The organism is Vibrio sp. ArtGut-C1, assembly GCF_002105475.1.
GTDB classification, from domain to species: Bacteria; Pseudomonadota; Gammaproteobacteria; order Enterobacterales; family Vibrionaceae; genus Vibrio; species Vibrio diabolicus.
This window is the reverse complement of sequence record NZ_NCTH01000011.1, coordinates 57,672-115,342: the sequence shown is the minus strand read 5'-3', so window position 1 is coordinate 115,342 and position 57,671 is coordinate 57,672. Positions and strand designations below refer to the sequence as shown.

Sequence of the window (57,671 nt, the reverse complement as noted above, 5' to 3'; positions counted from 1 at the left end):
ATCCTCTAACCACACCCACTGTCAAAAACCCGTTTCAAACAGGCTGGTCGGCGTATCCGCATTGTTCTCCAGTAACTTAGCTGGCGAAGTTCCGTTGTATGCAAAATCCAGACGCGAATAGAGTGAGGGTTCATTTCGGTGCCACGAAGAAGCAACCTGCTCCCACATAAATTCAGGGATCGCACATTGCGTCAGCAACCTCTCACTCCGAACTACTTCATCCACAATAGCCAGACACATCTGATGCAGCTCTTCAGTGGGCGCTTCAATATCGTTCTCTATTTGCTCAAGCGTGAATTGATAGTAAGCACTCTCATCCCAATACGGTTGGTCATACATGGAATGGAAGCCAAAACCAAACTGGCGTGCTAAATCACGCCAGTTTTCTCGTTCTTGTATTTCTCGTCGAAACATAGTGCTTATTAACCGCCTCGGCTGACCGATACCGTTTTACCAAACCCGCCTCGAGACATTGCTCTACCAATAGTTCCGCCACCACGTTTATTTAGGTTACTGGTCGCAACCTTCGTCGGCTGATTACGATAGGAACCAAAAAATTGTCCGGCACCATTATAGAATTTGGATTTATAGCGATACATTGGTTCAGAGTAATAGCTCTTGTTGTAACCTTTCAAACCGCTCAGTGCTCGACTGTAAAAGAAGCCTCCAAAGTGAGGCACATAAGCTCGGGAACTGGAACTGTAGTAACAATCGTCTTCGTAAAAATCATTTTCACATTCGAACTCATTGTTGTAGCGAGGGGCATTTCGTTCGGCGCGAGCCAAAGCTTCTTGATAAGCAATGTCACACTGCTCACTGAACTCTGGCGAGTTTGATTTGCATTCATCAGCGTCAGAAAAAATGTAGCCTTCGGTTTTCGATTCTTGTGTCGCAAAGAAGAAAATACCGCCAAAAGCAGCAAAGGGAATAATTTTCCCAAGCTTTAAACTTTTGTCCATGGAAGAACGTTTAACGTTAGAACTCCGCTTCATCGTCCCTCCTAGTACGTCATACAAGCGGCATTTAATACACCGACCGATATAGAAACAGCCGCTAATACAATACCGGCAGGCAGCTCATCTTTTTCGATACGCTCAGTCACTTTTGGAAGTAAAACAAAACGTACAATCGCAAATGCAATGATCTGCGCCAGCATTGCAACAACGCCCCACACCATAAAATCGACAATGTTGACTGAGTTTTTTGCAGCCCCCGAAATCGCAATACAATAACCAAGAAATGCGCCACTTAGTGCAATCGCTGCCGCTGTATTTTGCTTTTCTTTGATCAGGTGCCATTCATCGTAAGGCGTAAGCTTGACGTAGATGAACTTAAACGCCAAAACGAAAATAATAGAAACAGAAAAATAGAGTAAAAAATTGGGAAAACCTGCTAACAGGTCAGCAATCATGTGCATTATTGTTCCTTGTTCATTTCTTTCCATGCAAAATCTTCAATACGTTCATCTGCAATGTAAAACAGCTTGGTACTCGGTGGTACTTCTGCATCTAAATCTGGGTTGAGTTGGATACCATGGCCAATGTCAAAAGCAATTAGCGTGGCATGATGACGTCTTTTGAGAAAAACGAAGAGACTCTCAACAGTAGTTACTGGCAGCCTTTCAGGATAAATGACCGAGTATTGAGTCATACCCCGTGTTGAAGCTAATAGCTCTTGGTGAAGTGCACTTGAGCCTGGATCTACCGCCGCTTTTGCCAGCATTTCTGCGCCAACTGCAGGTATGCATTCCGCTTTAGGACAGTGTTGACTTAAAAGACGGCCTAACGCCTCATCTTTAAAGTAAGCGACCAAATGTGCGGAAGGATTCACAGAAGCACAGTACAGCGCGGCTGACAGCGTGATATCGTCCGAGAGGTTATCAACAATAACGCAAGCTGCTTCAGCAATATTGGCGTTTTTCATCTCTTGTGAATCCGTGTAGCTGGTCACTTTGATAAAACTGATCTCGCCTGGCAACGGGTTTTCTATTTCTGAACGGCTGCATAAAACAATCGGACGCTTCCCCTCTTCTTCATGTTGTAACATGCGAATAAGGTGCATCGTTCTCGATCCATTCCAACCCAACAATACAATATGGTTTTCCACTCTTACTCTCCGTTTTCCTAAAATACCCGCTCGCCAGTAATCCATCGCTGCTCCAGCGACACGTCCCAATAATGCAGCGAATAGGCTCAAGCCGCCTGGGATCACAAACAGTACAACAACCCATTTACCCAAATCTGTCACTGGAGAATGATCACCAAAGCAGTATCAAGTATAATTCTGAAGAGTGAACCTGAAATGCAAGCGGGAATAAAGCCTGAGAGTAAATTATATGGCAAGGACGTATTTTTCAGAGAAATTCAAATCATGAGCCTATTTGGTATGTTTTTTCAGAGATCTGGAAGTGTTGGAGGACATTAAAGTTTGAAACTTTTCTACTTCTGAAACTCGTTTCTATCGTAGCTACCAGAGGCCAAATGTGACAATAAAGAATGAAACTTAGACTCAATCAACATGGCTAGTGTGACAACAAAGTGTGACAACAAAGTTCGAACTCACTTTTGGACAAATTTTACTTAGAGTAAAGCACCTATTCCCTGAAGTTTTTTACTCGAACCAATACAGAAGCCACTAATGAAGATGAATAGCTATTCACTTTGTAGGTTGCTTAATACTCAGAATAGTTAGTAGCGCACTTTTAATCATCCACAACTTCAATCGTTATATGTTGGGCACCAAGATATGTGCCTTCATCAACCTCATAACGTAAAGTTTCACCACAATGAGGGCACTCAAATTCTTCATTGGGGTCAATACACTCATCTTCGAGCCAATCCCAGCCAATTTGTTTTTCACAAGTAGGACATCTCATTCAGTCATCCTTATTCATTCAAGTACAACTCCGCCATCCCATCTAAACGGCTCTTCACTTCTTCCCAGTTCGGCATCACGCTGGTTAATAAGCGCCAGAAGCGTTCACTATGGTTGTATTCCGCGATGTGGCAAAGCTCATGTAAGATCACGTAATCAATGCACTCTTTAGGCGCTTTAATCAGATGAGGGTTGAGCATCAACGTTCCTTTGGCAGAGCAGCTTCCCCATTGTTTTTGCATTGGCATAATACGAAATGATGGGATGCCCTCTACCCACGTTGCTTGCGGTAGAAGTTCAGCCAAACGTTCGTGGAAAACCCGTTCTGCACGAACGCCATACCAACCAGACACCAGTGATTTGACGAGCTTTGCCTTATCTTCATTAAAGCGGTTGAGCGTGACTAACAACTTGCCTCGTTCCATCTTCACGTTGGAAATGGCATCTCTGTCTTCAACCACCTTTAACACATAGCGACGGCCTAGATAGAATTGCATCTCGCCGCTCACGTAGTGTTTGGTTTGCACATATTCTAAGTGAGTTCGAAACTCGACCAGTGCATTCCAAATCCATTGAGCGCGTTGCATGACCGCTTCATGGATTGCCGATTTCTCTGCATCTTGAGGCGCAGTAACAGCCACTCGGCAATCTGGATGCACTCGGATGGTGATTTTCTTTTTCTTGCTTTCAGCAAATACCTTGCGGATTACCTCGTAGATAACAGCTTCATCGCCATAGATAAAGCTGTATTCTTCGGTATTGCCTTCTTTATGGTTAACCGATGTCATGCTTAGCGACCTGACTTATTGTTACCAGACAGGCCAAGACGGGTGATCTGAATAACATCCGTAATAATGGCTTGCGCTTTATCGATACCTACATCAGCGAACAGCAGTGGCAAAAGCCCCAAGCGGATCTGGTTTTCAATCTCCGATGGGTTAATTGAAAACTCGGCAACAGCTTTACGCACAATACCATCAATGCCTAACGCATACTGAAAGCATTGCTCTTCGGTCAGAGGCAACGGCTCTCCTAACACTTTCAGAAACAGTCCATAGTAGGCTTGAGCATGGCGTTTGATTTTAGGGTCAAGTTCTGCAAAACGGTCGGTTGGTAAACCTGCCACATCACGGTCTTTAACCTGCTGCTCAAAATCCGCGAATAGAAGATACTGTTTAACAGGGCTATCAAACATCTCCTTGGTTTTCTCGATGGCTTGCTTTAACAAGTTTGAGAAATACTCTTGGGCATACGGGTCGTCTGCCAAATCTTGCTCAATCATCTTGGTTACACGACCTGTGATGACATCCTTTTTGTTTTTGGCTTCATCATCGGTCATTTGCTCTGGTTTGGCATCTTTACCCATATTGCCAACCAGATAAGCACCTTCTGGCTCTTCAATCGACACGCCTGCAATGTGTTTGTCTAACATGGCGCGAATATTTTCTGAATACTCGTCGTAGTCCACGGTTTCTTCTGCATCAGCACGTACTTGCTGGCGCAGTTGGCTCATGGACTTCAGCGTGTCCTTATAAACTTGGCGCTTGTCATCAAAGCTTTTGTCTTCAAAGTACGTTGCTGATTGAAGAGCTACTTTTAAGCAGTTAGCAAACGCAGTCAGCGCATCATAAAAATCATTACGCAGCTTTAAGTTGGTATCCGTCAGTTGACCATCAATCGTATCGATTTTAGGTGCCAAAGCCTGACGAAGTGCTTGTCCATCTTGCTTGTTCTTCACACCAGAAAAAATTGCCCATAGGTCATCATACAAACCTGGCAACTTCTTGTACTCGGTATCCATGCGGTTATATAAACCTTTGAGATCATCGATATCAAAGCCGCCCTGGGTGCGCTCAGCTAAGTCTTGGTACTTTTCAATGGTGGTATCCAACTCTTTGAGGATGCCTCGATAGTCAATCAAATAACCAAACTGCTTTTTACTGTGTAGGCGGTTAACACGTGCAATTGCTTGGATTAGGTTGTGCTGCTTTAACGGTTTGTCGATATACAATACTGTGTTCTTAGGTTCATCGAAGCCAGTTAAAAGCTTATCGACCACAATCATAATGTCGGGACCTTCATCCTTTTCAAATTCTGCAATGATGTGTTTGGTGTAGGCTTTTTCATCGCTCCAGCCTTTCTGTGCGACGTTCTCTTTCCACCAATTTTGGACCAGATCGGTACTTTCATTATCGACGTTATCGTGTCCCTCACGGGTATCGGGTGGTGACATCGCAACCACTGAAGTGACTTTACCGATTTGGTCGAGAAGCTTCTTATAGCGGATCGCAGAGGCTTTAGAGTCGCAAGCAAGTTGTCCTTTCAAACCTTGCTGCTTGAAGTTCTGGAAGTGTTCAGAAATATCGTGCGCGATTAACTCTAAGCGACCTTCGGTTTGGTAGATCTGACCTTTTTGAGCGAACTTGCGCTTTAAGTCAGCGCGTTGCTTTTCCGATAGGGTATCGGTAATACGGTCAAACCATGCATCAATGGCTTTGTCGTTGGTGCTGAGATCAGGAATACGCTCTTCGTATAACAGAGGTGTCACCGTGCCATCTTCAACGGCTTGCTGCATGGTGTAAGAGTGAATGATCTTACCGAACTTGTTCTCGGTTTTATCGTCTTGCAGTAGGGGGGTACCTGTGAAGCCGATGTAAGCCGCTTTTGGCAAGGCTTGTTGCATTCGGATATTGTTTTCACCGTTTTGGCTACGGTGTCCCTCATCCACTAATACGATAATGTCTGGACTATCGTTGTAGCATTCTGGTAGGTTAATCGCCGTACCAAACTTGTTGATGATCGAGAAGATTATACGTTCATTGCCTTTACCAATTTGCTCGGCAAGGCGTTTACCTGTGGTTGCCATCGCATCTTTTTTGTCTTTATCTGACAGTGCGCCGCCAGAGGCAAAGGTGCGAGCAAGTTGGTCTTCTAAATCCACACGGTCAGTCACAACCACAACGCGGCATTTAGCTAACTCTTTTAGCCAAATCAGTGCTTTTGACAAAAACACCATAGTGAATGATTTGCCCGAACCTGTGGTATGCCAGATCACACCGCCATTACGTGCGCCTTTGTCATCAAAAGAGGTGATGCGCTCCACTAAGGCTTTAATGCCAAACACTTGCTGATAACGCGCAACAATCTTGCCTGCTTTTTTGTCAAACAATGTGAATAAACGGGTTAGCTCTAGTAGGCGGTCATGGCGCAGTAAAGATACCAATAAGCGATCTTGGTCTGTCACCACCAAATCACCGCCTGCAATCAGTGATAGATATTCATCTTTGATCGCTGGCGTGCGATGGCTGAAAATCGCATTCAGTTGCGCATCATTCAGTGGGGTGTTCTTAATGCGTTCAAAGGTGCTTTCGGTGATGTCTTCTTCTTTCCATTTCGCCCAGAACTTCTCAGGTGTACCGCACGTACCGTATAAGCCATCATGTCCATTGATGGACAACAACAGTTGGCTGTAAGCAAACAGATGCGGAATTTCATCCACTTTTTGGTTGCGGATGTTTTGCGAAATACCTTCGGTGATGGTGGGTTTACCATTGATGCTGCTGTCAGGGCGTTTTGCTTCTATCACCACCCAAGGCAAGCCATTAACGAAACAGACCACGTCAGGAGTGCGTTTACCTGTACTACGGGCGTTATCAACTTCCATCTCTTCGGTGAAATGAAATTGGTTGTTTTCAGGCGTGTCCCAATCAATGATTTGAATGGTTGGGTTGGCTTTTTTACCCTCGACAAACTCAGTCACGCTAATGCCGTAGGTTAACGCGTTATAGAGCTTTTCATTGGCCGCTTTTAGCCCTTCATTCATCGCAGGGTTGGCAAGCTCTTGTACGATTTTATCAATTGCCGCTTGCGATAAATGACGCTCTTTTCCCATGAATGAATAGGTTTTAAAGCTCAATACTTTGCGCAAAACCTGCGGCAAAATCACCGTGGTTTTGTTGCCACGCATTACCATACATTCACTCGGCGAAATGAATTGATAACCAAGGTTAATAAGCAAAGTTAGTGCAGGGATTTTTGCGCTTTGTTCTTCTTTGAAGTTAGGCAGATGATTAGAGTTATTCATTATGCAATCCATTGCCTTAATACATTAGCAACCACAGGTGCAAAGGGCTTTAGTTTGCCATTATCAGGAGTAAGGAGATCATTGATAACATCTGCAAGCAGCTCTGGTTCTTCTGCCCAGTCTTCTTCATCCTCTGGAGCAATTGCATGCTCAGTCAACAAAGCGAGAGATAACTGCTTTCTCTTTTCTATGAGGCTTTTATTATTTTTTTCGGTATCCCCAAGATTTAAAACTCTTATGGCCTCAATAGCATCAGGAGTTTTACCTGAAACACGACCACTGAGTTTAAACACTAAGTCAGTCTCGCATTGAGCCATTAATGGTGTAAGTGGCAGAGGTTGAGATTTATGAGAGTCCCCACACTGCTTTGGTGTATTGCAGCTCGCTATAATGTTGCTGAAATCTAAAGTTCTATTCTGATTGAGATCTTGTGCTTCAGCATGTTCATTATGACAATCGCCATCACCAGACAAAGTCTGACAGCAGTGACCACATAAATAATATTGTTCTGCAAGAGCTTCGGTTCTAATGGCTTGGCGAACAGCACCGTCTTTGAGCTGTGGGTATCGCTGATTCGGATTAGAGCGCTTCCAATCTGTCAGTTCTTGTGGCTCGTATCCTGCGCGTTTAGTTATCTTTCGCAATTTTTAGCTCCTTCTTACGAAGCAAAAGTTTTGCTTTAGATAGTTCTAAGTTACTCGCTGGTAAGTCATCTTCTAAGCGTGTCAAAAGTTCTTTTGCTCTATCGATTTCAGAGTCATGAATAGCATCAAGCAAGTCACCCAACTTCTCATTGACCTTAGCATTACGGATATCCGTATCCATGATTTCAAGTAAAACAGAATTGGCATCTTGACCGTATAATTCTGGTACTGGAGTGGCTTTTTCTGGGTTATCCAGCAAATTCACATACACGCCTTTGATGTCACTGATAACTAACGGGCTGTGGGTTGTCACAATAAACTGAATCTTTGGAAACGCCTTTTGTAAACCACCAAGAATATGGCGCTGCCATTGCGGATGTAGATGCATATCCACCTCGTCGATCAATACAATACCATGTGCCTCTCGAATCACATGCTCCCCCTGATGAGGGTTCAATTGGATCGCTCGGCGAGCAATATCAGCAACCATACCAATCATGTTACGCACACCATCACTGAGCAGTGAAATCGGTACATTACCTTGTACTTCGTGCGTTGCCACAACTTGTTTTTCAGTTGCAGAGTAATGAACATTTGACCAGCCCGATGGTTCCAGTACAGCATTAATAGCTTTTTGTAATGCGTTTAGGCGAGCCTCATGGACATTACCCGAAACCAGGTTGCCAGACATGCGTTGTTGCTGCTGTTTCATCGACTGTTCAAAACTTGCCATGGTTTCTTGATAGAGCCAGCTGGCAAATGTTTTGTAACCACTGCTCGGCTTATCCCAATCACGATACCCCTCTAAGCGGCTCATCTTGCCCAATTTTGGCATGTCGCTAGAAGTATCAAAGCTCTGATTCCAAAGTCTGTCTGTACCATAGCAGGCAATAACAGGCAGATGTGGTTGCGCCCCATCTTGGACTATTTTTTCTAAGCGCTTAGCAACATTAACCAATTCAGATACTTTGGTTCCCGTACTTTTCTGTGTATTACGCGCACGAGACCACTCAATGGGGAAGTCATCAACATAATCACCAAATGATTGAGCAGAAACGACAACAGGAAATTGTGATTCCATGGTGAAACCATGTTCACCCGAGGCAATTTTACCCAAGTGAATATCATTATCACGGATGGCTCGGTCGGTACTAGTGCCAAATCCACTCATAAACTGTCCGTATGCCACCGTAATCGCATCAAGGAGTGATGATTTACCAAACCCATTCAAACCAACCAATACATTGATGCCAGGCTTAAAGGTACATTCAAACTCTTTAAAACCACGGAAGTTCTTTAATGTTAATGCCTTTATTTTCATATTATTATCAACTCAATCATTTGAGAACATCTGCTATTCTCCCCTCGAATAAGGGGATTATTCAATTAAGCGGCTTCGGTTTCCGCTACCTTCACACGACGTTTGCCTGTCAACAACTGCTGCATCAACGCCTTTTTCTCTTGCTTGAAGTGTGCAAGCTTGGCTTCTAGCAACTCGATTTCTTTATCGGCAGTGGTGAGCACTGAGGCAATTTTTTGTTGTTCTTCAATACTACTTGGAAGCTTAAGTGGCATTTTTTTTGAACCTTTAATATCTAAGTGCAAGACAGTTGAGCCACTAGCTCGTGCCCTCATAAAGTTGCGATTTTCTCTTAGCTTTAATAGATAAAAAAGAAAGATCTTATTAAAAGATGATGAAACCTCTAACTGCATTAAATCCATTGAGATAAAAATATTTTCATATGGCAGATTAGGAACAATTATCGGAGCGCCAACAACCTCTGCATTTCTGGTCAGATCCGTTACAGCGAATACAACATCTCCCTCTTTTACCGAGAACTTATTGTCAACTTTTTCATTAAGGTATTTTATTCCCTTTTTACTGTATCCACCGCCACGCAAAATACTTTTTAAGGTCAAAAAGCCATATTCCGTTGGCTCTTCAGAGTATTCATGGGATTTGTATGTGTAACCCTTAGTATAATTGGCTATATCGCTTAATTTAAATTCACTCCATTCCCCCCCAAACGTTTTACCCGTTTCAGGATCAATCAAGCGCTTTTTACCCGTCAACAACTGCTGCATTAAAGCATTTTTCTGCTGCTTGCTGGCATTAATCAGCTTTTCTGTGGTTGCAATACCGCGATCCCATGTTGAAAGGATTTGGGCGATTTTGCGTTGTTCTGGGAGTGGTGGGAGCAGTAAAGGAAACTCTTTTATTTGCTTTGAACTAATGTGTGGAACAGCCGTTTCCGTTTGAACACCCTTTACATATTGTTCAAATCGATGGCTTGAAAAATATTGTCTTAAAAGAGATTGCTCCAGAGTAGGTAATGATCGAATACGAGCGACACGCTGAACCAATAAACAAGGCAGATCGTTTTTAGTTACTTCAGCAACTTTTAAGCCTGAGGATACCCATGTACGATCCATCGCAATTACAAAGTCATTTTCACGTAAATGGTACTTCTGTAACTCGGCATATTGGTGCTTGTCCCACGTTTTTACACCGTCCCAGCGTAACGTGTTAGGAGCTATGTTATCCCCTCGAAGTAAACGAATATCATCACTGTTTTCTGTGTATTGAGCACTTTTAAAAGCAAACCCACTCAACAAATCAATATGATTCTCAAATGTTGTAAACTCCCAACCATTAGGCACCATAACCCAACTCCTTCAGATAACCCGCCATTTCCGCTTCTAGATCGGCTAGCTCAGTTTGTAGTGCCAAACGCTCACTACGTACCGCCATCAAATCGATTTCTGCTTCTTCTTCAAAGGTATCCACGTAGCGAGGGATATTCAGGTTGTAGTCGTTCTCACGGATCTCATCGAGCGTTGCCACATACGCATATTTATCCACGTTGTCGCCGCTGCGGTAGGTTTTCACGATCTTGTCGATGTTATCGAGAGTCAGAACGTTCTGGTTTTTGCCCGACTTAAACTCACGCGAAGCATCAATGAACATCACATCCTTGGTGTCTTTCTTCTTCTTGAAGATCAAGATTGCCGCTGGAATGCCTGTACCAAAGAACAGTTTTTCAGGCAAACCGATCACAGCGTCCAAAAGGTTTTCTTCGATCAACTGTTTACGGATCTTACCCTCACTTGATGCGCGGAATAGCACACCATGAGGCACCACCACACCCATACGACCAGTTTCAGGTTTTAGAGTTTCAATCATGTGCGAGATGAAGGCGTAGTCGCCTTTAGTTTTTGGAGGTACGCCACGGCGGAAACGACCAAAGTGATCACTTTCTGCGTCTTCATGTCCCCATTTATCCAAAGAGAATGGCGGGTTTGCAGTTACAACGTCAAAGTGCATTAAGCCACCGTTAGCATCTTGCAGCTTAGGGTTGCGAATGGTGTCGCCCCATTCAATGCGGTGGTTGTCTTCGCCATGTAGGAACATGTTCATTTTTGCCAATGACCATGTTGAGCCAATTGCTTCTTGACCAAACAGAGCGTACTGCTTAGAGCCTGCAAAGTTCTTCTGAACCTGTTTACCACACTTCATCAACAGTGAGCCTGAACCACATGCAGGGTCACAAATGCTGTCACCTTGTTGTGGCTCTAGGATGATAGAAAGCAGATCCGATACCTCTGGCGGAGTATAGAATTCACCTGCCGATTTACCGCTGCCAGCCGCAAAGTGTTTGATCAGATATTCGTAAGCGTTACCAATCACATCCAGCGAACCAACACGGCTTGGACGTAGGTTTAGGGTTGGCTTACCAAAGTCTTCCAATAGATGGCGTAGAATGTCGTTCTTTTGTTTCTCATCACCCAATTTATCGGTGTTAAAGCTGATGTCTTGGAACACACCTTTTAGCTTGGTGCCGTTGGCTTCTTCAATCGCGTGCAGCGCTTGGTCAATGCGAGTACCGTTACCTGCGGTATTACGTGCATCATACAAATCCCAGAAGGTTGAACCTGCTGGAATTTTAAATGATTGGCTGGCAAGCATGGCTTCAACCATCTCTTTGTTGTCTCCGAACTGTTTAGTAAGTTCTTCGACTTTGTCTTGGCGTACATCTGAGATGTATTTTAAGAACAGCATGGTCAAGATGAAGTCTTTGTAGATAGATGGATCTACAGTGCCACGGAACGTATCGCACGCCGACCAGACGGCTTTGTTGATTTCATCTTGGTTGATAGTAGAGTTTGGCATTAAGTTATCTCGAATAGCGTTAAATTTTTCCAATTAGCGATGCTGCAATGCGTTTAAATGAGGCAAAGCAGGTATCAAAATCATGGGGTTCGGTGTTAAACACCATTGGCGTGACAAATTCCTGAAAGCGTTGGCGGAATATTGCATTTTCCTCAAGCTCTTTGAGACCAAGTTGTAGCTCTTGTTTGGGGTTGGCAACAAACTCGGCATGTTGATTGCCAAAGCGGGCAATATCTTCTGCCAATACCGCTTTGAATAGACCGTCAATCGAGTCGAGTTCTGGCATTGAGAGCTTTGTTATGCAGTGAACATCGTAAATATGGCGAACTAAAGCAACATCATCGCTTCGCTCCGTATTGCGTTTTACCGACATGGTACGGCGCAGCATTGAAATAATTTTTTCAACCAATGTGGCATGGATAGAGACGCAATCAAATGCACTCACTTCGTGCGGTTGTTGGTACAACTCTACTACCAGAGATTGAATGCTGCGCGACTCCACATCCAGTAATGGAATGGTTTCGATTAACTCTAACTTGATGATGGGGCGAAGGCAGGGTGCTTGACTAAACTGCTGCGGGTATTTAAGTTCAAACTCGACGTAGCGGTACTCATCTCGCACAGAACGCTCTTCAACGGTAAATAGCTCTGACTGGGTGATCGCCTGTTCAATCTCATTAACACATGCCTTTCTCGCGGCTTTCTTTTTCGCTCGACTCAGTTCATCAAATGCTGGGTTGGGGATGAGTTTTATATCCACATCTTCCGACATTCTTAGAATTTTAACGTTTGATTTCGCCAACGCAGTGCCGCCAGAAAACACCATTTGATGATGCTCAGGACAAACTTTCGCTAGCTCAGCCAGTAAAGCCACGACCCAGTAATCTTTTTCAATGATGGCTGGGTTTCCGAGCTCAAGCGCATCGGAAACCTCAAGGAACTGTTGTTTTAGTGTGTTCATACTAACTTGGTAAGTTCAGCACACGGCTACCGACCACCAGTTTGCGATTAAACTGTTTTGGGTCCCATGAATACTGAATAGAAGATGGAATTTGGGTGCTTGAACCTGAAAGACTTTGTAGCGATAGACTATCCATCTCAAAATCAACGCCTTTCATTTTAAGAATTTCTCGCATAAGGGCATCGGTGCCACCTGGATTGGTGGGCATAGGCTTACCTGTGAGGCTATTGATTCTTGCTTTGGTATACAAACCATAACCAAGCTTCATTAGTTCCCCTTGCTGCACAAGCTGCCTGAGTGCCCGGCCTATTTGGTCGTAACTTGCAAATCCATCAAAGTCTTTGCGTTCAAATACATAACGTCTTGAACGCTTTATCTTTTGATAAATGCGGTCTGCTGCTGTCATTTGAACCTCCTTACGTACAATAACAGCAGTATAACTGACCGTGTACATTCAAGGAATAGATACGGCATGACAGAATGAAGAAAAACGGCATCGCCATACATCTAAAAATAAATAAGTTAATGTAAATAAATAACTTTAAGTGACGAGATTCTAATTCAGCCATTGCCAATAGCAAATGCTGACCTAGTTCAAGAGTCGGTATTCTCAGAGATCTTTAATGCATCTTCTATTTCAACACCAAGATAGCGAATGGTATTGTCGAGTTTTACGTGTCCGAGCAATAATTGAACCGCACGGATGTTCTTTGTCCGTGCATAAATGAGTGTTGCTTTCGTTCGACGCATTGAGTGAGTACCATACTGATATGAGTCGTAGCCAAGTTTTGTTGCCCAACGACGAATGATTTTTAGATAACGGCTATAGCTCATGGATTTACCCTGCTTTCTGGAACTAGGAAACACGTAATCTGACGCGGTAATTTGGCTTTTCATGATCCACTGTGCTAACGATTGTGCTGTACGGGAAGTGATCTCAAACTGCACCTCTCGCCCCGTTTTACTTTGACTGTAGAGCACACGGTCTTGAATAACACCACCAGAAGATATGTCTCTCACTTTCATTCTAAGCAAATCACATGATCGTAACTTGCAATCTATGGCGAGATTCAGCAAGGCGAGTTCCATGATGTTTTCTTCGATCTCAAGTCGAGTGCGAATTCGCCATATATCCTCAAGCTTGAACGGCTTTTTCTGCCCAGTTAGATGACCTTTCTTCGTCCACATAATTGACCTCCAGTCTAAGTTTAGAAGTGGCCTTAGTAAGGTTAGTGGATGGTATACAGAAGAAGTGGTGCTGGTAATTAAGAAGATGCTTGACGGTTGGTTGTGGCTACTCTAGTCTCGCTCCCCTTCTTGGTGCCTTTTTAAAATCCGTCCAAGACTTTCGATGAGGCACCTTGAGGAAGAATAGAGGACGTTTTGTTCTCTTTGGCGGCTTTTGTACCATTCTAATGCAGCGATTGGCAGGATTTGCAAAAGCCGTTTCTTGCTAATCGATAGCACTCATCGTTTAAGGCTTTGTTTATATATCTTTCGCAATGTAGAACGATTCATTCCAAGCATTCGTGCGGCCTGTGCCTGATTACCTCGGGTATGCAGCAAGAGCACTTCGACAATCGTGCACTTCACTTCTGGTAGTAATTGGCTGAGATCGGGCGCTGCATGCTTTTTATCTGCAATGCCTGTCAATTCAAGCTCTTGTTTCACACATTGAACTACCTCATCCTGCATTATCAAGGTCGTCATACTTTTTTCCTCTTACTTTTTTCTTCTTTGAACGATGTATAGCAATGTGCAACTAAGCGCCCTTGTTGAGTTTTGTAGGGCAAACCAGAATTACCAATGTTGATCCTTTTTCGCCAGACTACAAGTGCCTCTAATGAGCTCGCAGCGTTCATTTTTCGCTGTATTTTTTCGAAGTATCCGTCAAAGCTCATGAATTAAGCGCAGCTGTATAGAAAATGAATAAGCTCGGAGTCCGAATTAACAGGAAAGTTCCCTAAATCTTTTGTTGATTGGGATGAGAGTAAGTTCACAGCCTTTGTAGACAGAGTGCTCATCCGTGCCATAGATTAAGATGATTTCTCTTACCGCGATAGCCAATAGCCTTATTGCTACCTGAGTCACACTTTTACAAGGTCTGACGTGCAAGGTTAATATCACAAAATAACGCACCCTTCCTTCGCTTTAAAAGCCCTAAAAGTGCTTTGAAAAGGGAGTTGCGTGCAATTCACTACCACCAATTACTTTTTCCCCACATAAAGAATAAGCGCCTTGATTCATTTCGATTGTTAGAATCCAAAGTTATTTGTTTTATGGAAACAGCAATGAAATCGTCGCAACCTGATGCTTCAAAAGAGGTCTACCCACGAATCGGTAAAGTCTATGAAGTTCACTCAGATAAATCTCGCGTTAAAGTCAATTTTCACGGGAATCCAATCGGTCAGCCTATATGGGCAGTCATAGGCCGAGCGTTTAAAGCTTCTGACATAGATCTCGCTATTGATAACCAATTGAACTGTCAAATCAACTTTATGGATGGCGATCTTAGCCTTCCTATCCTTGTTGACATCTTCACCTCTCTACTAGAGGAAGACCTCTTGATACTCCGAGCCAAAAACATGGTTGTTCAAGGCGATGAAAGTGTCGTCCTACGCTCAGGGGAGACTCAAGTATCAATGACGGCTAAAAGTGGCACGGTAAAAACCACCGCCCAAAACATCAATACTTCGGCAGATAAATTACAAAAAATTCAAGCGACAAAAGTACGCTTAAACTGAGGTTAAGGAAAGCACAATGGCAGCAACAATTGGCGCAAATGGTCTTAGTATCGTTCATAAAGGCTCAGGCGGTGAAGCTACCGCATCGGTCCCCGACGTTTGTTTAACCACGGTAGGCAAAGCGACAAAAGAAATTCCCTACGGTAACAACGCAAAGTCGTCTGATTTAGTCGATGGCTCAACCAGTGTCACCGCCGATGGCGGCAACAGCATTGCGCTACAAGGCAGCAAGTTTAGCACCAGCACGGGCGATGAAGGCGGGGACAAGAAAGGTGTCAGCTCAGGAACCATCAATGGTGAGGCGCAGTTTGTGACGTCATCACCTAACGTGCTGATTGAAGGACGAGGGGTAGCACGTCAAAGTGACCAAATGACCATGAACAATGGCAATACCATGTGCTTTGGCGTGCAAAATCCATCGGTCACCGTAGAGGAAGATTTAGAAGAAACCTTTATCATGGACGTCTGTGTTCGACATCCCAACGGTCAACGCTTGGTGAATGCGCCTTTTAAGCTCAGTGATGAGCAAGGTTCGACGGTGTATGAAGCCACGTTGGATGAAAAAGGCCGCAGTGATGCCGACCCGCTCAAGGGAGGCAAAGTCAAACTGCTGGTCGAAGAGAGTCAAGACCCGTTTGTGGTGACTCCGGTTCGTCGTGAGAACCCTCGCCATGTAGACAGCCAAACGGATGAGGATTTTTTCAATATCGCTTCCAAAGGTCAACGCGGCTTTTGGCAGCCAACCAGAATTGAGACCGTTGGCACGGCTTGGGGCAGTATAGGCCAAACGTTGAGTAGCGATCGCTACTTCCAAGAAATGGTCAGTGGCGAGGTCATTCACCACTTTACCCATTATCACCCAGATACAACATTCGATGTATCAAAGACCTGTGATGCACTCATTGGCAACCTTGATCAACCCTTGCCGCATACCACCGAATCGCTGCTCGCTTATACCCTGCCTCAAGTACTAGAAGAAGGAGAACTACTGTCGGTACTGCTGAGGCTAGCACCACATGAGACCACTGACCGAATGCTGGCGTACATGCGTGCGCGAGGTAAAGGCAACCCACAAATCTATTTGGCTGACTACGATTGGCAAGCGGCACAAAAGAGCATCAATAGTGAACTCGATGCGCTGCTGAATAAGCTGAAAAGTCGGTTAGCCTTCTTGCGTGATGAAGCCAGTAAACTGCAATACGCGTACCTGTCTGAGGATGTGTTCGATAAGCATATCGATACGTTAAGCTCGTATATGAAGCTACTACCCGACCTCATTTCTGGTGTGTTCAGTAAAATGCAAACCAAAGCCAGCGAGCTGTTAGCGAACACTGACAACGTAAAGGTCATCAAAGCGGCAGACGACTTGCATTCGATTGAGAGTGAATCGATTGAAGCCGTTGTTAATACCACCAAAACCATCGACACGGTGGAGCCATTCATGAATGAAGTGGCTGGGGTGATTGATAATGTCATACCGATTTATCCGGTGCGCTATGGCTACGCGAATTTCTTTGATGAAGTGATGCCAGCGCAAGCCCCGCCGAGCATGACAGAAATGAGCGGTGCTAGCGGGCTGAAAGACACCGGAGGCTACGTGCTTCGCCTTCTGCGTGAAGGTTGGTTGTACATCAAAGAAGAGAGCGAAGAAGACACCGCGCCTTTCCACATCTTCAAATACGCGCAAACCCAAACGCCGACAGGGGTGATTGAAAAGTTTGAGAAATACTATTTCACCAATGAAGAAAATGCTCAAGAGGGATTAACGCTTGATACCTCATCGGGTTCCACTTTCTATCCTTTTGCGTTTGTGACGCCGAAAGCGAAAAAAATCTCCATCGTCTACTCTGAGCACGAATGGTCTGCCGCCATCATTGATAACATGAACGACGATGAAGAGTTGCGTAAAAAAGCGATGCAGCAGGTGGATTTGAGTACGCCGCAAACCGAGTTTAGCCAAGCGGCAACGCAAGACAACCTCAGTACCTTTGTGGAAGATTACCGCAATAACGATGAAAAGTGGTTGGCAGATAAAGACAGCGCGAAGCCTATGGCACACGGGCTTGATCTCGCCACCACCACACTAAGTTATCACCTTACGGCTGAAGGCATTGTCGAAACCATGCAAAAAAGCCATAGCGAGCATAAAGACGGCACATTGGTGGCTTTGTTTGACCCAGTTGGTCGTCAACGAGATCTAAATCATATCTTGTCCTTCAATGTTGCTGATGAACAGGCGTATTACGCCAATAATGCCTACCCATTAACCATTGGTAAATTTGCTGAGGCTTGTTTAAGTTCAGATGTCCCAATAATCAAAGAAGCCGCAGAAAATAACTTAAATCAACAAGAACTCAGCAAATACCAAAGTGCGGTAGAAGGGTATAAAGCAAAACAAACCAAGAAGCGTCATCAGTTACTGGGTCTTATAAATGAATACATGGTTGGTTCTCTTGCTATAGATGAAGTCGGCAGTTTGCCAACTTACATCAAATATTTCTTTGAAGACGGCTCAGAACAATCACTGGAGCCCGAAGCTGAACTGAGCAAAGTACTCAACTTAACCGCAGAATTGCTTGATGGGATCACGGCTTCCAAAGAAGGCATCACGTATCTGGACGACTGGGTAGGACAAAGTTTTAGTTCTGATCAAAATGACATCAGCGTAGGTATCCTATTCAAAACGGCTAAAATACTATTTACTCAGTGCCAGAATGCCTTTCCTTGGGATGAGGCACCAACAAAATTAACATTAGCAATAGGCCCTTGGCTTGCAAGCGTTCATGCTGATTTGGTCTACGATATCAAGTCAGGGATCAAAGAAACTCGCTTAGGTGCAAACCAAGGCCTGAAGCGATTTGCGACCGAGACACTGCCAGATATGATTGAGATCCTTTATGGGATCGCTCGTACTGGTGCAACCCTTGAATTTACAGTAGAAGAGTTAGAAGAGATCATTCAAGACCTTGCCAAGAAAGGCAAGCTTGATGTGGACCCTTATAAATATAGAAAAGGTAAACTGAATATCGGCAGTAAGCTGTATGAATGGGCGGACGATATCGCGGATCATGCGAAATCAAGAGTTATCAAATTGGATGAAATTAGAATAACCAAAAAAGCGCCTGCCGAGATTAAAGAAATGGTAGAAAAAGCGCCAGTTAAAACACTATTGCATTTAACGGGAGAAGCCCTAGATAAAGGCTTTGCTGCTTGGTCATTCTATGCCAATGTCGATGCTATCCAGAGCATTGTATCACAAAGCGATTATGAAAAAGCAGACCCTGTCAATGACGCTGGGTTGGTTTATAGAGTATTCGCATTAACAGGATATATGACGGCAATTAGCGTAGACACGGCAACTTTGGCCCATGGTACACTCAAAATTACCAATAAAGCACTTCCGAGGGTGAGCGGAAAGCTCACTGCCAAAGTTGGTCCAAACTTAAAAATTTATGAAAATCGATTAGGGAGTACACTAACTGCAACAGCAATGAAACGGCTGATTTTTGCTGCAAATATGGCAATATCAATTACCAATGCCATGTCTGCGTACCGTCATTACCGCTCCGGTAATCAAGGGGCTGCTATCGGTCATGGAATGCAAGTCGCAGCTAGTTTCTACCTTGGATTGGCCGTGTACGTCACTGTGTTAGCGAACCCCGTAGCTCTTACCATCGCATTTGCTACTCTCGTTTCGGGAGTGTTTATTGCTGATCATTATACTAAATCCAATTTTGAAAACTTGCTGTACAGTTGTTTTTGGGGGAACAGTGAAACTTATCCATTTTGGGCAGAGTTTGCTGACAGTGACTTAGTAATCAATCCAGACGAAAAAGTGAAGTATTATTTTGATGCTAAAAATGGGCATTTAAGACCATACTTTGATGCTGCACTAAGCATTGAATCGCAAGAGTTTTTTAACTATTTCTATATGCCGACACTGAACATTACGGATCGCAGTATTAAACCTTACAATGGACCATCGAAAACGATGTTGACCTACGAATTTATTTTACCTGAATTCATCAAAGGGGAATCGCAACTTTATGGCTCTGTATATTCCGATTTAAATCAAAAGTCATACCCGCTTTCGCAAAAGCCTGAGCCAGATGAAAGAGCAACACAAGCACTTAAACAGGCCGTTACCGCTGCGATAAATAGCACGACGAGTGATGACTTTAAACAAAGTGGGTTGTATTTGATTGTGCATGTAGAATTCGATCAACCTGTCACTCTATTTTGGTCATATGAGCCTAAAGTTGGACTCGTTGTGCCACAGCGCTCATTAAGTGGCGATACAATAACAAACACCAAACTCATTGGTATGAAAGATGAACAACCAAACGAGACACCTTGGGGAAAATAGATGAAACGTCAGAAAATGGGGATATTTACAAAGTTTGCACAACCTTTTTCAAAGTGGTGGGCGCAATTTCGAACAGAGGTAGCCGTTGTCCCAATGGAAGATCCATTGGAACCAATCATGTCTGTCAATGATGACATTTTAACCATCCGAACTGGCTTCCATAGCCGAAGAAACACAATCGGCTTACCTTTGCTGTTCACGGCAATCTTTAGTACCTATTTATGGCTTGGTGTAGTTCCTAATTTAGATCAAAAAAAGGAACACGCCATTTCAATGGTTGAATTTCTCCAAAACCAAAATATTCAAATGGAAGAGTATCTTCTAGAAGCTCAAAAAGAGAATAATATAGAAGACGAGAAAACTTACTCTGAAGGAATAGAATATAATAACCAGTCGATTAAAAATTACATGGTTTACGTAGAAAAGGATGGCAATCCAACCATATTTACCTATCTAGAGAGTAAGTATCGACAAGGCGATTTGTTATGGACACTTTTTGGCTTTCTGATGTTAGGTATCAGCGCGATTTCTGCCGCTTGCTTTTTTGGATTATCTTTTATAAAGCCTAGAGATGCAGAGATTTACTTTGATCGTAACCGCGGTATTGTCTATACATGGCGTTGGGGACGTATTGGAGCAGCTCGCTTTGAAGATATCGGAATTAAAGAAAACATGATGGGGTTGAGTATCTATCTTCAGTTCGAGAACAAGAAGCAAGGTGGCTTCTGGCCCTGTGCTGTATGGGGAATCGATGCAGATAAGCTTATTTTCCACAAAGAAGAAGACCTTAGTTACCTACTAGCCCAATTGTTGGCTTTCATGGAAAATGGAAAAGAAGCCGTAATTACTGGCGAATCTTTTCAGCGCGAGCCTGCACGATTTTTTCTATTCGATGATAAGAAGCCCAAGAACTTTGATCAGCGATTAGAACGAGTGCTTGAGGCAAGTCACAACTTAGTCGAGCTCTACGAAAAAAGTGTTATTAAACCGTTAGCGATGTAAAGACATTTTTTGAGGCCTGATGGTGTGTGAGGAAATAAATGAATCGCGGCTCTAGAGGAATATTCACAACAAAAGCGCAACCTTTTTCAAAGTGGTGGGCGCAATTTCGAGCAGAAGTGATCGTTGTTCCGATGGAAGACCCACTCGAACCTTTTATGAGGGTCAATGATAACCTGTTGACGTTAAGGACTGGCTATCATACTCGCCGTAATACCATTGTCGTGCCATGGATGCTGATGCTAACCGTGTTGACCCTGTATTTTATCTACGCCTCCAGCTATAAATATGATTTTGAGTCTCACAAAGCTCAGGCTGCGCGTATGATTGACTTCCACAGAGATAGAGCCCCCGATTACAAACGATGGATTCTAGATGCTCAAAAGACTGGTGATACAGAAGAAGAAGCGTATTATCAACGAAGGCTAGCTGAGAATGAAAAGCAAATTCAAGCCTACAGTGTCTATTTTGAGCAAGACGGTGATGTGTCATTGTTTACACACATGAGAGCGCTTAAGCAACTTGGAGAGCTAGATCATTTCCTTTTCGGTATCGGCCTTTTTTCTTTCATGGCCGCTTTATCTTTAGGTTTGTGGTTGCTTTTTTTGTTGAAACCTCAAGACGCGGAAGTTTACTTTGATAGAAACCGGCAGATTGTCTACTCGTGGCGACATGGAAGGGTTGGCGCGGCGTCATTTGACAAAATGGGTATATTAGAAAATCACCTTGGCTTAAATATCGTGTTGCAGTTTGAGAACAAAAAACAAACGGGCTATAGACCGATGGGGATCGTGGGCATTGATATCGGAAAGCTTTCTTTTCATCGAGAGAGTGATATGACTTACCCATTAGCTCAAATATTAGCATTTATGGAGCATGGCAAAGAGGCAGTAATTACAGGAGAGTCATTTACAAGGGAGCCAGCAAAATACTTCTTACGCAAAGATAAAAAGCCGGATAACTTTGAACAACGTGTTGAAGCAGCTCTTGCTGCTCAAAATGATCTCGTTTCCCACTACCAAACGAATCGGGTAAAAGGTCATGCGATTTAAAGTTTGAGAACAATCTCGTTAAGGTAAGTTAGTGCGGCAGGACTAACTTACCTTTACTCATCTTTCGGAATGTATATTCACAATACCTAAATATAAAGTCACGATTAATATTATGGACATGTGTGGCGTGTATAGACAATAGCCACACGTGTCGTCATGCTCGAAAACAATAAAGGGGCAAAACCTTCTCAGAGCAAAAGGTAAACTACGACAAAAGTAACGATAAGTTTCGAACTTTAATGTCATAGTTCTAGTCTTTATTGTCGAGTTTAAAACTTTAATGTTCAACGACAGGAAGAGTCTAATCACCACGTTCGAGCGTTGATAACGTGGCGTCGAGTGAAGGAGCTAACTCAAAAATGCCTAGTAACGTTTTTGGTGGTTTAGGGAACATCTGCACGACTAAGTCATGTTTCACCACTATAAGTGTCAGATTCAGTACACATTAGATTTGTGCAAAGTTACGCTAGTCGCTTCACTTTGCGAGGTTATCCATTTTTTTTCAGCTCTGTGCGTCTGCATTTAGGCTTTTCTCAGCTTGTCGAGCGTCAAATGTTTTTGCATTTATTAGGGAAAACAACTCTGCATTACATTTTTCTGCGAATGCTAGCTTTTTAGTTAGCTCATCAACCTTTTCTTGCAGCAGTATGTTTTTCTGTTTTGCTTTTTTTAATTCATCAGATGTTTTTGATGGCTTTCGGTGATTGCTTTTTCCTGAATCTACATTCTGCTTACTCTTGGCCTCTTTGATTTTAGCAAGTGTGTTGCTATATAAAGAGTAGTATGAAATACCTGATGCCAGTCCTGCCTCTTCCTCTACAGCTGCGGGGCTGATTTTTCTTTTAGGGTCTACTTTTATAGGTTTTCCATCTAGCATTCGATGCAAAGCTTGGAGCAACCTTACCTCAGTGTTATCCATAGTGCCTCCTAGTAATCCAAACTAAATTCATTCATGATGCTTTCGGCGACTTTGTTTTGAGCTTTTAACATTGTCTTGTGTCCATCGAAGCCCTCGATCAAACCTCCGGACAACAACGACTTATTTCTCTTATGGAGTTTCTGCCAATTTAATGCATTCTCTCGAGCGATAATCATGGTTTCGCAACTAGCACCACAAAATGATGGATCGACTACATCGTTCTTATCGCACAAATCACCCTTTGTGCAATATCCAAATGGAGTTCTAGTGACCTTAAAAATGCCTGCTTTAACCATGAGTCTAATTTGCTGATCTGTTTTAAATTCGGGGTCTGAGATTAGACTTCGCGTTTGTCGTAACTCTTTTCCTTTTTTTCCTGAAAAGATCTCGTTTGTGTAGTGAATCCGTTTGTATAAACTAACCTGGATGTCTTCTGATTCTGTTTCAATTAATCGTTTAAAGTCGAATGACTGATTCACTTTTTGTGCGACAGCAAGAGTTGAGTTTTTTGAATAGTGTTCCGTCATACCTATGTACATGTGCTTTAGCTGTTGCTTTACTGCGGCTAAAGTTCCCAAGTTATTTGTTACAAAGTTGACAGCCAACGTTCGTCTAAATTGGTGCGTAGCGATAGGCCAAAGAGACCCTATTTTCAAAGTAATGCTAGATTCTGAGTTGATCAGCTTATGCTGCTTCATATCTTCGCCGTCTACTCGGATGTCAAAGACTTCGATGAATTGAATCAGACTGTTCTTAAGCGTAGAATAGTCCCTGAAGCCGGGGAGGTATTTTTTCGAATTTCCGCTCAATAGAACAAAGTCGTTATCTCTATTTTCCGGACATAGAATTCGTACTGGCTGATGTAACTTGACTAGTGCATCAAATGCTCTTTCGACAATAGGAGCTGTAATGTAATCAACATGTTCGCCACCCGATATCTTGCTTTCGTATGCTCGAACATAATACATCCCTTTTTGTTTTCTGAAGCCATCAGTCTTGATTGTAATGAATTCGTCGTATCGCATTCCTGTGAATGTAGCAATAATATTGTAACAGGCGGCGGCTAAGAGCCTGTAATACCGTGGTAAACTGTGAGAGCAATTGCCCGTTATACAATCGCTAAAGCCGTGCTCATTCACTACTTCTCCGAGGGTTTTTATGTCTTTGTATCTTACCCTACACTTGCTTACATCTAGCCCTGTTTCAAGTACCTTTTCTACTGCTAGGTCGTGTTGAACACTGTTTTCAAAGAGCATTTTACAGAAGTCATCAGCCCTTTCTTCATGCTGGTCTAATATGTCCAGAGAGTGCCTAATGATTTTCGAGTGAACATTGCAAGGGATGTACAATGTTTGCTCTTGTCCATTGACATCTTTTCTCGCGTACTGCTTGGAAATATCAACGATTCTATTGTTTTTTACGTGATGACTTTTTCCTTGTGAAACACCGAGATTGAAATGAAAAAGTGAAAGTTCAATTCGACTTGCTTTGTTTAGTAGTCCTAGCGCGTTAGAAATACTAGAAGGCGCATACAAACCATCTAACTCACTCATTACTTGGTGTAGTTTTATTGAACCATTCAACTCTGCAAGACTTTTAAAGCCTAAATTTTGCATAGCCAATAAATACGGCTTCATACTTTTATACGCCTGTACTGCATAAGTTGCATTGCTGGATTTGATGTACTCAGAAGCAAACATTGCGTAGATGAGTAATTTTATTTCCATTAGCAATATAGGATCATGAGCACTATCAAATCGTAATATATACTTATAATTGGCGCGATTTGTATTGCCATCTTCATAGCCTGAGTAGTCCCACTCGTTGCTATTCCACATAGATAAGGGTTTTCTCTCCCCATCAAATGTTACGGGGAAGTTTGTATTTTGCAGTTCATTTTTTGTCATTTGCAAAGGATTTACATTTAAATGTTCTGCACAGGGGGTTCCAAACTGCTTTGCAACCTGAACTTGGAACTGTGTGAAAATACTCAAAAAATCCCCTCCATTTCCCAGATCGGATGCAATCCATTTGACTCTAACTGCACAAATGCAGCTTCCACATTCGATTTTTTAAACCTTGTGTTAAGCAATGAATCCAAACGACGGATAGTAGTATTTAATAATTTTTTATCGCCAAAAAGCCCGCCAGCTTGGTGTGATGACCTGCTGTTGAGTAAATGCTGTCTGAAAGAGACCAACACATACAGATGTGCGATAGAGTCTACGAAGATGTGATTAGGACACGTCATGCATGCAAAAACGTTTGCACAATGCTTTTTGTCTTTAATTTCGATATCTCGCTTGTCCAGCTTTCGTTGGTACTTGTTCGCTTCAATACTGGTTAAGCTGTTTAGGCACTCACCACCGTCCGAAGTTTTTGTTAGGTGAGAGTTTGGTTTGTCTGTCACGACAACGTTTTCAAGTTCTTTTTCAATATCGTGGGGCTCTTGAATTAACATGCTTGCATATTCAAACATACCGTCTGAAAGTAACTTGTTGTTTTCATGAGCATTCGTACTTCCATAGTTTTTCCGTGCAACACCTATAGAGTTGTGGAGGACTGTGTGCTTCTTGCTTTCATCTGTAATCGCGTTGTGAGCGTAAGTATTACGTAGCTTCCTAAATTTCGGGAGAAGAATCTCTCCATACTCACCAACTAGAATACTGCTTCTGGCGAAAAATGTTTTGACGTAACTATATATAAGGGTCTCAGGGAAAGGCCTAACAGTACCGTTTTCATTTACAAAAGGAAAAATCAGATCATCGTCATTAAATGGCACAGACTTAGAGTGCGCAATTACTTCTTCAAAAAATCTTAGCTTACATTTTTCAATGCAAAATGTGTCGGTTATTGCTTTGCCTTTTCTGTTGCACTTCCAGTGAATGAAAATCAGATTTTGCTGCGTTTGTCCAATCTGAATGTCTTTGGATTTAACTGAATATATTGCTTCTTTATTCATGCCTGTCGTCGCGGCAAACATTAAACTTCGCATAAATGTTGAGATGTTCAAAAAGTAATATTTTGCATGTCTGATTGATGCGGTATGATGAACTGGAGAAGTGTAAGCTTTGTCGTCATAGTTGATGGTCAACCTATTTGCTTTAGAGTCACTGAGATGAAATCCTTTTTCATACATGTCTTGGTAGTGTTCTGCCAACGCCATTAGAACCTTAACTAATACACGCTCGTCCTTTACTGTAAAAGACTTTCCTTCCTCTCCAGCTTGTTCGATCCTCGCTCCTGTTAACTTTGAGGTTCGATTACTCACCGTTGGAAACGCAGCTTCAAATTCTTTCTGACTAAGATCAAAAAAACCTTTTGATATACTAGAAAGAGTCTTACGATAGTCGTTTGCAGACCTTTTTGAAAACTTCACGTTGGGATTTTTATACCTTGCCACCAGCATTTCTCTATATTTCGATAGAGCCTTTTGCACTTCTCCTTTGCTTTCCAAGTTTGAATAAAAACCAATTTCATCAAGGGCCTTTAACAATAAAGAGAACCTTACTGCGCGTGTTCTTTTCGAAGCGTCAGACACTAAGCTTTGCCGAATATATTGGCAAAACTTGACAAGAAGCTTCCTTCTTCCTTTCGAAAAATCAGGAACTGCCAAGGAACCTGATGGAAGTGCTGCTGACATATCAACGTCTGAAGTTCCACGGTCTGAGAATTTCAATAGCAAATCAACATTGAGGGTGTTTGTCTCTTGCTGCTGACTAGATGAGACAGTTTCAATAATTTGTGTATTTATAGCTATTTTTCTTCGACGGATCATAGCCTATCAACCTGAGAGTCTAAGAAGTCAAATGCCACAGATAGTTTTTCCTCAGTGTACGAATCTATTTCTTGCTGCACCACTGTTCTAGTCCAATATCTTAGATACTGTTCCGTTGTAGCTAGGTGCTTGTGCCTCATCGCTGTTTGGGCTGTAGCCAAGATTTCAGAATTGGAGAAATTGCCAGAGTCCAAGAGAGACTTAACTAAATAACAACCAAACGAAGCTCTAAGATCATGAAACTTATGATCGAAATCTGGGTAAAGAGGATTAATGTATTCCCGAATGAATCGTCTAAATTCTGTAGAAATTATTTTTTGAGAAAACATTTTCCCAGATCGTGTGAGAAATATGGGAGTTCTACTTTCTTGGCATTTTTCTAGCCTTTTGAGAAAATGTGAACTAGAACTATATTTTTTTAACAAGTGAAGAAGCCTTCGGCTTGCTGTTACTTTGCCATTAATGCTTTTCTTTGTGTGATGATTGGATTGAGGGCCTACACGAATATCGTGATGAGAAAGACCATTCCAGTCCCTGATCATGTCATGTCGTAGGTCAGCGATTTCACTTGCTCTTAGGCCTGTCAAAAAGCTCGTTAGCACTATCAAGTTTAGTTCAATAGAGGCATGGTTCGATAATTTTTCGAGAAAAAATGATAAGAAATCGAGACTTATAGGGCGGAGTTCACGCTCTCTTTCATTTGAAGAAATGCGAGGCTTGCATGTTGCAGTTAAAAAATTCAGCTCTCTACCATACAAGTGACTTAACAAATCATTATCATATTTTTTTATTATCGCCTCTTTGAATTCGAGTGGCTGTCCGATAAAAGGGTAGAAGAACCTTAGGTGATGCTTATAAAGTCGAACAACCGAGTCAAAGTAAGCACTTGCAGTACTGCCAGAAATCTCTCCTTTCTTATATGCGCTCTCTAAATATAGTGAAAACTGGTGAAGCGGTCTTTGTTGTGGAATGTCAGATCCAACGTCCCATTCCATATTGACTGCCGATAAAAATTCAAAATACAGTCTTAAACCAAGGCTTTCAGACGATGAGTTTGTCAATCCTTCCATGTAACGCTGCATCAGATATTCAAAGACAGGTGCAACAATTACACCTGTATCTTCGTTAACAACGACTGTAATTCTGTCAATTTTTCCAATAATGTTCTCAGGGCGATATAACCCATCCTCCAAGGTGATTTTAATATCCTTGGTGTTAGGAATAGAAAGATTGGAAAAAATCTGCGTTTTGTACGTCGACATCTGAACTCCTTGGATTTACTCAATTATAGTTCAGAGTTTTAGTTTATTCAACTTGACATTATCATTCAGACTTTTAACTTGACCTTACCATAGCCAACCGTACTCGCCGTAACCATAAGGTAATAGATAAAGTTAGAGAAGCTGTCTGTTAATGCGGTTTCACCAGCGAGAACGAGCAGTCCCCATGAAAGGCTCACATATAAGCCACTAAAGATGAGAAGACTTCGGTTGCTCAATTTAAAAAGGTGTGAACTAAGCCACTTTTTAACTACTAACCACACCGCCATAAATTTATAACCTCGACATTCATTGATTGCATCAATAGTAACTCATTGATAGTAAGACACAAAAAAACCAGCCATATTCGGCTGGTTTTTGAGATTTACTTTCAGTTACGCCTACTTTTTAAGCATTACCTTTCACTTGCATATTTAGCTGCTCAGCAAAGTCCAGCATACGATTTAACGGAATGAGCGATTTAACACGCAATTCTTCATCAACAAAGATCTCGTGTTCTTCACCGCCTTCACTAAGCGCTTTCTCTATCGCTTTCAAACCGTTCATTGCCATCCAAGGGCAGTGTGCGCAGCTACGGCATGTTGCGCCAGCACCTGCGGTTGGCGCTTCGATAAGTTCTTTCTCTGGCACAAGTTGCTGCATTTTAAAGAAAATGCCTTTGTCTGTCGCAACGATCATTTGTTTATGAGGAAGCGCTTTCGCTGCTTTGATCAACTGACTCGTCGAGCCAACGGCATCGGCAAGTTCTACGACACTTGCTGGTGATTCAGGGTGAACCAAAATAGCCGCATCTGGATACACGCTCTTCATTTTGCGTAGTGCATCAGCAGAAAACTCATCATGAACCACACACTCACCTTGCCATAGCAGCATGTCTGCGCCAGTTTTATTAGCGATGTACGACCCTAGGTGACGGTCTGGTCCCCAGATGATTGGCTTGTCTTCAGCGTCTAAGTGTTCCACGATTTCAAGCGCAATGCTTGATGTAACGACCCAATCGGCACGAGCTTTAACTGCGGCAGACGTATTTGCATAAACCACAACCGTGTGATCAGGGTGAGCATCACAGAACTCACTGAACTTATCCGCTGGACAGCCAAGATCGAGCGAACATTCCGCTTCCAACGTTGGCATTAGAATTCGCTTTTCTGGTGTTAAGATTTTGGCCGACTCGCCCATAAAGCGAACACCGCCAATGATCAGTGTGCTTGCAGGATGACGATTACCAAACTTCGCCATTTCCAACGAGTCACCAACAAAACCACCCGTTTCTTCCGCTAGGGCTTGAATCTCAGGATCGGTATAATAGTGTGCGATAAGTACCGCATCCTTTTCTTTTAGCAGCTTTTTAATGCGCTCAATGTAAGACGCTTTTTCTTCTTCGCTTAATGGAACTGGCTTCGGTGGGAATGGGTAAACAGTGTCGATTTTATCTAATATATGGCTCATTGCTCTTGCTCTACGCAACTTCCTTTAATCCGAATATTGTAACCTCGTTAATTTTCAAAAACCAACTTGTCGCGGGGATTTCTAGCTATCTAGCCGTATATCTTTGTTACAGGTAGCATTTCTGATTGAAAGGATCCGTTGCAAGATGGGGATAAAAGGCTCGATGCCATTCCTCTCGATTTATTCGATCACCACCGATAAAGAAACGGAAAAGAAAAAGGAAGCCGAAGCTTCCTTTTTAAAACATAACGTCTTACAGCTTAGAGCTGGCAAGTTTTGCAGATGCACTACCTGGGTATTCATCAACCACTTGTTGGTAGTACTTTTTCGCTTGAGCTGCATTGTTATTACGCTCAGCGATTTCACCTAACTTGAGCAAAGCATCGGCTCGCTTATTGGAGTCTTTATATGACACCACCGCAGCAAAGCTCTTTACAGCATCTTTGTCCTGCTTCTTAGCGAAGTACAATTGGCCTAGCCAATAGTGAGAATTCGCTGAGTATGTGGAGTCAGGATAATCTTTCTGGAACTGCTGGAACGCTGCAATTGCGCCAGTGTAGTCACGTTTCTTGAGAATGAGGTCGACTGCATTTTGGTATGCCGTTTGCTCATCAACATTTGGCGTATACTGACCACCTGTTTTAGCCGGTTTCGCTTCTTGCGCAGGCGCGGATTTGATTTCTCCACGCACACGATCTAGCTCGACAAACAACTCTCGTTGACGTTGCAACATTTGCTTCATTTCGTAGCTATTTCGCTCTAATTGACCACGTAATTCACTGATCTCTTGTGACATTTGGTCAATTTGCTGTTGCATTTGGAGCTGAACGCGATTGCGGTTTTGTAGCAAGCGCTCTAGACGCTCTACTTCCGTTTCAGATGAACGGCTCTTAGAGACGGATGATGTGCTGTTGAGATCGGATACTGGAGCTGGTGCAGCGAACGCAAAGTTCGCTGCACTTGCCAGTAACGTAAGCGCAACAGCGCGCTTAGTGTTACTGAACATGAGGATTACCTCGAATTAGTATACTAGAACCGCGCGACGGTTCTTAGCGTAAACTTCATCTGATTGGCCTAGAAGAAGTGGCTTCTCTTCACCGTAGCTAACGATTGAGATTTGGTCAGCTTGAACACCTAGTGCTTGTAGGTAGTTCGCTACTGCTTGTGCACGACGCTCACCTAGAGCGATGTTGTACTCAGGAGTACCACGCTCATCAGCGTGACCTTCGATAGTTACGTTAAGTGCTGGGTTCTTGCTTAGGTAAGAAGCGTGAGCTGCAAGCATCTCTTCGTAATCTGCTGCAATTGTTGAGTTATCAAAAGCAAAGTAGATTGTTTGAGTTTCGCGTAGCGCTTGCTCTTTTAGCTCTTGCTCTGTTAGCTGACCGCTTTGATCAATTGGCGTAGCTACTGTTGTTTCAACTGCGCCATTGTTGTTTGTTGCTGCACCAGTGTTAGAAGCAGCGTCGTCGCTTGAACTACACGCTGTAACAGCCATTACAGGAAGCGCGATTAGTAGCCCTTTTAGAACCTTGTTCAGTTGCATCTTATTTTCCTTTATTAATCAAACTTATTACTACAAAAACGGTGACCATGCAGGCGCTCTAACACGCCCATTTGTTGCCGGTAATCTAGCTTTGAATCGACCATCAATTGACACCATCGATAGTACGTTTTTCTTGTTGTAAATCGAGCTATACACAACCATGCCACCGTTTGGGGCAATACTAGGAGACTCATCAAGCAAGGTCTTAGTTAAGACTTGAAGAGCACCAGTTTCCAAATCTTGTTTCGCCAAGTTAAATCCTGCGTTGCTGCGGTTCACCATTACTAGGAATCGCCCATCAGGAGTAATCTGGCCACCCAAATTTTGGCTGCCTTGCCAAGTCAAACGGTCAATAGAACCGCTGCCCAAATTTACTTGATAAATCTGTGGTTTACCACCCCTATCCGATGTGAAAATCAACGATTTTCCATCCGGATGCCAGAACGGTTCCGTATTATTTGATCTGCCACGCGTAATTTGCGTCAGCTTACGAGTGTTAAGGTCAAATGTATAAACATGAAGCGAGCCTGTCTTAGAGAGAACAATCGCTAACTTGTTGCCATCAGGCGAAAATCTTGGCGCACCATTATGACGTGGGTATGAAGTAATCTTCTCACGCTCACCGGTGTAGATGTTCATGATGAAGATTTCTGCTTGACCATTTTGGAAGCTAACATACGCAAGCTTTTTACCATCTGGCGACCATGCTGGTGACATTAATGGTTGCTTAGAACGTAAAACCAAGCGCTCGTTGTAACCATCGTAATCAGCCACACGAAGTTGGTAAGGGAAACGGTCTTTATCATTCACCACCACGTATGCAATACGGGTCATGAAGGCGCCACGGTCACCCGTTAACTGCTCATACACCAAATCAGAGATGCGGTGAGCGTACTCTCGCATGCGAGGGCCTTGAACGGTCGCGACCTTATTGAACAGCACATGATCTTTTGACAGTACTAATTCGCCATCGCTACCAAGCGCTTTACTTTTCCCGCCCGTTAGCTGGCCACGCACAATATCAACAAGTTGGTAGTTGATAACGTAATCACCTTGAGCATTTTGTTTGATTGAGCCAGTCAGCAGAGCATCTACACCTAAATTAGTCCAGGCATCAAAATTGACTTCTGATTCACTGAACGGAGTTTGTGGCATCTTGCTCGTTGGAACGGGGCTGAACTTACCACTGCGTTGCAAATCCGAGGCAATAACAGCAGAAATATCCGTTGGAAGCGCTTGAGTGCCCTCCCACTTAAACGGAACAACAGCAATTGGTCGTGCTGAATCAATACCATCGGTAATGACCAACTCTAATGCGGCATTCGCCACATTTGTCATACTGCTAAACAGTACAAACATTCCTAGTAAAAGGCGTCTAATCACGTCTTATTCCTTTTAGTCCAAAGCAACAGTTATGTTGATGTCTTTTAGTCTTTCGTTTACCGCAGCTTCTGAAGATTTAGGGAACGTCCCTACCTGAGCTATCGCTCGCTTCGCCGCTGCACATACTCGAGTATCGCCACTCAAAACGGTAACACCAGAGACCATCATATCAGTTCCTGTCGGAATCAATTTGATGTTTACCCTACACTCCTTTCCCAGCAAGTAGTCATCCTTAATCAACTTTTGCTGAATATTTTGAGTATAGATGGATGACATTCGAGAAAGTTCGTCGTCAATAAATTGATTTCGAGCAGCACTATTTTTACTAACCTCATCCTCAAGGCCTGCAAAAATATCATCTAGCGCGGCTTCTTGCGCTTTACGCTCGCGCTCTGCACGTTCCGCGGCTTCTCTCGCTTTGCGCTCTCGCTCTGCCGCCTCTTTTGCCGCTTTCTCTTTTGCGATGCGCTCTTGTTCAGCTTTTTCAGCGGCTTCACGCTCACGACGTGCTTTTTCTTCCGCTTCTTTTGCCGCCTTTTCACGAGCTAGACGTTCTTGCTCAGCTTTTGCTATAGCCGCTTCTTTCGCTAAACGCTCCTGCTCAGCTTTACGCACAGCTTCTTCTTTTGCCTTACGCTCTTTCTCTAGCTTAGCAGCTCGCTCTTTTTCTTTGCGAACACGTTCTTCTTCCTGCTTGCGCTCTTGTTCTTTTTTCTTACGTGCAGCTTCTGCTTCTCGTGCCGCTTGAGCATCTTTCGCTTGCTGTTCTTTCAACTTGCGAATTTGCTCTTCTTCAGCTTTACGGTTTTTTTCTAGCTGCTCTGCTTCGCGTCTCAATTTATCAAGACGCTCTTGTTCTTTTTTTGCTGCCTTTTCACGTTGCTGGCGAATTTCTTTCGCTTGTTGCTGCACAAGTTTTGGATCGATGACAACAGCTTGAACCATTTGCCCTGTAGGCTCTGGTTTAGACATGTTGAAGTCCGTCCCCCAAAGCAGGGCTGCAACGAGAATTGCATGCAAACCAACCGATATTGCTATCGGTTTGGCGTATTGGTTGGGTTTCTTCTTGTGATCTTTCATAGATAATTGATGTCTATTCCCTGATATCGGTCATTAGACCTACCTTAGGGATACCAGCTCGACTTAGTTCATCCAGTAATAGGACAACATCGGCATATGGTGTTGCCGCGTCGCCACCTACCGCAACTGGTGAATCTGGCTTAACCTCTCGCTCCGCTTTCACTCGCACAATAACATCTTGCAACGACAAACCTCGCTGAACTTCTTCATCGTTTACGCTTAGGCCTAAATTACCCTCGCTATCAATTTCGATGATGATAAAACTACTGTCAGTTTCGCCAGCAAGGTCTTGCATAGATTCAGCGGTCGATGTTTTCGGAAGATCAACATCGACGCCTTGAGTCACAAATGGAGCGGTCGCCATAAAAATGATCAACAGTACGAGCATTACGTCGATATACGGAACAACGTTGATCTCCGCTGTCATTTTTCGCTTTTTAGGTTGATAACCCGCCATGCTTTATTCCTTATCCGCGCTGTCTCGGCCAGCCATCGCTTGACGATGAAGGATGCTGTGGAATTCTTCAGAAAATGTTGCGTAAGTGTGCTCTAGTTTGCTCACTTTATTGCTTAGGCGGTTGTAGGCCATTACAGCCGGGATAGCCGCAAATAGACCCATCGCTGTCGCGATCAATGCCTCGGCGATACCCGGTGCAACCATAGACAGCGTAGCTTGTTTTACTTCACCCAACGCAATAAAAGCGTGCATGATGCCCCAAACGGTACCAAATAGGCCGATGTAAGGACTGATAGAACCGACTGTCGCTAAGAACGGTAAGCTTGTTTCTAGTTCATCAACTTCACGAGAGACAGCAACGCGCATTGCGCGGCCAGTGCCTTCCATGATGTACGCTGGTGAGTTTGCGTTGCTCTTACGTAGACGAGCAAACTCCGTGAAACCTGCGTAAAAAATTTCTTCTGTGCCTTCAATTTCGTCTTTACGCGCTTTTACTTTTTGGTAAAGCTGAGAAAGATCAGTACCCGACCAGAATTTGTCTTCAAACTGCTCTGCATTCTTTGACGCTTGAGAAAGCACTTTGCTGCGCTTGATGATCATTGCCCATGACACAATTGACATGCCAAGCAACGTCAGCATCACAAGCTTTACCAACAGACTGGCCTGAAGAAAGAGATCTAAAATGGAAATATCAGCAGTCACTATTTGTTAGCTCCGAATTTATAAAGGTTGGAATAGCTATTGGTTTCATTTTCTTATTATCGATACATGCTACCTTAACAGAGGCCTTGCACAATATCTTGCCTTGATCATTGACCAACTCTTGACAGAATTGCAGGGAAGCACGTTTTATTTCTGACACTCGGGTCAATACTGTCAAATGCTCGTCCAGCCTTGCCCCTTGGTTGAAATCAATATCCATGTGTCGGACAACAAAGCCGATATTTTGTTCCAGTAACACATGTTGAGAAATGCCTTTAGCACGTAACATTTCTGTCCGCGCGCGCTCAAAGAATTTTAGATAATTAGAATGATATACAACGCCGCCCGCATCGGTGTCTTCATAGTACACGGTGATCGGCCAGCGAAAGAGATTTGATGTGCCTTGCAAGGGAGTCCCAATATATTCAATTCTTTAAAGTAATTACTATAACTGAAGCGACAGCAATTGGTACCGAGCTAAGGGAATATTTTTGAAATTTGTAGAAAAAATAAAAGCTAGGCGAAATACCTAGCTTTTATTCGATGATTTAGTAACCGACTTTATTACAGCGTATTTCAGCCTAAAAGAAATAAATTGCAGTTAAATAAATTAAGATAGCTAACGAAAAGTAGGGACTAAACAAAGCTTGCCAGTACCAGTTTCTCGGTTTGAAGCCCACACCGTAAACCATGCTTGAGCATACAGACCAAATCAGTGCTGGTGCGATGATTGAGTTAAAACCACCAATTGCTTGATGGTAAGCTTCAGGATCCCACATCACCAATCCTACATGCATAAAGCCAAGGATGAGAGATAAGACTCTTAACAGAGTCTTATCCATCGGAGCGTGAAGTTGCGCTACCTTATCAGCGAGATTACTCACTGTCTTTGTCCATCATTTCTGAGTGCTCTAACCAAAGAGCGTTGATGATACCGAATGCACAAGCAAGTAGTACACCTAGAATCCATGCGAAATACCACATAGTAAATGCTCCTTAGTAAAGTGAGTTTTTGTTGTCTTCAATGTACTGATCATCAAGGCGACCAAACATCTTGTAGTAAGTCCAAGACGTGTAACCAAGGATGATTGGTACCATAACAAACGCAACGCCTGTCATTAGATTCAGAGTCAGTTCAGATGACGTTGCATCCCACATTGTTAAGCTGTGGCTTGGCATTAAGTCTGAAGGCATGATGAATGGGAACATCGCAAAACCTGCAGTAAAGATAACGCCAGCAACACCCAAGCTTGAAGTAATGAACGAAATCGCACATTTTTCAAGACGAGATGCCAATACGGCAAGAAGCGGCATTGCGACACCTAGTACAGGAGCAGCCCATAGTAGTGGGTAGTTTTCAAAATTCTTCATCCACGCACCAGCTTCACGGATTACCTCTTTGTTTAGAGGGTTAGAAGCTGCATTAGTGTCGATACCGCCAACAATGACGTAACCATCAATATTTTGGATCCAGAAACCAGCAGCTACAAACGCTGCAACCGTCAGTAAACCAGCCAACTGAGCAACGTTGCGAGCACGCACATGCACTTCGCCCGTTGTTTTCATTTGTAGCCAAGTCGAACCTTGCATCAAAATCATGAACAAACTAACTAAGCCACACAGCAGTGCAAATGGGTTTAGAAGACCAAAGAATGAGCCATGGTATGTTGGCATCAAGAACTCACTCAATTGGAATGGTACACCCTGTAGTAGGTTGCCAAACGCTACACCAAAGATGACTGGTGGAACAAAACCACTGATTGAGATACAGATATCCCAGGTATTACGCCACTTTGGATCTTCGATTTTAGAGCGGTAGTCTAGGCCCAGAGGACGAAGCCACAGTGCTGCTAGTGTCAAAATCATCGCTAAGTAGAAGCCTGAAAATGACGTTGCATAAACCAAAGGCCAAGCTGCAAACAATGCACCACCAGCAGTGATAAGCCAAACTTGGTTACCATCCCAGTGAGGGGCTATTGAGTTAATCATGACGCGACGTTGCGTGTCGTTTTTACCGATAATAGGTACAAGCGCGCCTACACCCATATCGAAACCGTCTGTTACTGCAAAACCAACTAGTAGAACACCGATTAGTACCCACCAGATGAGTCGCAAGATTTCGTAATCAAACATCTTGTTATCTCCTTACCTTACGCTTCTACTTGGCGACTAACTTTGTCTTCAACAGAGTCAGCATTTTGCTCGAAGTGGTAGCGACCCGTTTTCAGGCTACTTGGGCCTTTACGAGCGAATTTCAACATTAGGTAAACTTCTGCAACCAGGAATACCGTGTATAGCGCCAGAATTGCGAATAGTGAAGTCCAGATTTCGCCAGCAGTTAGTGCAGAAGCTGCAACGTGCACTGGTAAAATTTCACCAACAGCCCATGGCTGACGACCGTACTCAGCGACGAACCAACCCGCTTCAATCGCAATCCACGGTAGTGGGATGCTGAATAGTGCAGCTTTAAGAATCCATTGTTTCTGTTCGATCTTCTGACGACACGTTTGAATAAATGCCGCACCGAAAACGAATAGCATGATGAAACCACAAGCAACCATGATACGGAATGACCAGAATAGCGGCCATACTGTTGGGATTGAGTCATCCGCAGCAGCTTGGATTTGCTCTTCTGTCGCATCAACAACATTGTCTGTGTAGCGTTTTAGAAGTAGACCGTAACCTAAGTCACCCTTCACTTCATCAAACGCAGTCATGTTTTCTTCTGACTTGTCACCTGCGCGAAGCTTCTCTAGAAGTTCATACGCGTACATACCGTCACGAATACGATCGACGTGCTCATCACGTAGGTCACGAAGACCTGTTACTTGCTCATCAAAAGAACGTGTCGCGATGATACCCATTACGTAAGGGATCTTGATTGCGTAATCTGTGTGCATGGTTTCTTGGTTAGGAACACCAAACAACGTAAACGCTGCTGGAGCTGGTTCTGTGTGCCACTCTGCTTCAATTGCAGCAAGCTTCACTTTTTGAACTTCACCAAGCTCGTAGCCAGATTCGTCACCAAGAACGATGGTAGATAAGATAGCTGCAATACCGAAAGATGCAGCGATAGCAAATGAACGACGAGCAAACGCAATGTCACGACCTTTTAATAGGTAGTATGAACTGATGCCTAGAATAAACATTGCGCCACAAGTGTAACCAGAAGCAACCGTATGCACGAACTTAACCTGAGCAACTGGGTTTAGTACAACTTCAGAGAAGCTTACCATTTCCATTCGCATGGTTTCGAAGTTAAAGTCCGCGCCTACTGGGTTTTGCATCCAGCCGTTTGCGATAAGAATCCAAAGTGCAGAGAAGTTAGAGCCCAGCGCCACAAGCCAAGTAACCGCTAAGTGTTGACGTTTAGATAGACGATCCCACCCGAAGAAGAATAGACCAACAAAAGTTGACTCCAGGAAGAATGCGACAAGGGCTTCGATCGCTAGCGGCGCACCGAAGATGTCACCTACATAGTGGGAGTAGTAAGACCAGTTCGTACCAAACTGGAATTCCATGGTAAGGCCTGTCGCCACACCAAGTGCAAAGTTAATACCGAATAGCTTACCCCAGAACTTGGTCATGTCCTTGTAGATTTGCTTGTTCGTCATTACGTACATCGATTCCATAATGGCCAGAAGGAAGGCCATACCAAGGGTCAATGGTACGAATAGGAAGTGATACATCGCTGTCAGTGCAAACTGCAACCGCGATAGATCAACTACGTCAATCATGGTAACTCCTATGTGTCGGCTGAATGACACTCTCTACATATTGCAATCCATATTCAAGTGTTATTTACACTTGAAAAATGTTGAATTATCACAACTCATTGTTGCAAAAATGTGCTTCATTGGTTAGTTAATTGTTAAGCATCAGCTAATATAGCTAGGGCTAATATTACTTGTAAAAACAGATTGTTTCAAAAGGTTTATAGCCGGAATGCGCTTTGATATACATCAATGTTTATGCGCGGAATTTGCACAAAAATCCATCACATTGATCCAGATCAACCAGTATTAGATACGGATGTTAAGAGAGAGTAATCAGGAGAGAAATTAACCAGTTGTGAGCAAACATAGAGTTAACAATCAATGCTTTTTACTTACTAAACTGGTATGAGAAGAAATTCAAAAAATGTGAGTTTGGTCAACTTTAATGAAGAGCTGGGCCGCAAAGGCCCAGCGAGGGAATCTTATTTTTCAATTCCGAAATGCAAATACGCACGATCTGTCGCGATTCTTCCACGTGGAGTGCGTTGTAAATAACCTTGCTGAATAAGATAAGGCTCAAGAACGTCTTCGATAGTATCCTTTTCTTCACCAATCGCTGCCGCCATGTTATCGAGTCCGACCGGACCACCACCAAATTTCTCCATAATTGCGAGTAGCAGTTTGCGGTCCATATAATCGAAACCTTCGGCGTCCACATCAAGCATATTCAGCGCTTTGTCGGCAACCTCTGCACAAATGTGACCATTTCCTTTCACTTCCGCATAATCGCGAACACGACGTAGTAGACGGTTAGCAATACGTGGTGTGCCACGTGCACGTCTTGCCACTTCCAATGCACCTTCAGGTTCCATTGACAAACCTAAACAATCCGCGCTGCGCTGCACAATATCTTGGAGGTCTTTTATCTTATAAAACTCAAGGCGCTGAGTAATACCAAAGCGATCGCGCAATGGTGACGTTAAAGAGCCCGCTCGGGTCGTCGCACCAATTAACGTAAATGGTGGTAAATCGATCTTAATAGAACGAGCGGCCGGACCTTCACCGATCATAATATCCAGTTGATAATCTTCCATCGCCGGATACAGAACCTCTTCAACCATCGGGCTCAAGCGGTGAATCTCATCGATGAACAACACATCGTTTTCTTCTAGGTTAGTTAACAGCGCGGCCAAATCCCCTGCTTTCTCAAGTACAGGGCCCGAAGTGGTGCGAATGTTCACTTCCATTTCATTGGCAACGATATTCGCAAGTGTGGTTTTACCCAAACCTGGAGGACCAAAAATCAAAAGGTGATCAAGAGCTTCACTACGTAACTGAGCAGCTTTAATGAAGATCTCCATTTGGTCACGGACATGATCCTGACCTTGGTAATCCGCTAATTTTTTTGGCCGAATAGCACGGTCAATGACATCTTCATCACGAAAGGCAGGGTTTTCTGGCGCGATTAAACGATCGGCTTCAATCATCTTTTTACCTTGAAAAATGGTTACCTGAGAGAATAATGCCGCTCGTTTAACAGCAAGTGGCATATTTTTTCTATATCTCGTCATCCTGTACAGCGACGAAGGAGCGTGATACAGGATCTTCTATCCGAGCGGTTTATGGTCAAATTGTTTCATTAACCGCTCAGCGTGCTGCTATTAGATTCCCAGTCTCGCTAGGCTCGCTGGAATGACACAAAAAATATCGTTAAGCGATTGGCATTAACCTTAGAGAATGAGTTATCTTGAACAAATGCTCACTGTGAAACCAGCGTTACACCATTGATTTTAGAGCTTCACGGATCATTTGCTCACTGCTCATGTCCGGTTTAGCGATCTGAGACACCACTTTCGACGCTTGAGTCGGCTTGTAACCCAAAGCTAGAAGCGCGCTAATTGCCTCTTCTTCCGCGTTGTTGGATGTCGCACCAGAATCCGCAGGAGCAGCATCCGTAAATGGTGTAAATAGATCGCCAGCGCCCCACCCTTTCAAGCGGTCTTTCATTTCAACAACCAATCGCTCTGCGGTTTTCTTGCCAACGCCTGGAAGCTTAACCAGCGTAGAAACGTCTTCATGTTCCACACAAGTAACAAATTGCGTTGCTGTCATACCAGAGAGAATACCAAGACCGAGTTTAGGACCAACGCCATTGGCTTTGATCACTTCACGGAAAAGTGCGCGTTCTTTTACTGTGTTGAAACCGTATAGCAATTGTGCATCTTCACGGACGACAAAGTGAGTATAAATAATGGCTTCTTCGCCAACATTTGGCAGCTCGTAAAAACAGCTCATTGGCATCTGGACTTCATAACCGATGCCATTAACTTCAATTAATACTTCAGGTGGTTGTTTTTCAATCAGTGTGCCACGAAGACGTCCAATCACTATAAATACTCTTTGGAAATGAATTTGCGACAGGATAATAAAGAACTGGATAGACATCCAGTTAATTTTATCGGTAGCGCCCTTTTCTGGCACTGGTTGCTTTGCCCGCTAAGGCAACGAGGGTTTTGTTCGTATTGGCATGACAAATCGCCACACCTAAAGCATCGGCTGCATCCGCTTGAGGCTTGGCGGGCAGTTTAAGCATTTGCTGAACCATATGTTGAACTTGCGCTTTGTCCGCACCACCAGTACCGACTACAGCTTGCTTAATAAGACGCGCGGCGTATTCGTATACCGGCAACTCTGCATTCACCGCAGCAACAATTGCGCTGCCACGAGCCTGGCCAAGCTTTAATGCTGAATCCGCATTTTTAGCCATAAACACTTGTTCAATCGCAAATACGTCCGGTTGAAACTGGGTAATGATTTCCGTGACGCCAGCGTAAATCTGCTTAAGACGGCCCGGAAGTTCTTTTTCTGAAGTACGAATACAGCCACTACCAAGGTATTGCAAATGACGTCCATTTTGACGAATGACCCCATAACCGGTAATGCGTGAACCTGGGTCAATGCCCAAAATAATTGACATGAATATTCCTAAAAATGAGGCCGAATACGGCCTCAATTTCTTATTATTACTTTTAGCTTACTTTCTAACTTCGGAGCGAATACCGCTCACTGCACATTGAGTTTACTCTAGAGAGGCCGCAACGTCGTCAGAGATGTCACCGTTGTGATAAACCTCCTGAACATCGTCCAAATCTTCTAAAGCGTCAATCAAACGAAGCAGTTTTGGCGCAGTGTCCACATCCAGTTCTGCTTTCGTTGAAGGGATAAGCGACACTTCGGCGTTCTCCGCCTCAAAACCTGCGGCATCAAGGGCATCTTTTACGAGTCCAAAATCGCTTGGTACGGTGTAAACATCAATCGAGCCATCTTCTGATGTTTCGATGTCATCAGCGCCACTTTCTAACGCCACTTCCATCACCGCATCTTCATCTAAACCTGGAGCATATGAGATCACGCCTTTCTTGTCGAAAAGATAGTTTACACTACCATCCGTACCCAGATTGCCTCCTGACTTCGAGAACGCATGGCGTACACCTGATACTGTGCGATTTCGGTTATCCGTCATACATTCGACCATGACCGCAGTGCCACCCGGACCATAACCTTCATAGATTACGGTTTCCATATTGTCGTCGCCTTCACCACCAGCACCTCGGCTGACAGCGCGGTTGACAGTGTCACGCGTCATGTTGTTAGACAACGCTTTATCAATTGCAGCTCGCAAACGTGGGTTATTTTCTGGCTCACCGCCTCCCTCTTTTGCAGCAACAACGATTTCACGGATTAATTTGGTAAAGATTTTGCCGCGCTTCGCATCTTGCGCTGCTTTACGGTGACGAATATTCGCCCATTTACTATGACCTGCCATAATTCACCTTTTAATGTATTTTGACGCTTAATAGCAAACATGAGCTAAAAAGCGTTGCTTGGGAAATTGCTTTGGAAGTTTCTTGGGTTTATTTAAACAAAAACTCCCGCAGTTGCGGGAGTTTTCTTCAAATGTTGTGCGCTTATTCTGCGTCTTTTTCTTTCGCTGCAGTCACTGCGATTGCTAGCTCTTCTAGCGCAGCTTGGTTCGCAATACTTGGTGCGTCTGTTAGTAGACACGCCGCTGCTGTTGTTTTCGGGAATGCAATAACATCACGGATGTTCTCGGTACCACATAGCAGCATCACTAGACGGTCAAGACCGAATGCAAGACCAGCGTGTGGAGGCGTACCGAATTTTAGTGCATCAAGCAGGAAGCCGAACTTAAGCTGTTGCTCTTCAGGTGTGATGCCTAGAATATCAAATACGGCTTCTTGCATATCTGCGTTGTGGATACGAACAGAACCGCCGCCAACTTCGTAACCATTTAGAACCATATCGTAAGCGTTAGAGTTTGCCGCAGCTGGGTTCGCTTTTAGCTCTTCCGCAGTCACACCTAGAGGTGACGTGAATGGGTGGTGCATCGCGTGTAGGTTGCCTTCGTCATCTTCTTCGAACATTGGGAAGTCAACAACCCATAGTGGAGCCCATGCAGATTCGTCAGTTAGCTCTAGATCTTTACCTAGTTTCAAACGTAGCGCGCCCATTGCTTCTGCAACGATACCCGCTTTATCAGCGCCAAATAGGATGATGTCACCAGATTCCGCTTGAGTGCGATCTAGGATAGCGTTGATCACATCTTCGTTTAGGAACTTAGCTACTGGAGATTGGATACCTTCCATGCCTGCTGCACGATCGTTAACCTTCATCCAAGCTAGACCTTTCGCACCGTAGATACCAACGAATTCACCGTAGCCATCAATTTGCTTACGAGTCAAAGATGCACCACCTGGAACGCGAATAACGGCAACGCGACCTTTCTCATCGTTTGCTGGGCCAGAGAATACTTTGAACTCAACGTCTTTCACTAGGTCAGCAACGTCTACTAGCTCTAGTGGGTTACGTAGGTCTGGCTTGTCAGAACCGAAACGGCGAATCGCTTCGCTGAATGGCATTACTGGGAACTGACCTAGGTCTACGTTTAGTAGCTCTTGCCACATATCGCGAACCATGTTTTCCGTCACTTCACGTACTTGGTCAGCCGTCATGAATGACGTTTCGATATCGATCTGAGTGAATTCTGGCTGACGGTCAGCACGCAAGTCTTCATCACGGAAACACTTAACGATTTGGTAGTAACGGTCAAAACCAGACATCATTAGAAGCTGTTTGAATAGCTGTGGAGACTGAGGAAGCGCGTAAAAGCTGCCTTTGTGAACACGGCTAGGTACTAGGTAGTCACGCGCGCCTTCTGGTGTCGCTTTCGTTAGTACTGGTGTTTCGATATCTAGGAAGCCGTTGTCATCTAGGAAACGACGAACAAAGCTAGATGCTTTAGCACGTAGCTTGATGCGGTCACTCATTTCTGGACGACGAAGGTCTAAGTAACGGTACTTCAGACGTTGCTCTTCAGAGTTCTTTTGGTTGAAGTCTAGAGGCAAAACGTCACTGCGGTTGATGATTTCAAGACCTGTCGCAAGGATCTCAACTTCACCTGTTGCCATGTCTTTGTTTGCTTGGCTTTCTGGACGAACGCGTACTTCACCCGTTAGTTTGATACAGAATTCATTACGAAGTGTGTTAGCCACTTCATACGCATCCGCCATATCTGGATCAACAACTACCTGAACGATACCTTCGCGATCTCGCATATCAATAAAAATAAGACCGCCTAAATCACGACGACGGTTAACCCAGCCGCAAAGTTCTACAGTTTGTCCTGCAAGGGACTTGTTCAGGTGACCACAGTAATGGGTACGCATAATGAAATTCCCAATCTCTCAAATGTTGTTAACTACGCTCTGTCAGCCTCATTGCCAAGCAGAGTAAAGATTCAGTTATACGCTGAATGTCCACGAAAATCGACTACTCAACATACAATTACGTGTGTTTTATCATTCACTGGTGCTTTTTAGTACAACAAATGTTCAAAAGCGCACCAAAGCGAAAAAATTGGTGGGGATTATAGCGTGAAATTACCTATTTCAGCAAAACTCTCGTAAAGTATTCACACGAGTAGTAAGCAGTAAAGAATAATGGATAACTTACCTCTTCGACTTGGATTGACGATGTGGTCGCACAATCAATGGCAACAAAGCTTTTACGGCAGCGGGACAAAGCCCGCTGAACGTTTAGAAAAGTATGCACAGGTGTTCCATACCGTGGAAGGCAACACGACATTTTATGCCACGCCGACGCTCAACACGGTGCAAAACTGGAGAGCAGCAACCCACGATGATTTTCGCTTTACTTTCAAACTTCCTAAAGCCATCACTCATGAGCAAATGCTAAGAGGTTGCAGCGAACAGCTGAGAGACTTCATGAAAGTCATGGAGCCGTTGCATGACCGTGTGGGGCAATGGACAATTCAATTGCCAGCGGCATTTGGTCCTGAGCACCTTGATCGACTGAAAAAGTTCTGTGCGAGCTTTCCACCTAACTTCCCTCTTGGTGTTGAGGTTCGTCATATGGCATTTTTCTCCAAAGGTGAAGAAGAGCGAGCGCTTAACCAATGGTTAGTAGAAAATAACATTGACCGCATTATTATGGATAGCCGCCCTGTCTTTGCCGCTAAGCCAGACAATGAAGCGATCATTGATGCGCAAATGAAAAAACCAAGAGTACCAGTCCACGCCATTGCTACCGCTTCACACCCTTTGATTCGCTTTATTGGTCATCCAGAAGAACAGCAAAATTACGAGTTTTTTACACCATGGCTCAGCAAGTTGCCGCAATGGATTGCAGAAGGTAAACAGCCGTATGTCATGATCCATACTGCGGACAATATAATTGCGCCGGAGTTGGCAGCCAATCTGTATAAAGACATACAAAAGCGTATAACACTTCCTGACTTGGCCTCTTTCCCGGCTAACGATGGCAACTCGCAGTTGCAGATGTTCTAACGCAACACATGACAGAGGCGCGAAATTCCCATAAAATACGCGCCTTTTTTGGTGCCTGACGTTTTCAGGCGGCTTGTATGCAGAGACTTAGTTATGAACCCTAAGAGCAATCCAGATACTATTTTTTCGGCTCCAATCGATAAAATTGGGGATTTCACGTTCGATGAACGCGTAGCGGAAGTATTTCCTGACATGATTCAACGATCGGTACCGGGTTACAGCAATATTATTTCTGCAATCGGTATGCTGGCAGAGCGTTTTGTAAAGCCCCACTCAAACATCTATGACCTTGGCTGTTCTTTGGGTGCTGCAACATTGTCTATGCGTCGCCATATCAAACAAGAAGGTTGCCAAATCATCGCAGTGGACAACTCTCCTGCGATGGTGGAGCGTTGTAAACTTCACGTCAACGCGTACCGAAGCGATACTCCTGTAGATGTGGTTGAAGCGGATATTCGTAATATCGATATTGAAAACGCATCAGTTGTCGTACTGAACTTTACTCTGCAATTTCTTTCTCCAGACGATCGTTACGCCCTACTTGAACGAATCTATGCAGGTCTACGTCCAGGCGGAATTTTGATTTTGTCGGAGAAATTCGTCTTCGAAGATGAAGTGTCAAACGAGCTATTAATTGACCTTCACCACGACTTTAAACGTGCAAATGGTTATAGCGAACTAGAAATCAGCCAAAAGCGCAGCGCGATAGAAAACGTAATGCGCCCAGATTCAAAGAAAGAGCATAAAGAGCGTTTCGCTAAAATTGGCTTTTCTAGCTACGATGTTTGGTTCCAATGCTTTAACTTTGGCTCTATGTTCGCAATTAAATAAACCGTGCATACAAAGGCCCTGAATCACGCCACTTTAGGCTGTTATTTAATAATTTTAATACCATCAACTCAGCGATTAACTAACTATGTTTAACTTTGCAAACTTCTACCAATTGATTGCCCAAGACACACGTCTTCAACCTTGGCTCAATGTGCTACCACAACAGCTAACGGATTGGCAAAATGCAGAGCACGGTGACTTTGGTCGCTGGTTGAAAGCACTGAACAAGATTCCAGAAGGCTCACCGGATCAAATTGACATCAAGAATTCAGTGACCATCAGCAACGACACTCCTTTCCATGAAGGTGAGCTGAAGAAATTAGAGAACTTACTTCGTACATTCCATCCGTGGCGCAAAGGGCCATACCACGTACACGGCATTCATATTGATACTGAGTGGCGCAGTGATTGGAAATGGGACCGCGTGCTTCCGCATATTTCTCCATTAAAGAACCGCAGCGTACTCGATGTTGGTTGTGGTAACGGCTACCACATGTGGCGTATGCTGGGTGAAGGTGCACGCTTAACCGTCGGTATCGATCCATCTCACCTGTTCCTAATTCAGTTCGAAGCAATTCGTAAACTCATGGGCGATGACCAACGCGCGCACCTACTGCCGTTGGGTATTGAACAACTACCTAAGTTAGAAGCGTTCGACACGGTATTCAGCATGGGCGTGCTTTACCACCGTCGCTCTCCACTGGATCACTTGGTGCAGCTAAAAGATCAATTAGTGTCTGGTGGTGAACTCGTACTAGAAACACTAGTGATTGAAGGTGATGAGAATTCAGTGTTGGTTCCAACTTCTCGTTACGCACAAATGCGCAATGTCTATTTCTTCCCTTCAGCAAAAGCACTGAAAGTATGGTTAGAGTTGGTAGGATTTGAAGATGTGCGCATCGTTGATGAAAACGTCACTTCGGTTGATGAACAACGTACCACAGATTGGATGACGCATAACTCTCTACCAGACTATCTAGATCCGAACGACCCAAGCAAGACTGTAGAAGGTTACCCTGCCCCTCGCCGCGCGGTTCTTGTCGCTCGCAAACCATAATTCGCTGAGATTCCTGACATTGTCTTAACTCATTTTACGAGTTAAGACATTACCCTCTTTCCTCGTACTGAGCGTGTTTGCTTTTCGAGTCCATTTGTTACATCAAAACATAAGCACGCTCTAAATAAGGATGCGCTTTTATGTCCTTGATTTTTAGCTTTTCATCACTATTCCTCAAACAATAAGTAATAGAGAAACATTCTTACTTGTGAGGCTTTATCGATATGAGCTAAACTCCTAAAAAATAAACAACTTAATCCAATCCCAAGGTTTTCAATGTTATTACGATTGACCCCGATTGTTGCCATCGCCTTACTATCTGGATGCTCACTAACCAAAGGCGAACAGTACCACCAAGAAACGTTAGCGGCTATTCAAACTTCAGAAGCGAATGTCAATAATCGCATTACTAACTTAGAGCTTCAGCTCAGCAACCAATCGGACTATATCGACAGCCTTGAAGAACAAGTCGATAAACTACAGGTTGAACTTCTGACATTTCGCGATGAAGCAATGGCAGAAGTGAAAAAGCCAAAAGAGCCGATTATTGTCCAATCTCCTGCTCCTGTGGAACCAACACCAACTCATGATATTGTCCTTGGCTCAATTGAAAAGGTCACTATTGACTCCATTAAGCAGACTTTTGATGCACGTGTCGACACTGGTGCCGCAACCTCATCTTTAAATGCAGTTGATATTGAAGAGTTCGAAAGAAACGGCAAAAACTGGGTTCGATTCCACCTGGCAGATACCAGTAAATCTGAAGAAGAAAAAAATACTTGGATCGAAGCGCCTGTCATTCGTTACGTAAAAATTCGCCAAGTTACCAGTGAAGAACTGGAACGTCGCGCTGTAGTCGAACTTTGGGTGCGCGTTGGAAAAATTCATGAAAAAGCGCAATTTACGTTGGCAGATCGCTCGCATATGAACCATCCTATTTTACTGGGTAGAGAATTTATGCGCGACATCGCACTTGTCGATGTAAGTCGTACCTATATCCAAACGGACGAAGATAAAAAATAATAAGGTAGATTATGACGTCAAAAATACCGTTTTACCTTTCAATCATCTTATTGGTGATTGCGGGCATTGCTTTGAGTGTTTTCAGACATGAAAACTACGGCGTGCCTTGGACACCAGGCGAAACTCGTCAGGTATGGGATGTAGAGGCACGTATTGAGTTCAATGCTAACGGCAATGAAGTCAAAGCTTCACTCGCAGCACCTCATACACAAAGTGGTTATACGCTTATCGGTGAATCCGCTTCCTCTTCTGGTTATGGCGTTTCCTACATTAATTCTGATTCTGGACGTCGTGCCGAGTGGTCAATTCGTCAGGCCAAAGGTCCTCAAACCATTTACTACAAAGCGCAGTTCTTAGTGGACCCTCAGGCTAAAGTTACGCCTCTACCACCAACTGAAGACATTACGCCACCAACGCTATCAGCTCCACAAGCCGCGGCGGCAAATGCCCTTGTAGACCGTGCGATGAGTCGCTCTGCCGACAATGTGACCTTTACTCGTGAGCTCATCAAAGCGCTTAATGACCCAGACAGTCAAAACTCATCGCTACTACTGAATGACTTCAGCCGTACTGATGCATTGCACAATATTCTGCTAACGGCTGGCATCCAAAGCAAAACAGTTGGTGTGATTGAATTAGAAGATGGCCGTCGACGCCAAACCATTCAACCAATGGTTCAGGTTTGGTCAGGTAAAGATTGGGTACTGTTCTCACCAAATTCCGAACAGAAAGCCGTGAAACCAAACTTATTAGTTTGGGATGAGTCGAATGTATCCCTGCTTGATCTTGTTGGTGGTAAAAATAGCCAAGTTCATTTCTCAATGATCAAGCAAGAAATGACTCCACAGCAAGCGACGAACAACAAGATAGAAGCTGATGGGCTGCTGAATATTTCAATTCATAGCTTGCCTCTTGAAGAACAAGCAATGTTTAAGACCATCATGCTGATCCCTATCGGTGCCCTTATCGTGGTGTTCTTGCGTGTGATTATCGGTCTAAAAACATCCGGTACTTTCATGCCAGTACTGATTGCTGTTGCATTTGTTCAAACCCAGCTATTAACGGGTATTGTCGGTTTCTTACTGATCGTTGGCACAGGCTTGATTATTCGAAGTTACTTATCGAGGTTGAACTTACTGCTTGTAGCACGGATATCAGCGGTCATTATTACCGTTATTATGATCATTTCGGTGTTCACAGTAGTCGCATTTAAGATGGGCTTAACGGAAGGCTTAACAATTACGTTCTTCCCTATGATCATCTTGTCATGGACAATTGAACGTATGTCTATCCTATGGGAAGAAGAAGGCGCGAAAGAAGTCGCTCTGCAAGGTGGGGGCTCACTGCTCACCGCAGTATTGGTTTACTTAGCGATGACGAACTCATACATTCAGCACCTAACCTTTAATTTCATTGGTCTACAGTTGATTGTTCTGGCCGGTATTCTATTGCTAGGTACTTACACAGGTTACCGTCTAACTGAGTTACGTCGTTTCAAACCACTAGCGGAGGACTAAACGATGTTCGAAAGTTTTACTTCGCCAGCTAAGCTTCGCCATAAAGGCATTATGGGGATGAACAAACGTAACCACAGTTATATCGGCCGTTACAATGATCGTTCTAAATACCCATTAGTTGATGACAAGCTCAAGACTAAAATTATTGCGCAGGCAGCAGGGGCGACAGTCCCTGCCCTGATCGGCGTTATTCATAACCAAGCAGAAGTAAAGACAATCCATAGAATGGTGCAAGATTGGCCTGGTTTTGTTATCAAGCCCGCTCAAGGTAGTGGTGGTAAGGGTATTTTGGTTATTACCTCGCATAAAGATGGGGTCTATACCAAACCTTCCGGCTCTACAATTGGTAAGGACGAAGTTGAACGTCATATCAGTAATGCGCTTGCTGGCCTTTTCTCTCTTGGTGGTAAAAACGACGTCGCAGTCGTTGAGAACCTGATTAAATTTGATGATTGTTTCGATGGCTTCAGTTATGAAGGCGTGCCTGATGTTCGAATCATCGTATTTAAAGGCTACCCTGTTATGGCAATGATGCGCTGTTCTACGGCGGCGTCGGACGGTAAAGCAAACCTTCACCAAGGCGCTGTGGGCGTGGGCATTGATATCGCCACAGGTAAAGCAATCCGAGCGGTGCAATTCGACCATCCAGTCACCCACCATCCGGATACAGGCAAAGACCTTTCTACCCTCCAAGTCCCGCACTGGGAGCGCTTGCTTGAGCTTGCGTCTAGTGCGTGGGAGATGACAGGGTTGGGGTACATGGGCACGGATATGGTGTTAGATAAAGAAGAAGGACCTATGGTTTTAGAGCTCAACGCTCGTCCTGGCTTGGCAATCCAAATCGCCAATGGTGCAGGCTTGCTTCCTCGTTTGAAACACATAGAGAGCCTCGGCACACCTGCCGAGTATCCAAAGCCGATTGAACGTGTCGCCTACGCAGCAGAGCAGTTTGGGGTAAAACCACAGTTCTAATCGCCAATCAAAATATCATTCGCCAGTAATTGTTCTGATTGCTGGCGTTTTTGTTTCCGTTTCCAAAACCGTCTACCTACTCATCTTATTAAACAAACCCATCTCACCTATAACTTGAATCAATGATCGAGCTAACAGAATCAACATAGATCGTTTCTTTTCTCCTTTAACTTTTGAGTATGATGAGGTCTCCCCTTACTCAACTTGAGAGGTTGAGAAATGCTAACAAAAGAAACAGATAACGATGAACCAGAGCTTGAAGAACAAGAGAGCTTAGACCAGCATTTACAACGCTTGTCTGAGCTTTCTGTCCAAGCACTTGAAGAGCTTGCTGAAATGATCGATATCAGAGACGATATTTCAGAGGAATAAAACTTAGCCTCCCTGCTGAGTTCTATTAATAAGCCGAGACTGTCGTCCTACAGTCTCGGCTTATTTTATACGCTTTGAAGCCTCCCGCTAACAAATACAAAAACGCCCGCAATAAATGCGGGCGTTTTGCTAGATTCGAAGTTTACGATTCAAACTCTTCAATCATCTCTTGCGCTTCAGTCTTAGGCTTATCCGTTTGACCAAAACCACGTAGACCAACTACGTGTACGTGCTCATGGTCTTTAAACACCTTACGCACCAACTTGTAGGTAGTACCTTTCTCTGGGCTGATGTTTTCTGGTGCCGCAATAAGAAGCTGCATATCCAGACGGTCACACAATTCGAACAATGTCGCGATCGATTTCGCATCCAGACGCGCTGCTTCATCCAAGAAGAGCAAACGACAAGGCACAATGTCTTTGCTGCGTAGACGACGAGATTCTTCTTCCCAGCTTTGAACAACCATCAGAAGGATTGACTGACCAGTACCGATCGCTTCACCTGTTGATAGCGCGCCAGACTCGGCCTGTAGCCAACCATCTGTACCACGGTTCACTTCTACACTTAGCTCTAGGTAGTTACGGTAATCCAGTAGCTCTTCACCCAGAACCTGAGGAGAACGTTGACCCATATCGATATGTGGGTTCACACGTTGGAACAGTTTCGCCATTGCTTCAGAGAAGGTAAAGCGAGTCGATTCGAACAGATCTTTATGCTGCTCTTGTTGTGTCGCTAGACCGTTCAGTAGCACTTCGTGACTTTCGCGAATTTTCACGTTTAGACGTACGCCCTTCACCTGACCGAACGAGATATTCGACAAGCCTTGGTTCAGCATACGAATACGGTTTTGCTCACGCTGAATCGTCTTCTTGATGATGCTCGCTACCGACTCAGAACTGATCGCTAGGCGGTTTTCACGTTGCGTTAGCTCTTCCGTTAGACGCGCTAGCTCTACTTCCATCTCTTCAATCGCTTCCACTGGATCATCAGTACGGATGATATCCTGACGAATACGCTCACGAAGATGTTGGTATACAGCAATGTAGAACAGAACTTTACGCTCTGGACGTGCGTTGTCTTCTGATAGACGCAGCGCATCACGCAAGTCGTCATTGTTCGCAACCGCTAAACGCAGCGCACCCAATGATTTATCCGACATCGAACGCAATTCATCCGCCGACATGTAAGCCAGTTCGCGCTTGTGTAGACGACGCTCAACATCGTTTTCACGCGCTAAGCGAAGTACTGAACACCAACCCGCTTTCGCTGCAACGACAAATTTGCGCAGCTCTGCGTATTCTTTCTGCACTTTCTTCAGACGTTTCGCTAAGCCTTTCATCTCAAGCTCGGTCGACGTTATCGTGCGCTCGTATTCACTCTTACGACTACGTGAAGTATGTAAGCGTTCGTGCAGCTCGTCACGACGGCGCATTGCACGCTCTTCCGCACCTTCGTCGGCATTTACGCCATACTCTTGCAGCTCTTGTTTGAACTCTTGTACGGTTTCTTGCTTAGCTTGATGCGAACTCTTCAAAGACGCCAATACTTGGTTGTATTGGTTCATTTGCCCTTGTGCTTGCTTCAACTCTTCACGAGAACGAGTACGAGTCTGTTCAGCTTGAACCAACTTCGCTTTTAGCTGCTCACTCAGTTCGCTACTTTTGTTCAGAAGATCAACCGAGTCTGAGTAAGCGAAGTAGTGACGACGTTCAACCAGATCCGAGAGTGCAAAGATTTGCTTCTTAAGATCTTGTAACTGTTCATCTGCTGCTTTGTATTCTGCTTCTAGTGCATCGAATTGCTCTGGGTCAGCATCAAGCGCAGACGCAATATTCTCTAGTTGCGCGACGGCTTTTGCATGATTGTTTAAGAAGTTTTTCGCCTCTGCAAGCTGAGCGATTTTCTCTTCTAGCTCATCAAAACGCGCTTGCAATGATTCATCTTCAACAAGCACCATGTGTGATGCTAGCTTGTCCAGAGAAGACAGTGCTTGCTTACTAGTTTGAAGCTGAGAGCGTTGCTGCTGCTCTTTTGCATCCAGATCCGCCAGCACGCGAGCGATTTGGTTACGCTTATCACGAATGGTTGCCAGTGCTTGTTCTGGATCGGCGTCAAAAGCAACCTGAATGTGGTTAGACACAAATTGGTTAAACGCTTGGTATAAGCGCTGCATTTTCTGAGAATCAAACGCCGCTTTTGCGTGTTTCTCTACCACTTCTTCTCGTTCGTTACGCAGCAACTCTAGACGCTGCTCACGTGCTGCACGACCAAACAATGGGATCTCAGGCAAGCGAGAGTAACGCATTTGGCGATCGTTCATGCGAACACAAACCGCGCCTTCTAGCTCTTCTGCATCGAACGAGCTGTCATCAAAGGCATCGATGTCACCTTCAATGATGTACAAGTCTTCTGGACAGTCGTCTAGCTCTACCAGTTTCTCTTCGATACCTGACAGGTCAGAAACAACGATAGCGTGACGAGCCGGACCGTACATCGCACTGAAGTAAGGCGCGTCATCAATCGTGATGTCATCGTAGATCTCAGACAGTAATACACCGCCTAAAGTATCAGCCAAACCTTTCAGGCGAGGGTCGTTTGAACCACCAGGAGAAGCAAGACGTTCAATCTCAGTGTCAAGCTGACTGCGATGCTCAGCAAGTTTATCTTTAGCTAAGGACAGCTCCCTTTCTTGCTCAAGAACAACCTGCATGTGGTTCATTACCGCATGGCGATCCTCAAGGTCTGCCCCGCTCTGCTCTCTCAGTTTCTCTAGCGCATCATTAGCCGCAATCCAAGCTGGCGCTATCGCTTCAAGTTTACTGATTTCTGCCGCCGCGTTTTGCTCTAGACGGCGCTGTTCACCACGCTGATCACGAACTTCTTCTTGAGCTATCTCTAGTGATTCGATTTGCATCGCATGACGTTCACGTTCTTGTTCAAACGTAACTTCATCGGTTAGCTCGACGTGATATTGCTTTTTGTATTCAGCAACCAGTTCACGTGCTTGACGTTGCTGATTGAGGCTACGCTCAAGATCGCGATGTTGCGCTCGCCATTGCTGTTCGTTTTGTGCAATTTGCTGTGATTCTCGAGCTTTAGCGATTGCCAGTTTTGCGTGCTCAGAGGCTTCTTTGCGCTCAACAGGGCCAACGATGCTCTGTACAAGCTTCAATGCAGTATCAAACTGCTCTGCCGCAGCTGATGACATATCGAGCTTATGTTTCACAGACAACAACGTATTGGTATTTTCCGACTCTTTGTTTTTCAGCTCCGCCACTAACGCTTGTGCGGATTCCGCCGTTAGGCTGTCATCGCCAAGTAGCTGCTTGGCTTTCTCCAACGCTTGAACGGCTTGTTGGTATTGAAGCGCGCGAGTTTGCTGAACGTCAAGAGCTTGCTGGTAATCAGCAAGTTGCGTCTTAAGGCTGTCCACCTCTTCTTCTGCAACGGTCGCTTGCTCTTCAGCCATCATCACGCGTTCTTGCGCTTCTTCCACTACCATCATTTGTTCTTCAAGACGCTCGCTCAGCTCTTCAAGATCTTCTTGGTAACGTTCGATCTTCTCTTGCTGACGCAGCGCGTTTTGCACCAGTTGCAAGTGATCCGAAGCCGCTTGGTAGTCTTGCTCTAAAGAAGATTCTGATTCGATCAGCAGTTCCAGCTCTTCTTGAACGCGGTTAAGCAGGTTGTTTTGCTCAATCAAGGTCTCGCGAGAACCAAATAACTCTGAACGCAAAGACAGTGTCTGTTCTAGTTTTTTACGACGCTCGTTGGCATGGCGCATATAGTCTGCTGCCACGTAGTTGGTCGACTCTGTAATCAAGTGTTTGAACAAGTCACGGTCAGCTTGCGTAGTTTTGATCGCTTCTAGCGTCATGCGGTTTTCACGCAGCGCCGATTCCATATCTTGGAACGCTTTCTTCACGCCGCCGTTTTGTGGCAGAAGGTAGTCACGTAGCGAGCGCGTAATCGCACTTGAAATACCACCGTAAAGCGATGCTTCGATCAGGCGGTAGAATTTAGAGCGGTCACCAGAGTTGCGCAGTTTCTTCGGAATCACACCGAATTCAAACATTTGTGCGTGGTAATCCACGATAGAAGAGAACGCTTTGAACTGAACGCCTTCAAATTCCGCGATCGATTCTTTTACTTCGTTGATTTGACGTACACGAGCTTGAGTCGCAGATACGCTTTCAACCAAGATATCCGTTGGTTTCACATGGCTAGGAAGACCTTGGATAACAAACGGTTTGATGTCTACTTTCTTATCGCGACCCGCAACTTGCTGCAGTTTTACTGCAAACAGTAGGCGTTGGTTACGTGAGTTCACCACATCTAGCGCCGCATAACATGCGCCCGGCTGCAGCTTACCGTATAAACCTTTATCGCGAGACGATTGGCTGCTGCCCGCTTCGGTTGTGTTACGGAAGTGCAGTAGCGTTTGGTCAGGAATCAATGCGGTGATGAACGCCGCCATTGTGGTTGATTTACCTGCACCGTTACCACCTGATAGCGTGGTGACCAGACCATCGATGTCAAAAGTACGGGCAAAGAAGCCGTTCCAGTTGACCATGGTCAGCGATTGGTATTTACCGCGTTCAATCATGCTCATGCTTCACCCTCTTCTGTTGTTTCTTCTTGGGCTTGGTCGTCTTGATCTTCTTCAGACAATAGGCTGCCTTGGCTTGGTTCTTTGGTGTGCACTACCGCTTCACCATCACGGATCAGGCGTAGCTGCGCTTCACGCATATCATCGCCAACACGTACATCGGCACCAAAACGGAATACCGCTTCACTGATGCTGAATTTACCGGTTTCACCGATGTTGATGATCATGCCTAGGCGGCGTAGACGACGAAGTGACGTACGTACTTTTTCAAACAGCTTTTCTTTATCAAGGTCAGAACCGGTAGCACGGTTGGTCACCAGCTTCATCAGCTTGTTTTCATCTGCTAGTGCAAGCAGTTCGTCGTACAGTTCTTGGTTAGTGAAGATGCCTTCGTGCGCAAGACGCTCTGGGCTTAGGTAAAGGAAACACAGTACCTTACCCACCAGCATATCCAGCTCAGAAAGCACACTGCGGCCAATCAAAGAAGTTGAACGAGGACGAAGGTAGAAGAAACCTTCTGGCGCTTTCACCAATTCGGTGTTGTAGCGTTGGTAGAAAGAAGAAAGCTCAAGTTCAAAATCCGACAACAACGCGTGGTTGTCTAGATCTTCACTTGAGATATGACGCCCTGCTCGAAGCATGCTGTCTAGCGCTGGGAACAGAGGGTTAGAAATTGCTTTTGCCAGATTCTCTGACATGTATTCATTAGTATCGGTCGATGACATTCGCTTGTACCTTTGCCCCAAATTCGTTGATTGCTTTCCAGTCTGGCTGAACAGCTTGGTAGTCGGATTCTGAGTAACCCAGACGTACAGCCTGATCAACGACAATGCGAGCTAAATCAAAGTGATGAGTGTATGGGTGTTGTGCAAGGTAATCTCGCAGAACCACGCTCAAGTCGATTGGTGTGCCTTGATCTTTATGCGCTTTCAGCATGTCACCAATTCGCTCTGCCAACTCATCATTGACTTGTTGAAACTCTTCGTATTCTACTTCCATCGGAACTTGACCCGTTACCTCGTCATCACGCAGTACTAGGGCTTCATCACGAAGGTCAGAAAGCCTTTCCGCATCTGCATAAGTCAGATACCAAGGCGCATCGAAGTAATCTTTGACGGATTGACGCAGACGCGAGCTAAACGCACGGTTCTTATCCATATCAATGGCAGTACGGATAAACTTGTGTACGTGTCGGTCGTAACCAATCCAAAGGTCGATCGCTTGCTGGCCCCAGCTTGTGATTCGGTCCAGCTTCATTTGCAGACCAAATAAGGCTTCTTCGATGAACTCAAGCTCAGGATCGCCGTAAACAATTTCTTGAATATCTAGGATCTGAGTTTGCAGCTCATCACTGGCAGCTTGCAGCGTATCTTGAAGTTCACGCAACGTGCTTGATGTTTCTGACAGTAGCGCTTCACAGTTGTTGATCGCTTCACGCCAGTCTTTGTTAAGCAGATCAGCAATCTGTTGTTTAACAGACTGTTGCTGCTCATCCATCACACGTTGGTTAAGGTCGATTTGATCGAAGATCTCGCCTACAGAATATTTCAAAATGCCGTAAACGTTTTTCTTCCAGTGGCCCGGAGTGCCACCCTTTTGTGCCGCTTCAATCGCTTTTGCCATTTCATCCGCTACCATCGATAGCTGGATAGAAAGGCGCAGTTTCGAGAACTCGCGATGACGCACGTAGTAGTCGGTAATTCCTATCGCTAATGGCGACAAGCGGTAAATGCTCGCTCCGTCAGTAATCTCACTGACAAAACGGCTCATAAGACGCTGCTTAACCATCTCGTTGATGGCATTGTTCGCACGGAAAGCCGAAGCTTCGCCGGTCTCATCAAAAAGTCGAGTGACGATCGCAAATGCGTCGTGCAATTCACCTTCACCCAATTCTTCATCGAACCTTTCATTACTTAGTACAGCGATGGCAATCAAAAATGCCAATCGCTCAGTGGTCAGGTTCAACGAGAAATCGTGCTGCTTAACCCAGCCAACCAACTCATCGATTGGTTGCTCTGCAGCATTGAGAGTCATCTCACTCATCGTTATTCCTGTTTATCGTTCTTCTTAGCCCACACGTGTATGTAGCGGCCTAATGAGAGGTATGGCTCTTGTCGACAAAGTTGTTTTTCTAGCGCCAACACATCTTCAAACTCGTAATCGCCCATGTATTGCATATTGCCTATGTAATCACTGAA

The 57,671-nt window shown here is 44.3% G+C and carries 49 protein-coding genes and 3 pseudogenes (2 of these 52 cut by a window edge); 11 read left to right on the top strand and 41 right to left on the bottom strand.

Annotated features, from left to right (window positions below):
• The 15 genes and pseudogenes from B7360_RS12040 to B7360_RS11975 all read right to left on the bottom strand — a co-directional run.
• Window positions 1–414: pseudogene (locus B7360_RS12040) on the bottom strand (glutathionylspermidine synthase family protein) (it extends 753 nt beyond the left edge of the window).
• An 8-nt stretch (window positions 415–422) separates the two neighbouring features.
• Window positions 423–992 carry a DUF1190 domain-containing protein gene (locus tag B7360_RS12035; RefSeq protein ID WP_085343586.1) on the bottom strand — a complete coding sequence of 190 codons (570 nt, stop codon included), beginning with the start codon at window positions 990–992 and terminating at the stop codon, window positions 423–425.
• A gap of 8 nt (window positions 993–1,000) precedes the next feature.
• Window positions 1,001–1,417 (bottom strand): DUF350 domain-containing protein, encoded by a 417-nt coding sequence (locus B7360_RS12030; RefSeq protein ID WP_005390766.1) that lies wholly within the window; start codon window positions 1,415–1,417, stop codon window positions 1,001–1,003.
• Window positions 1,417–2,265 (bottom strand): annotated as a pseudogene (locus B7360_RS12025) (two pore domain potassium channel family protein); the annotation flags it as partial. The gene B7360_RS12030 and the pseudogene B7360_RS12025, both read right to left, overlap by 1 nt.
• Before the next feature lie 436 nt (window positions 2,266–2,701).
• A complete protein-coding gene (locus tag B7360_RS24990) occupies window positions 2,702–2,875 on the bottom strand; it encodes a hypothetical protein (protein ID WP_162902636.1) in 174 nt (57 codons plus the stop codon).
• Window positions 2,876–2,885: 10 nt separating this feature from the next.
• Window positions 2,886–3,662, bottom strand: coding sequence for a M48 family metallopeptidase (locus tag B7360_RS12020; protein WP_085343585.1), 777 nt, complete (start codon window positions 3,660–3,662; stop codon window positions 2,886–2,888).
• A 2-nt stretch (window positions 3,663–3,664) separates the two neighbouring features.
• On the bottom strand, window positions 3,665–6,958 hold the full coding sequence (locus B7360_RS12015) for a type I restriction endonuclease subunit R (RefSeq protein ID WP_085343584.1): 3,294 nt from the start codon (window positions 6,956–6,958) through the stop codon (window positions 3,665–3,667).
• Complete coding sequence (locus tag B7360_RS12010) at window positions 6,958–7,602, bottom strand: TIGR02646 family protein (protein WP_085343583.1); 645 nt, start codon at window positions 7,600–7,602, stop codon at window positions 6,958–6,960. Before B7360_RS12010 ends, B7360_RS12015 begins: the two co-directional genes overlap by 1 nt.
• The gene (locus B7360_RS12005; protein ID WP_085343582.1) at window positions 7,586–8,923 is read right to left on the bottom strand and encodes an AAA family ATPase; all 1,338 of its coding nucleotides are present in this window, start codon (window positions 8,921–8,923) and stop codon (window positions 7,586–7,588) included. The genes B7360_RS12010 and B7360_RS12005 overlap by 17 nt, the downstream gene beginning before the upstream one ends.
• 65 nt (window positions 8,924–8,988) lie before the next feature.
• Window positions 8,989–10,266, bottom strand: coding sequence for a restriction endonuclease subunit S (locus B7360_RS12000; protein WP_085343581.1), 1,278 nt, complete (start codon window positions 10,264–10,266; stop codon window positions 8,989–8,991).
• Window positions 10,256–11,773 carry a type I restriction-modification system subunit M gene (locus B7360_RS11995; RefSeq protein WP_085343580.1) on the bottom strand — a complete coding sequence of 506 codons (1,518 nt, stop codon included), beginning with the start codon at window positions 11,771–11,773 and terminating at the stop codon, window positions 10,256–10,258. Before B7360_RS11995 ends, B7360_RS12000 begins: the two co-directional genes overlap by 11 nt.
• Window positions 11,774–11,792: 19 nt before the next feature.
• Window positions 11,793–12,734, bottom strand: a complete 942-nt coding sequence (locus tag B7360_RS11990) for a nucleotidyl transferase AbiEii/AbiGii toxin family protein (protein WP_085343579.1) — start codon at window positions 12,732–12,734, stop codon at window positions 11,793–11,795.
• 1 nt (window position 12,735) lies between these two features.
• Window positions 12,736–13,140, bottom strand: a complete 405-nt coding sequence (locus tag B7360_RS11985) for a DUF6088 family protein (protein WP_085343578.1) — start codon at window positions 13,138–13,140, stop codon at window positions 12,736–12,738.
• Between the two features lie 188 nt (window positions 13,141–13,328).
• A complete protein-coding gene (locus B7360_RS11980; protein ID WP_085343577.1) occupies window positions 13,329–13,922 on the bottom strand; it encodes a tyrosine-type recombinase/integrase in 594 nt (197 codons plus the stop codon).
• Window positions 13,923–14,201: 279 nt separating this feature from the next.
• A complete protein-coding gene (locus B7360_RS11975) occupies window positions 14,202–14,444 on the bottom strand; it encodes a helix-turn-helix domain-containing protein (protein ID WP_085343576.1) in 243 nt (80 codons plus the stop codon).
• Window positions 14,445–15,025: 581 nt separating this feature from the next.
• Between B7360_RS11975 and B7360_RS11965 the strand changes: the two genes are divergently transcribed.
• The 4 genes from B7360_RS11965 to B7360_RS11950 are packed head-to-tail and all read left to right on the top strand — an operon-like array spanning window position 15,026 to window position 21,895.
• Window positions 15,026–15,478 (top strand): hypothetical protein, encoded by a 453-nt coding sequence (locus tag B7360_RS11965; protein ID WP_021018079.1) that lies wholly within the window; start codon window positions 15,026–15,028, stop codon window positions 15,476–15,478.
• Between the two features lie 16 nt (window positions 15,479–15,494).
• Window positions 15,495–19,844, top strand: coding sequence for a toxin VasX (locus tag B7360_RS11960; protein WP_085343574.1), 4,350 nt, complete (start codon window positions 15,495–15,497; stop codon window positions 19,842–19,844).
• Window positions 19,845–20,846 carry a hypothetical protein gene (locus B7360_RS11955; RefSeq protein WP_085343573.1) on the top strand — a complete coding sequence of 334 codons (1,002 nt, stop codon included), beginning with the start codon at window positions 19,845–19,847 and terminating at the stop codon, window positions 20,844–20,846.
• A gap of 38 nt (window positions 20,847–20,884) precedes the next feature.
• Window positions 20,885–21,895, top strand: coding sequence for a hypothetical protein (locus tag B7360_RS11950; RefSeq protein WP_085343572.1), 1,011 nt, complete (start codon window positions 20,885–20,887; stop codon window positions 21,893–21,895).
• 502 nt (window positions 21,896–22,397) lie between these two features.
• Here B7360_RS11950 and B7360_RS11945 read toward each other — a convergent pair.
• The 22 genes and pseudogenes from B7360_RS11945 to aspS all read right to left on the bottom strand — a co-directional run bounded on the left by B7360_RS11945 (window position 22,398) and on the right by aspS (window position 43,952).
• On the bottom strand, window positions 22,398–22,814 hold the full coding sequence (locus B7360_RS11945) for a hypothetical protein (protein WP_085343571.1): 417 nt from the start codon (window positions 22,812–22,814) through the stop codon (window positions 22,398–22,400).
• 8 nt (window positions 22,815–22,822) lie between these two features.
• Window positions 22,823–24,808 (bottom strand): tyrosine-type recombinase/integrase, encoded by a 1,986-nt coding sequence (locus B7360_RS11940; RefSeq protein ID WP_085343570.1) that lies wholly within the window; start codon window positions 24,806–24,808, stop codon window positions 22,823–22,825.
• Window positions 24,805–26,592: a hypothetical protein gene (locus B7360_RS11935; RefSeq protein WP_085343569.1), complete on the bottom strand. Its 1,788-nt coding sequence runs from the start codon at window positions 26,590–26,592 to the stop codon at window positions 24,805–24,807. The genes B7360_RS11940 and B7360_RS11935 overlap by 4 nt, the downstream gene beginning before the upstream one ends.
• Window positions 26,589–27,854, bottom strand: a complete 1,266-nt coding sequence (locus B7360_RS11930) for a site-specific integrase (RefSeq protein WP_085343568.1) — start codon at window positions 27,852–27,854, stop codon at window positions 26,589–26,591. The genes B7360_RS11935 and B7360_RS11930 overlap by 4 nt, the downstream gene beginning before the upstream one ends.
• Before the next feature lie 86 nt (window positions 27,855–27,940).
• Window positions 27,941–28,141 (bottom strand): annotated as a pseudogene (locus B7360_RS11925) (ion channel); the annotation flags it as partial.
• 118 nt (window positions 28,142–28,259) lie between these two features.
• Entirely contained in the window at window positions 28,260–29,321 is a 1,062-nt protein-coding gene (gene nadA, locus B7360_RS11920) for a quinolinate synthase NadA (RefSeq protein ID WP_005390762.1), read from the bottom strand.
• A 253-nt stretch (window positions 29,322–29,574) separates the two neighbouring features.
• The gene (gene ybgF, locus B7360_RS11915) at window positions 29,575–30,327 is read right to left on the bottom strand and encodes a tol-pal system protein YbgF (protein WP_006742904.1); all 753 of its coding nucleotides are present in this window, start codon (window positions 30,325–30,327) and stop codon (window positions 29,575–29,577) included.
• A gap of 15 nt (window positions 30,328–30,342) precedes the next feature.
• Window positions 30,343–30,867: a peptidoglycan-associated lipoprotein Pal gene (pal, locus tag B7360_RS11910; protein ID WP_005378293.1), complete on the bottom strand. Its 525-nt coding sequence runs from the start codon at window positions 30,865–30,867 to the stop codon at window positions 30,343–30,345.
• Between the two features lie 30 nt (window positions 30,868–30,897).
• Window positions 30,898–32,250 carry a Tol-Pal system beta propeller repeat protein TolB gene (gene tolB, locus B7360_RS11905; protein WP_005390758.1) on the bottom strand — a complete coding sequence of 451 codons (1,353 nt, stop codon included), beginning with the start codon at window positions 32,248–32,250 and terminating at the stop codon, window positions 30,898–30,900.
• 12 nt (window positions 32,251–32,262) lie between these two features.
• Entirely contained in the window at window positions 32,263–33,330 is a 1,068-nt protein-coding gene (gene tolA, locus B7360_RS11900; RefSeq protein WP_053807177.1) for a cell envelope integrity protein TolA, read from the bottom strand.
• A 13-nt stretch (window positions 33,331–33,343) separates the two neighbouring features.
• Window positions 33,344–33,787: an ExbD/TolR family protein gene (locus tag B7360_RS11895; RefSeq protein WP_005378298.1), complete on the bottom strand. Its 444-nt coding sequence runs from the start codon at window positions 33,785–33,787 to the stop codon at window positions 33,344–33,346.
• A gap of 3 nt (window positions 33,788–33,790) precedes the next feature.
• Complete coding sequence (gene tolQ, locus B7360_RS11890) at window positions 33,791–34,489, bottom strand: protein TolQ (protein WP_005378301.1); 699 nt, start codon at window positions 34,487–34,489, stop codon at window positions 33,791–33,793.
• Window positions 34,479–34,898 carry a tol-pal system-associated acyl-CoA thioesterase gene (gene ybgC / locus B7360_RS11885; RefSeq protein ID WP_012841975.1) on the bottom strand — a complete coding sequence of 140 codons (420 nt, stop codon included), beginning with the start codon at window positions 34,896–34,898 and terminating at the stop codon, window positions 34,479–34,481. The genes tolQ and ybgC overlap by 11 nt, the downstream gene beginning before the upstream one ends.
• Window positions 34,899–35,070: 172 nt before the next feature.
• Window positions 35,071–35,373, bottom strand: coding sequence for a cyd operon protein YbgE (gene ybgE / locus B7360_RS11880; RefSeq protein ID WP_074191085.1), 303 nt, complete (start codon window positions 35,371–35,373; stop codon window positions 35,071–35,073).
• Window positions 35,366–35,473: a cytochrome bd-I oxidase subunit CydX gene (gene cydX, locus B7360_RS11875; RefSeq protein WP_000270284.1), complete on the bottom strand. Its 108-nt coding sequence runs from the start codon at window positions 35,471–35,473 to the stop codon at window positions 35,366–35,368. The genes ybgE and cydX overlap by 8 nt, the downstream gene beginning before the upstream one ends.
• A 12-nt stretch (window positions 35,474–35,485) precedes the next feature.
• Entirely contained in the window at window positions 35,486–36,622 is a 1,137-nt protein-coding gene (gene cydB / locus B7360_RS11870) for a cytochrome d ubiquinol oxidase subunit II (protein ID WP_074191084.1), read from the bottom strand.
• A 17-nt stretch (window positions 36,623–36,639) separates the two neighbouring features.
• Window positions 36,640–38,226: a cytochrome ubiquinol oxidase subunit I gene (gene cydA, locus B7360_RS11865; RefSeq protein ID WP_012841977.1), complete on the bottom strand. Its 1,587-nt coding sequence runs from the start codon at window positions 38,224–38,226 to the stop codon at window positions 36,640–36,642.
• Window positions 38,227–38,687: 461 nt separating this feature from the next.
• Complete coding sequence (gene ruvB, locus B7360_RS11860) at window positions 38,688–39,692, bottom strand: Holliday junction branch migration DNA helicase RuvB (RefSeq protein ID WP_031780162.1); 1,005 nt, start codon at window positions 39,690–39,692, stop codon at window positions 38,688–38,690.
• A 289-nt stretch (window positions 39,693–39,981) separates the two neighbouring features.
• Window positions 39,982–40,593 (bottom strand): Holliday junction branch migration protein RuvA, encoded by a 612-nt coding sequence (ruvA, locus tag B7360_RS11855; RefSeq protein ID WP_012841979.1) that lies wholly within the window; start codon window positions 40,591–40,593, stop codon window positions 39,982–39,984.
• Between the two features lie 67 nt (window positions 40,594–40,660).
• Window positions 40,661–41,182, bottom strand: a complete 522-nt coding sequence (gene ruvC / locus B7360_RS11850; protein ID WP_012841980.1) for a crossover junction endodeoxyribonuclease RuvC — start codon at window positions 41,180–41,182, stop codon at window positions 40,661–40,663.
• Between the two features lie 102 nt (window positions 41,183–41,284).
• Window positions 41,285–42,031: a YebC/PmpR family DNA-binding transcriptional regulator gene (locus B7360_RS11845; RefSeq protein ID WP_047008558.1), complete on the bottom strand. Its 747-nt coding sequence runs from the start codon at window positions 42,029–42,031 to the stop codon at window positions 41,285–41,287.
• A 142-nt stretch (window positions 42,032–42,173) separates the two neighbouring features.
• A complete protein-coding gene (gene aspS, locus B7360_RS11840; RefSeq protein WP_085343566.1) occupies window positions 42,174–43,952 on the bottom strand; it encodes an aspartate--tRNA ligase in 1,779 nt (592 codons plus the stop codon).
• Window positions 43,953–44,225: 273 nt separating this feature from the next.
• Between aspS and B7360_RS11835 the strand changes: the two genes are divergently transcribed.
• From B7360_RS11835 to B7360_RS24530, 7 genes are all read left to right on the top strand, one after another.
• Window positions 44,226–45,092: a DUF72 domain-containing protein gene (locus B7360_RS11835; protein WP_074191082.1), complete on the top strand. Its 867-nt coding sequence runs from the start codon at window positions 44,226–44,228 to the stop codon at window positions 45,090–45,092.
• Window positions 45,093–45,185: 93 nt separating this feature from the next.
• On the top strand, window positions 45,186–45,923 hold the full coding sequence (gene cmoA, locus B7360_RS11830; protein WP_012841984.1) for a carboxy-S-adenosyl-L-methionine synthase CmoA: 738 nt from the start codon (window positions 45,186–45,188) through the stop codon (window positions 45,921–45,923).
• 85 nt (window positions 45,924–46,008) lie between these two features.
• Window positions 46,009–46,980 carry a tRNA 5-methoxyuridine(34)/uridine 5-oxyacetic acid(34) synthase CmoB gene (gene cmoB, locus B7360_RS11825; RefSeq protein WP_012841985.1) on the top strand — a complete coding sequence of 324 codons (972 nt, stop codon included), beginning with the start codon at window positions 46,009–46,011 and terminating at the stop codon, window positions 46,978–46,980.
• A 276-nt stretch (window positions 46,981–47,256) separates the two neighbouring features.
• Complete coding sequence (locus B7360_RS11820) at window positions 47,257–48,003, top strand: ATP-dependent zinc protease (protein WP_012841986.1); 747 nt, start codon at window positions 47,257–47,259, stop codon at window positions 48,001–48,003.
• An 11-nt stretch (window positions 48,004–48,014) separates the two neighbouring features.
• Window positions 48,015–49,520: an inactive transglutaminase family protein gene (locus B7360_RS11815; protein WP_085343565.1), complete on the top strand. Its 1,506-nt coding sequence runs from the start codon at window positions 48,015–48,017 to the stop codon at window positions 49,518–49,520.
• A gap of 3 nt (window positions 49,521–49,523) precedes the next feature.
• Entirely contained in the window at window positions 49,524–50,492 is a 969-nt protein-coding gene (locus tag B7360_RS11810; RefSeq protein WP_006742116.1) for an alpha-L-glutamate ligase-like protein, read from the top strand.
• Window positions 50,493–50,711: 219 nt separating this feature from the next.
• Entirely contained in the window at window positions 50,712–50,864 is a 153-nt protein-coding gene (locus B7360_RS24530) for a hypothetical protein (protein ID WP_005390736.1), read from the top strand.
• Window positions 50,865–51,006: 142 nt separating this feature from the next.
• Here B7360_RS24530 and mukB read toward each other — a convergent pair whose 3' ends face one another.
• The 4 genes in view from mukB to cmoM are tightly spaced (at most 2 nt apart) and all read right to left on the bottom strand, a layout consistent with a single transcriptional unit that may run on beyond the window.
• Complete coding sequence (mukB, locus tag B7360_RS11805) at window positions 51,007–55,470, bottom strand: chromosome partition protein MukB (RefSeq protein WP_085343605.1); 4,464 nt, start codon at window positions 55,468–55,470, stop codon at window positions 51,007–51,009.
• A gap of 2 nt (window positions 55,471–55,472) precedes the next feature.
• Window positions 55,473–56,198, bottom strand: a complete 726-nt coding sequence (mukE, locus tag B7360_RS11800; protein ID WP_005532796.1) for a chromosome partition protein MukE — start codon at window positions 56,196–56,198, stop codon at window positions 55,473–55,475.
• Window positions 56,179–57,516, bottom strand: a complete 1,338-nt coding sequence (mukF, locus tag B7360_RS11795; RefSeq protein WP_009707095.1) for a chromosome partition protein MukF — start codon at window positions 57,514–57,516, stop codon at window positions 56,179–56,181. The genes mukE and mukF overlap by 20 nt, the downstream gene beginning before the upstream one ends.
• Window positions 57,517–57,518: 2 nt before the next feature.
• On the bottom strand, window positions 57,519–57,671 hold the final stretch of the coding sequence (cmoM, locus tag B7360_RS11790) for a tRNA uridine 5-oxyacetic acid(34) methyltransferase CmoM (protein WP_031780158.1). It continues 639 nt past the right edge of the window; the window shows 153 of its 792 coding nt (coding positions 640–792); its start codon lies beyond the right edge, outside the window — the gene reads right to left on this strand; it ends in the stop codon at window positions 57,519–57,521.

Coding starts and splice junctions, on each gene's coding strand:
- B7360_RS12005 (WP_085343582.1), bottom strand. CDS start 8,923: ATGAAAATAAAGGCATTAACATTAAAGAACTTCCGTGGTTTTAAAGAG.
- mukB (WP_085343605.1), bottom strand. CDS start 55,470: ATGATTGAACGCGGTAAATACCAATCGCTGACCATGGTCAACTGGAAC.
- B7360_RS11990 (WP_085343579.1), bottom strand. CDS start 12,734: ATGAACACACTAAAACAACAGTTCCTTGAGGTTTCCGATGCGCTTGAG.
- B7360_RS11820 (WP_012841986.1), top strand. CDS start 47,257: ATGTTATTACGATTGACCCCGATTGTTGCCATCGCCTTACTATCTGGA.
- B7360_RS11965 (WP_021018079.1), top strand. CDS start 15,026: ATGAAATCGTCGCAACCTGATGCTTCAAAAGAGGTCTACCCACGAATC.
- B7360_RS11980 (WP_085343577.1), bottom strand. CDS start 13,922: ATGTGGACGAAGAAAGGTCATCTAACTGGGCAGAAAAAGCCGTTCAAG.
- B7360_RS11835 (WP_074191082.1), top strand. CDS start 44,226: ATGGATAACTTACCTCTTCGACTTGGATTGACGATGTGGTCGCACAAT.
- B7360_RS11930 (WP_085343568.1), bottom strand. CDS start 27,854: ATGTCGACGTACAAAACGCAGATTTTTTCCAATCTTTCTATTCCTAAC.
- B7360_RS12015 (WP_085343584.1), bottom strand. CDS start 6,958: ATGAATAACTCTAATCATCTGCCTAACTTCAAAGAAGAACAAAGCGCA.
- B7360_RS11985 (WP_085343578.1), bottom strand. CDS start 13,140: ATGACAGCAGCAGACCGCATTTATCAAAAGATAAAGCGTTCAAGACGT.
- B7360_RS11955 (WP_085343573.1), top strand. CDS start 19,845: ATGAAACGTCAGAAAATGGGGATATTTACAAAGTTTGCACAACCTTTT.
- B7360_RS11935 (WP_085343569.1), bottom strand. CDS start 26,592: ATGATCCGTCGAAGAAAAATAGCTATAAATACACAAATTATTGAAACT.
- cydB (WP_074191084.1), bottom strand. CDS start 36,622: ATGTTTGATTACGAAATCTTGCGACTCATCTGGTGGGTACTAATCGGT.
- B7360_RS11995 (WP_085343580.1), bottom strand. CDS start 11,773: ATGCCAAACTCTACTATCAACCAAGATGAAATCAACAAAGCCGTCTGG.
- B7360_RS24530 (WP_005390736.1), top strand. CDS start 50,712: ATGCTAACAAAAGAAACAGATAACGATGAACCAGAGCTTGAAGAACAA.
- pal (WP_005378293.1), bottom strand. CDS start 30,867: ATGCAACTGAACAAGGTTCTAAAAGGGCTACTAATCGCGCTTCCTGTA.
- B7360_RS24990 (WP_162902636.1), bottom strand. CDS start 2,875: ATGAGATGTCCTACTTGTGAAAAACAAATTGGCTGGGATTGGCTCGAA.
- tolA (WP_053807177.1), bottom strand. CDS start 33,330: ATGAAAGATCACAAGAAGAAACCCAACCAATACGCCAAACCGATAGCA.
- B7360_RS11815 (WP_085343565.1), top strand. CDS start 48,015: ATGACGTCAAAAATACCGTTTTACCTTTCAATCATCTTATTGGTGATT.
- cmoA (WP_012841984.1), top strand. CDS start 45,186: ATGAACCCTAAGAGCAATCCAGATACTATTTTTTCGGCTCCAATCGAT.
- cmoB (WP_012841985.1), top strand. CDS start 46,009: ATGTTTAACTTTGCAAACTTCTACCAATTGATTGCCCAAGACACACGT.
- B7360_RS12030 (WP_005390766.1), bottom strand. CDS start 1,417: ATGCACATGATTGCTGACCTGTTAGCAGGTTTTCCCAATTTTTTACTC.
- mukE (WP_005532796.1), bottom strand. CDS start 56,198: ATGTCATCGACCGATACTAATGAATACATGTCAGAGAATCTGGCAAAA.
- B7360_RS11975 (WP_085343576.1), bottom strand. CDS start 14,444: ATGACGACCTTGATAATGCAGGATGAGGTAGTTCAATGTGTGAAACAA.
- aspS (WP_085343566.1), bottom strand. CDS start 43,952: ATGCGTACCCATTACTGTGGTCACCTGAACAAGTCCCTTGCAGGACAA.
- B7360_RS12035 (WP_085343586.1), bottom strand. CDS start 992: ATGAAGCGGAGTTCTAACGTTAAACGTTCTTCCATGGACAAAAGTTTA.
- cydX (WP_000270284.1), bottom strand. CDS start 35,473: ATGTGGTATTTCGCATGGATTCTAGGTGTACTACTTGCTTGTGCATTC.
- ruvC (WP_012841980.1), bottom strand. CDS start 41,182: ATGTCAATTATTTTGGGCATTGACCCAGGTTCACGCATTACCGGTTAT.
- B7360_RS11960 (WP_085343574.1), top strand. CDS start 15,495: ATGGCAGCAACAATTGGCGCAAATGGTCTTAGTATCGTTCATAAAGGC.
- B7360_RS11950 (WP_085343572.1), top strand. CDS start 20,885: ATGAATCGCGGCTCTAGAGGAATATTCACAACAAAAGCGCAACCTTTT.
- ruvB (WP_031780162.1), bottom strand. CDS start 39,692: ATGATTGAAGCCGATCGTTTAATCGCGCCAGAAAACCCTGCCTTTCGT.
- B7360_RS11810 (WP_006742116.1), top strand. CDS start 49,524: ATGTTCGAAAGTTTTACTTCGCCAGCTAAGCTTCGCCATAAAGGCATT.
- B7360_RS12000 (WP_085343581.1), bottom strand. CDS start 10,266: ATGGTGCCTAATGGTTGGGAGTTTACAACATTTGAGAATCATATTGAT.
- B7360_RS11845 (WP_047008558.1), bottom strand. CDS start 42,031: ATGGCAGGTCATAGTAAATGGGCGAATATTCGTCACCGTAAAGCAGCG.
- ybgF (WP_006742904.1), bottom strand. CDS start 30,327: ATGTTCAGTAACACTAAGCGCGCTGTTGCGCTTACGTTACTGGCAAGT.
- B7360_RS11945 (WP_085343571.1), bottom strand. CDS start 22,814: ATGGATAACACTGAGGTAAGGTTGCTCCAAGCTTTGCATCGAATGCTA.
- mukF (WP_009707095.1), bottom strand. CDS start 57,516: ATGAGTGAGATGACTCTCAATGCTGCAGAGCAACCAATCGATGAGTTG.
- B7360_RS12020 (WP_085343585.1), bottom strand. CDS start 3,662: ATGACATCGGTTAACCATAAAGAAGGCAATACCGAAGAATACAGCTTT.
- B7360_RS11895 (WP_005378298.1), bottom strand. CDS start 33,787: ATGGCGGGTTATCAACCTAAAAAGCGAAAAATGACAGCGGAGATCAAC.
- cydA (WP_012841977.1), bottom strand. CDS start 38,226: ATGATTGACGTAGTTGATCTATCGCGGTTGCAGTTTGCACTGACAGCG.
- nadA (WP_005390762.1), bottom strand. CDS start 29,321: ATGAGCCATATATTAGATAAAATCGACACTGTTTACCCATTCCCACCG.